This is a genomic window from Streptomyces sp. NPDC127106 (genome assembly GCF_042677605.1).
In the GTDB taxonomy this organism is placed as follows: Bacteria; Actinomycetota; Actinomycetes; order Streptomycetales; family Streptomycetaceae; genus Streptomyces.
In genome coordinates this window covers 58,461-115,608 of record NZ_JBHXTC010000003.1, presented here as the reverse complement: position 1 = coordinate 115,608, position 57,148 = coordinate 58,461, and the positions used below count along the sequence as shown (strand labels likewise).

At 73.0% G+C, this 57,148-nt stretch carries 50 protein-coding genes and 1 pseudogene (1 of these 51 running past the window's edge); 40 read left to right on the top strand and 11 right to left on the bottom strand.

Annotation, left to right across the window (positions count from 1 at the left end):
• The 6 genes in view from ACFVGY_RS05065 to ACFVGY_RS05040 are tightly spaced (at most 23 nt apart) and all read left to right on the top strand, a layout consistent with a single transcriptional unit that may run on beyond the window.
• Nucleotides 1-264 carry the 3' end of a TauD/TfdA dioxygenase family protein gene (locus ACFVGY_RS05065; protein ID WP_385671155.1) on the top strand. 696 nt of this gene lie to the left of the window's left edge, so only the last 264 of its 960 coding nucleotides appear in the window; its start codon lies beyond the left edge, outside the window; its stop codon occupies nt 262-264.
• 10 nt (nt 265-274) lie between these two features.
• Nucleotides 275-823: an NADPH-dependent FMN reductase gene (ssuE, locus tag ACFVGY_RS05060; protein ID WP_385671152.1), complete on the top strand. Its 549-nt coding sequence runs from the start codon at nt 275-277 to the stop codon at nt 821-823.
• A 23-nt stretch (nt 824-846) separates the two neighbouring features.
• The gene (locus ACFVGY_RS05055) at nt 847-1,869 is read left to right on the top strand and encodes an ABC transporter substrate-binding protein (protein WP_385671149.1); all 1,023 of its coding nucleotides are present in this window, start codon (nt 847-849) and stop codon (nt 1,867-1,869) included.
• Nucleotides 1,870-1,877: 8 nt separating this feature from the next.
• Nucleotides 1,878-2,672, top strand: a complete 795-nt coding sequence (locus ACFVGY_RS05050; RefSeq protein WP_385671146.1) for an ABC transporter ATP-binding protein — start codon at nt 1,878-1,880, stop codon at nt 2,670-2,672.
• Nucleotides 2,669-3,655, top strand: coding sequence for an ABC transporter permease (locus ACFVGY_RS05045; RefSeq protein WP_385671143.1), 987 nt, complete (start codon nt 2,669-2,671; stop codon nt 3,653-3,655). The genes ACFVGY_RS05050 and ACFVGY_RS05045 overlap by 4 nt, the downstream gene beginning before the upstream one ends.
• A gap of 10 nt (nt 3,656-3,665) precedes the next feature.
• On the top strand, nt 3,666-5,006 hold the full coding sequence (locus ACFVGY_RS05040; protein WP_385671140.1) for an LLM class flavin-dependent oxidoreductase: 1,341 nt from the start codon (nt 3,666-3,668) through the stop codon (nt 5,004-5,006).
• Between the two features lie 25 nt (nt 5,007-5,031).
• Here the strand turns inward: ACFVGY_RS05040 and ACFVGY_RS05035 are convergent, their stop codons facing one another.
• A complete protein-coding gene (locus tag ACFVGY_RS05035; protein WP_385671137.1) occupies nt 5,032-5,709 on the bottom strand; it encodes a DUF2470 domain-containing protein in 678 nt (225 codons plus the stop codon).
• Between the two features lie 163 nt (nt 5,710-5,872).
• On the opposite strand from ACFVGY_RS05035, the gene ACFVGY_RS05030 reads away from it, so the two are divergent.
• The 4 genes from ACFVGY_RS05030 (at nt 5,873) to ACFVGY_RS05015 (ending at nt 8,719) form a co-directional block, all read left to right on the top strand.
• Nucleotides 5,873-6,268, top strand: a complete 396-nt coding sequence (locus ACFVGY_RS05030; RefSeq protein WP_179176422.1) for a cell division protein SepF — start codon at nt 5,873-5,875, stop codon at nt 6,266-6,268.
• A gap of 130 nt (nt 6,269-6,398) precedes the next feature.
• Nucleotides 6,399-7,721 carry an ATP-binding protein gene (locus ACFVGY_RS05025; protein ID WP_385671562.1) on the top strand — a complete coding sequence of 441 codons (1,323 nt, stop codon included), beginning with the start codon at nt 6,399-6,401 and terminating at the stop codon, nt 7,719-7,721.
• Entirely contained in the window at nt 7,718-8,110 is a 393-nt protein-coding gene (locus tag ACFVGY_RS05020) for a nucleotide pyrophosphohydrolase (protein ID WP_385671134.1), read from the top strand. Before ACFVGY_RS05025 ends, ACFVGY_RS05020 begins: the two co-directional genes overlap by 4 nt.
• A gap of 123 nt (nt 8,111-8,233) precedes the next feature.
• The gene (locus ACFVGY_RS05015) at nt 8,234-8,719 is read left to right on the top strand and encodes a DUF6099 family protein (protein WP_385671131.1); all 486 of its coding nucleotides are present in this window, start codon (nt 8,234-8,236) and stop codon (nt 8,717-8,719) included.
• Between the two features lie 94 nt (nt 8,720-8,813).
• Here the strand turns inward: ACFVGY_RS05015 and ACFVGY_RS05010 are convergent, their stop codons facing one another.
• Nucleotides 8,814-9,047: a hypothetical protein gene (locus ACFVGY_RS05010; protein ID WP_385671129.1), complete on the bottom strand. Its 234-nt coding sequence runs from the start codon at nt 9,045-9,047 to the stop codon at nt 8,814-8,816.
• A gap of 203 nt (nt 9,048-9,250) precedes the next feature.
• On the opposite strand from ACFVGY_RS05010, the gene ACFVGY_RS05005 reads away from it, so the two are divergent.
• The 9 genes from ACFVGY_RS05005 (at nt 9,251) to ACFVGY_RS04965 (ending at nt 21,785) form a co-directional block, all read left to right on the top strand.
• Complete coding sequence (locus ACFVGY_RS05005) at nt 9,251-10,174, top strand: LLM class F420-dependent oxidoreductase (RefSeq protein ID WP_385671126.1); 924 nt, start codon at nt 9,251-9,253, stop codon at nt 10,172-10,174.
• Nucleotides 10,175-10,189: 15 nt separating this feature from the next.
• On the top strand, nt 10,190-11,206 hold the full coding sequence (mmuM, locus tag ACFVGY_RS05000) for a homocysteine S-methyltransferase (protein WP_385671124.1): 1,017 nt from the start codon (nt 10,190-10,192) through the stop codon (nt 11,204-11,206).
• A gap of 38 nt (nt 11,207-11,244) precedes the next feature.
• Nucleotides 11,245-12,777 carry a 3' terminal RNA ribose 2'-O-methyltransferase Hen1 gene (locus ACFVGY_RS04995; RefSeq protein WP_385671122.1) on the top strand — a complete coding sequence of 511 codons (1,533 nt, stop codon included), beginning with the start codon at nt 11,245-11,247 and terminating at the stop codon, nt 12,775-12,777.
• A complete protein-coding gene (locus ACFVGY_RS04990; RefSeq protein ID WP_385671120.1) occupies nt 12,774-15,365 on the top strand; it encodes a polynucleotide kinase-phosphatase in 2,592 nt (863 codons plus the stop codon). The genes ACFVGY_RS04995 and ACFVGY_RS04990 overlap by 4 nt, the downstream gene beginning before the upstream one ends.
• Nucleotides 15,366-15,659: 294 nt before the next feature.
• Entirely contained in the window at nt 15,660-16,124 is a 465-nt protein-coding gene (locus ACFVGY_RS04985; RefSeq protein ID WP_385671118.1) for a hypothetical protein, read from the top strand.
• A gap of 81 nt (nt 16,125-16,205) precedes the next feature.
• On the top strand, nt 16,206-17,432 hold the full coding sequence (locus ACFVGY_RS04980; protein ID WP_385671115.1) for an arginine deiminase: 1,227 nt from the start codon (nt 16,206-16,208) through the stop codon (nt 17,430-17,432).
• A gap of 141 nt (nt 17,433-17,573) precedes the next feature.
• The gene (gene argF / locus ACFVGY_RS04975) at nt 17,574-18,572 is read left to right on the top strand and encodes an ornithine carbamoyltransferase (protein ID WP_385671112.1); all 999 of its coding nucleotides are present in this window, start codon (nt 17,574-17,576) and stop codon (nt 18,570-18,572) included.
• Nucleotides 18,573-18,682: 110 nt separating this feature from the next.
• Entirely contained in the window at nt 18,683-19,510 is an 828-nt protein-coding gene (locus tag ACFVGY_RS04970; protein WP_385671109.1) for an enoyl-CoA hydratase family protein, read from the top strand.
• 4 nt (nt 19,511-19,514) lie between these two features.
• On the top strand, nt 19,515-21,785 hold the full coding sequence (locus ACFVGY_RS04965) for a bifunctional salicylyl-CoA 5-hydroxylase/oxidoreductase (protein WP_385671106.1): 2,271 nt from the start codon (nt 19,515-19,517) through the stop codon (nt 21,783-21,785).
• Between the two features lie 70 nt (nt 21,786-21,855).
• Here the strand turns inward: ACFVGY_RS04965 and ACFVGY_RS04960 are convergent, their stop codons facing one another.
• From ACFVGY_RS04960 to ACFVGY_RS04945, 4 genes are all read right to left on the bottom strand, one after another.
• Nucleotides 21,856-22,695: a GNAT family N-acetyltransferase gene (locus ACFVGY_RS04960; protein WP_385671103.1), complete on the bottom strand. Its 840-nt coding sequence runs from the start codon at nt 22,693-22,695 to the stop codon at nt 21,856-21,858.
• A gap of 85 nt (nt 22,696-22,780) precedes the next feature.
• Entirely contained in the window at nt 22,781-23,335 is a 555-nt protein-coding gene (locus ACFVGY_RS04955; protein WP_385671100.1) for a hypothetical protein, read from the bottom strand.
• A gap of 27 nt (nt 23,336-23,362) precedes the next feature.
• Nucleotides 23,363-24,169, bottom strand: coding sequence for a PaaX family transcriptional regulator C-terminal domain-containing protein (locus ACFVGY_RS04950; protein ID WP_385671097.1), 807 nt, complete (start codon nt 24,167-24,169; stop codon nt 23,363-23,365).
• 4 nt (nt 24,170-24,173) lie between these two features.
• A complete protein-coding gene (locus ACFVGY_RS04945) occupies nt 24,174-25,784 on the bottom strand; it encodes an AMP-binding protein (protein WP_385671559.1) in 1,611 nt (536 codons plus the stop codon).
• Nucleotides 25,785-25,955: 171 nt separating this feature from the next.
• Here ACFVGY_RS04945 and ACFVGY_RS04940 point away from each other — a divergent pair, with 171 nt between their 5' ends.
• The 5 genes from ACFVGY_RS04940 to ACFVGY_RS04920 all read left to right on the top strand — a co-directional run bounded on the left by ACFVGY_RS04940 (nt 25,956) and on the right by ACFVGY_RS04920 (nt 31,918).
• Entirely contained in the window at nt 25,956-27,107 is a 1,152-nt protein-coding gene (locus ACFVGY_RS04940; protein ID WP_385671094.1) for an acyl-CoA dehydrogenase family protein, read from the top strand.
• Nucleotides 27,104-27,505, top strand: a complete 402-nt coding sequence (locus ACFVGY_RS04935) for a RidA family protein (RefSeq protein WP_385671091.1) — start codon at nt 27,104-27,106, stop codon at nt 27,503-27,505. Before ACFVGY_RS04940 ends, ACFVGY_RS04935 begins: the two co-directional genes overlap by 4 nt.
• Nucleotides 27,506-27,656: 151 nt before the next feature.
• Nucleotides 27,657-28,025, top strand: coding sequence for a hypothetical protein (locus tag ACFVGY_RS04930; RefSeq protein WP_385671088.1), 369 nt, complete (start codon nt 27,657-27,659; stop codon nt 28,023-28,025).
• A gap of 169 nt (nt 28,026-28,194) precedes the next feature.
• A complete protein-coding gene (locus ACFVGY_RS04925) occupies nt 28,195-29,136 on the top strand; it encodes a polyphosphate kinase 2 family protein (protein WP_385671085.1) in 942 nt (313 codons plus the stop codon).
• 43 nt (nt 29,137-29,179) lie between these two features.
• Complete coding sequence (locus tag ACFVGY_RS04920) at nt 29,180-31,918, top strand: cation-translocating P-type ATPase (RefSeq protein ID WP_385671082.1); 2,739 nt, start codon at nt 29,180-29,182, stop codon at nt 31,916-31,918.
• A 114-nt stretch (nt 31,919-32,032) separates the two neighbouring features.
• Here the strand turns inward: ACFVGY_RS04920 and ACFVGY_RS04915 are convergent, their stop codons facing one another.
• Nucleotides 32,033-33,403, bottom strand: a complete 1,371-nt coding sequence (locus ACFVGY_RS04915) for an aminopeptidase P family protein (RefSeq protein WP_385671079.1) — start codon at nt 33,401-33,403, stop codon at nt 32,033-32,035.
• 221 nt (nt 33,404-33,624) lie between these two features.
• Between ACFVGY_RS04915 and ACFVGY_RS04910 the strand changes: the two genes are divergently transcribed.
• The 9 genes from ACFVGY_RS04910 to ACFVGY_RS04870 all read left to right on the top strand — a co-directional run bounded on the left by ACFVGY_RS04910 (nt 33,625) and on the right by ACFVGY_RS04870 (nt 44,195).
• Nucleotides 33,625-36,060, top strand: a complete 2,436-nt coding sequence (locus ACFVGY_RS04910; protein ID WP_385671076.1) for a collagenase — start codon at nt 33,625-33,627, stop codon at nt 36,058-36,060.
• Between the two features lie 126 nt (nt 36,061-36,186).
• A complete protein-coding gene (locus ACFVGY_RS04905) occupies nt 36,187-37,341 on the top strand; it encodes an NAD(P)/FAD-dependent oxidoreductase (protein ID WP_385671073.1) in 1,155 nt (384 codons plus the stop codon).
• 127 nt (nt 37,342-37,468) lie between these two features.
• A complete protein-coding gene (locus tag ACFVGY_RS04900; protein ID WP_385671070.1) occupies nt 37,469-37,813 on the top strand; it encodes a (2Fe-2S)-binding protein in 345 nt (114 codons plus the stop codon).
• Nucleotides 37,794-39,356 (top strand): NAD(P)/FAD-dependent oxidoreductase, encoded by a 1,563-nt coding sequence (locus ACFVGY_RS04895; RefSeq protein ID WP_385671067.1) that lies wholly within the window; start codon nt 37,794-37,796, stop codon nt 39,354-39,356. Before ACFVGY_RS04900 ends, ACFVGY_RS04895 begins: the two co-directional genes overlap by 20 nt.
• Nucleotides 39,357-39,453: 97 nt before the next feature.
• A complete protein-coding gene (locus ACFVGY_RS04890) occupies nt 39,454-40,389 on the top strand; it encodes a dihydrodipicolinate synthase family protein (protein WP_385671064.1) in 936 nt (311 codons plus the stop codon).
• Between the two features lie 17 nt (nt 40,390-40,406).
• Nucleotides 40,407-41,411 (top strand): proline racemase family protein, encoded by a 1,005-nt coding sequence (locus ACFVGY_RS04885; protein ID WP_385671061.1) that lies wholly within the window; start codon nt 40,407-40,409, stop codon nt 41,409-41,411.
• Nucleotides 41,408-42,484: a proline racemase family protein gene (locus tag ACFVGY_RS04880; protein ID WP_385671058.1), complete on the top strand. Its 1,077-nt coding sequence runs from the start codon at nt 41,408-41,410 to the stop codon at nt 42,482-42,484. The genes ACFVGY_RS04885 and ACFVGY_RS04880 overlap by 4 nt, the downstream gene beginning before the upstream one ends.
• Nucleotides 42,481-43,425 (top strand): ornithine cyclodeaminase family protein, encoded by a 945-nt coding sequence (locus ACFVGY_RS04875; protein WP_385671055.1) that lies wholly within the window; start codon nt 42,481-42,483, stop codon nt 43,423-43,425. Before ACFVGY_RS04880 ends, ACFVGY_RS04875 begins: the two co-directional genes overlap by 4 nt.
• Before the next feature lie 56 nt (nt 43,426-43,481).
• Entirely contained in the window at nt 43,482-44,195 is a 714-nt protein-coding gene (locus tag ACFVGY_RS04870) for a GntR family transcriptional regulator (RefSeq protein WP_385671052.1), read from the top strand.
• A 23-nt stretch (nt 44,196-44,218) separates the two neighbouring features.
• Here ACFVGY_RS04870 and ACFVGY_RS04865 read toward each other — a convergent pair whose 3' ends face one another.
• The gene (locus tag ACFVGY_RS04865) at nt 44,219-44,524 is read right to left on the bottom strand and encodes a hypothetical protein (RefSeq protein WP_385671049.1); all 306 of its coding nucleotides are present in this window, start codon (nt 44,522-44,524) and stop codon (nt 44,219-44,221) included.
• Nucleotides 44,525-44,745: 221 nt separating this feature from the next.
• Here ACFVGY_RS04865 and ACFVGY_RS04860 point away from each other — a divergent pair, with 221 nt between their 5' ends.
• Entirely contained in the window at nt 44,746-46,104 is a 1,359-nt protein-coding gene (locus ACFVGY_RS04860) for a hypothetical protein (protein WP_385671046.1), read from the top strand.
• Here ACFVGY_RS04860 and ACFVGY_RS04855 read toward each other — a convergent pair.
• Nucleotides 46,074-46,607, bottom strand: coding sequence for an NUDIX hydrolase (locus ACFVGY_RS04855; RefSeq protein WP_385671044.1), 534 nt, complete (start codon nt 46,605-46,607; stop codon nt 46,074-46,076). The two genes, ACFVGY_RS04860 and ACFVGY_RS04855, sit on opposite strands and share 31 nt — an antisense overlap.
• A gap of 154 nt (nt 46,608-46,761) precedes the next feature.
• On the opposite strand from ACFVGY_RS04855, the pseudogene ACFVGY_RS04850 reads away from it, so the two are divergent.
• Nucleotides 46,762-47,088 (top strand): annotated as a pseudogene (locus ACFVGY_RS04850) (transposase); the annotation flags it as partial.
• Between the two features lie 2 nt (nt 47,089-47,090).
• Here the strand turns inward: ACFVGY_RS04850 and ACFVGY_RS04845 are convergent.
• Nucleotides 47,091-50,531, bottom strand: coding sequence for a trypsin-like peptidase domain-containing protein (locus tag ACFVGY_RS04845; RefSeq protein ID WP_385671041.1), 3,441 nt, complete (start codon nt 50,529-50,531; stop codon nt 47,091-47,093).
• Complete coding sequence (locus ACFVGY_RS04840; protein ID WP_385671038.1) at nt 50,531-50,902, bottom strand: CU044_2847 family protein; 372 nt, start codon at nt 50,900-50,902, stop codon at nt 50,531-50,533. Before ACFVGY_RS04840 ends, ACFVGY_RS04845 begins: the two co-directional genes overlap by 1 nt.
• Nucleotides 50,903-51,262: 360 nt before the next feature.
• Between ACFVGY_RS04840 and ACFVGY_RS04835 the strand changes: the two genes are divergently transcribed.
• Genes ACFVGY_RS04835 through ACFVGY_RS04815 form a run of 5 tightly spaced genes read left to right on the top strand, consistent with a single transcriptional unit; the run spans nt 51,263 to nt 57,071 of the window.
• Nucleotides 51,263-53,005 carry an ABC transporter substrate-binding protein gene (locus ACFVGY_RS04835; RefSeq protein WP_385671035.1) on the top strand — a complete coding sequence of 581 codons (1,743 nt, stop codon included), beginning with the start codon at nt 51,263-51,265 and terminating at the stop codon, nt 53,003-53,005.
• A 46-nt stretch (nt 53,006-53,051) separates the two neighbouring features.
• Entirely contained in the window at nt 53,052-54,005 is a 954-nt protein-coding gene (locus tag ACFVGY_RS04830) for an ABC transporter permease (protein ID WP_385671032.1), read from the top strand.
• A complete protein-coding gene (locus ACFVGY_RS04825) occupies nt 54,002-54,988 on the top strand; it encodes an ABC transporter permease (RefSeq protein WP_385671029.1) in 987 nt (328 codons plus the stop codon). Before ACFVGY_RS04830 ends, ACFVGY_RS04825 begins: the two co-directional genes overlap by 4 nt.
• Complete coding sequence (locus ACFVGY_RS04820; RefSeq protein WP_385671027.1) at nt 54,988-56,040, top strand: ABC transporter ATP-binding protein; 1,053 nt, start codon at nt 54,988-54,990, stop codon at nt 56,038-56,040. The genes ACFVGY_RS04825 and ACFVGY_RS04820 overlap by 1 nt, the downstream gene beginning before the upstream one ends.
• Entirely contained in the window at nt 56,037-57,071 is a 1,035-nt protein-coding gene (locus ACFVGY_RS04815) for an ABC transporter ATP-binding protein (RefSeq protein WP_385671024.1), read from the top strand. The genes ACFVGY_RS04820 and ACFVGY_RS04815 overlap by 4 nt, the downstream gene beginning before the upstream one ends.
• The last annotated feature ends 77 nt before the right edge of the window (nt 57,072-57,148 follow it).

Here is a 57,148-nt window from a genome sequence, read left to right as displayed (position 1 = left end):
CTCTTCCAGGCGCACGTCGAAAGCCCGGAGAACACCGTCCGCTGGCAGTGGCGGGCCGGGGACGTCGCGATCTGGGACAACCGCGCCACCCAGCACTACGGCGTCGACGACTCCGACGACCACGAGCGCACCCTGCGGCGGGTCACCGTCGACGGGGACGTCCCGGTCGGGCCCGACGGCGTGCCGTCCCGGCTGATCAGCCCGGAGGCCGTGCCCGAGCCGTCCTACGGGATCCCGTCCGGTGCGTCCACCGCAGGTGTCTGAGGAGCCTTTCGTGCCCGTTGTGCTCGCTCTCACCGGCAGCCCCTCCCCGCACTCCCGTACTGCCGTGGTCGCCGATCACGTGCTGCGCCGGCTGTCCCGAGCCGGGTTCGACTCGAGCCATCTGGTACTGCGCGAGCTTCCTGCCGCCGATCTGCTCGCCGCCCGGCGCGGGGTGCCGGAGCTGCGCCGGTCCCTGGACGCGGTCGCCGGGGCCGACGGGATCGTCGTCGCGACCCCGGTGTACAAGGCCGCCTACACCGGCCTGCTGAAGGCCTTCCTCGACCTGCTGCCGCAGGACGGGCTGGCCGGGAAGACCGTTCTCCCGCTCGCCACCGGCGGCAGCCTCGCCCACGTGCTGACCCTCGACTACGCGCTCCGCCCCGTCCTGGCCGCGCTCGGCGCCCGGCACGTCACCGCCGGCCGGTTCGTACTGGACTCCTCCGTGGAGCGCGGGAACGGCCCGGACCGGCTGCGGCCCGAGGCCGAACCGGACCTCTACCGGGCCGTCGACGAGTTCGCCGACGCAGTGCGCGCCGCCGCACCCGCCCTCACCCCCTGAACACCACGGAAACGGAAGAAGCCATGTCCGCAGCCCTCGCGTCCCGACGCCAGTTCCTGACCCTGCTCGGCATCTCGGCGGCCGCGGTGGGCTGCGGCACGGCCACCGCCGGCGGCGCCGGTTCCCGGGAGCAGGTCACCACCCTCAAGTACCAGGGGTCCGTCGGAGCGGTCACCCTGCCCGAACTCGCCGCCGACCTGGGCCACCTCGGCAACCTGGAGCTGGAGTGGGTCGGCAACACGATCAGCGGCCCGCAGGACATCCAGTCGGCCGCCACCGGACAGATCCACTTCGGCGGAGCCTTCAACGGGGCCGTGGTCAAGCTCGCGGCGAGCAAGGCACCGATCAAGGCCGTCATTTCCTATTACGGCGCCGACCGGCACGCGTACAGCGGCTACTACGTGCTGGAGGACAGTCCGGTCCGCAGCGCACGGGACCTGGTCGGCAAGAAGGTCGGCATGAACACCCTGGGCGCCCACGCCCAGGCCGTGCTGGAGATGTACCTGAGCCGCAACGGACTGTCGAAGGCGGACGCGGCCGGGGTGGAATCCCTCGTGGTCCCCCCGGTCAACACCGAGCAGGCCCTGCGGCAGAAGCAGATCGAGGTCGGCGTGCTCGGCGGCGTGCTGCGCGACAAGGCCCTCGCAGGCGGCGGGATCCGCCCCTTGTTCACCGACTTCGAGCTGCTCGGTGCGTTCAGTGCCGGGAGCTATGTGATGACCGAGCGGTTCATCGAGCAGAACCCGGACACCGTACGCACCTTCGTGACCGGTGTGGCGAAGGCCATCGAGTGGTCCCGCACCACCCCGCGCGAGCAGGTCATCGCCCGGATGACGGACATCGTCACCCGGCGCGGCCGCAACGAGGACACCTCCACGCTCAAGTACTGGCAGTCGTACGGCGTCGCCGAGACCGGCGGGCGCATCTCCGACAAGGAGTTCCAGATCTGGCTGGACTGGCTCGGGGAGCGCGGCGAGACCAAGAAGGGCCAGCTCAAGGCGTCCGACCTCTACACCAACGAGTTCAACGGATACGGGAAGGGGTGACGTCCGCCATGGCGGAGATCGTGTTCGAGCAGGTCCGCAAGGAATTCGGGGGGTTCACCGCCCTCGACGGCATCGACCTGGAGATCCGCGACGGCGAGTTCCTCGTGGTCGTCGGCCCCAGCGGGTGCGGCAAGTCGACGCTGCTGGACCTGTTGGGCGGACTGGCCCGGCCGTCCGGCGGGCGCATCCTGCTCGACGGGAAACCGGTCACCGGTCCCGGCCTGGACCGCGGCATCGTCTTCCAGCAGTACGCGCTGCTGCCGTGGCGCACCGCACAGGGCAACGTCGAGCTCGGCCTGGAGGCCACCGGGGTGCCGCGCCGCCAACGCGCCGCGCGGGCCCGGGAGTTCCTCGACCTGGTCGGGCTGACCGGATTCGAGGAGCGGCATCCGCACGAACTGTCCGGCGGGATGCGCCAGCGCGTGGCGATCGCCCGGGCGCTGGCGTACGACCCGGACGTCCTGCTGATGGACGAGCCGTTCGCGGCGCTCGACGCGCAGACGCGGGAGTCGCTCCAGGACGAGCTGCGCCGGATCTGGCAGAGCACCGGCAAGACCGTCGTGTTCATCACGCACGGCATCGAGGAGGCGGTCTACCTCGGGCAGCGGGTCGCCGTCATGACCTCCCGGCCCGGCCGGATCAAGGAGGTCGTCCCGATCACCTTCCGGGACGGCGACGGACTGCTGGGCGAGGCCCTGCGGTCCAGCCCCGAGTTCGCCCGCCACCGGCACGGGATCTGGTCCCTGCTGCACGAAGAGGTGGCCCGCGCCCAGCAACTGGAGAAGGAGGCGGCAGCCGCATGATCACCGGAACCGACACCACCGCCCTGGCCGCGGCGGGCCGCGCCGTCCCGCCCGCCCCGGGCCCGCCCGGGAACCCTCCCGTCGTGCAGTCCGCCCCGGTGTCCGCCCCGCCCCGGGCGGAGCCTGCGCCGGACCCGGGCGAGCCGGGCCCGGACAGCCGCGGAGCGGCGGGCCCGCCCGCCACGGGCGCAGCGGCACGGCGTGCCGGCCGGGTGCTCGGCCGCGGGATCAAGGCCGTTGCCGTCCGGTCCGCCGCCGTGCTCGCGCTGCTCGTGCTGTGGGAGCTCGCCCCGCGGCTGGGCCTCGTCGACGGCACGTTCCTGCCGCCCGTCAGCGAGGTCGGCGTCGCCTGGTGGGAGCTCGCGGGGGACGGGCAGCTCGCCGAACACGCCCGGGCCAGCCTGGTCCGCTCCGTCGGCGGGTTCGGGATCGCCGTCGCCGTCGCCGTCCCGCTCGGCCTCCTCATCGGCTGGTACCGGCCGCTCGCCGACTTCCTCGGCCCGCTGCTGGAGGTCTTCCGCAACACCGCGGCCCTCGCGCTGCTGCCGGTCTTCGTCCTGCTCCTCGGCATCGGGGAGACCTCGAAGGTGTCGATCGTCGTCTACGCCTGCCTCTGGCCGGTCCTGCTCAACACCGTCAGCGCGGTCCGCAACGCCGACCCCACCCTCGTCCGGCTGGCCCGGTCGCTGGACCTGTCCACGCCCCGGCTGTTCCAGAAGGTGATCCTCCCGGCCTCCGTGCCGGCGGTCTTCACCGGCATCCGGCTGGCCGGCGCCGTGTCCATCCTGGTCCTGGTCGCCGCCGAGATGATCGGCGCCAAGGCCGGGCTCGGCTACCTCGTCAACGCCTCGCAGTTCAACTTCGCGATCCCGCAGATGTACGCGGGCATCATCACGATCTCCGCGATCGGTGTCGCCTTCAACCAGCTGCTCGTCACCGTGGAACGCCGCCTCAGCCTGTGGCGCGTCCCCGCCTCCGCCTAGGGAAACCCACATGCCCACCCGGACGCCCCGCACCCTGCACCTCAACGCGTTCCTGATGAACGCCGGCCACCACGACGCCGCCTGGCGGCACCCTGACAGCTCACCCGAGCGGGTGACCGACCCGGCCTACTTCCAGGAGCTCGCCCGCACCGCCGAACGCGGCAAGCTCGACTCCGTCTTCTTCGCGGACGGCCTCGCCCTGTGGGGCAAGGCCCGGTACAACGCCCTCGGCGGCTTCGAACCGCTCACGCTGCTCTCCGCGATCGCGGCCGTCACGGAGCACGTCGGTCTGATCGCCACCGTCTCCACCACCTTCAACGAGCCCTTCCACCTGGCGCGGAAGTTCGCCTCCCTCGACCACATCAGCGGTGGCCGGGCCGGCTGGAACATCGTCACCTCCGGCACCGTCGACGAGGCCCGCAACTTCGGGCGGGAAGAGCACCTCGAACACGGGCTCCGCTACGAGCGCGCCCGCGAGTTCCTCGACGTGGCCACCAAGTTGTGGGACAGCTGGGAGGACGACGCGATCGTCCTCGACAGGGAGCGCGGCGTCTACGCCGACACCGACAGGCTCCACCCCGCCGCCCACCGCGGCACCCACTTCGGGGTCGCCGGCCCGCTGAACGTGCCCCGCTCCCCCCAGGGGTACCCGCTGCTCGTGCAGGCCGGCTCCTCCGAGGACGGCAAGGAGTTCGCCGCGCAGTACGCCGAGGCAGTGTTCACCGCCCAGCAGACCCTCGCCGACGGCCAGGCCTTCTACAAGGACCTCACGTCACGGCTCGCCCGGTACGGGCGGAGCGAGGACGACCTGCTGGTCCTCCCCGGCATCGCCCCGATCATCGGCTCCACCGAAGCGGAGGCGAAGGCCCTGGAGCGGCAGCTCACCGAGCTCCAGGTGCCGGAGTACGGGCTCGCCCAGCTGTCCGGGATGCTCGGCACCGACCTCACCGGCCTGCCGCTGGACGGCCCGCTGCCCGATCTCCCCGAGGAGCGGGACATCAACGGCAACAAGAGCCGGTTCACGCTCGTCGCCGAACTCGCCCGCCGCGAAGGCCTGACGCTGCGCGAGCTGATCGCCCGGCTCGGGGCCGGGCGCGGCCACCGCGTGTACGCCGGCACGCCCGAGCAGATCGCCGACCAGCTCCAGGAGTGGTTCCTCGGCGGAGCCGCCGACGGCTTCAACATCATGGCTCCGGTCCTGCCCTCGGGGCTCACCGACTTCGTCGACCACGTCGTGCCGATCCTGCAGCGGCGCGGGCTGTTCCGCACCGAGTACACCGGCGGCACGCTGCGCGAGAACTACGGGCTGCCGCGTCCCGCCAACCGCCACACCGCCGGGGCCCGCCGATGACGTCCCGTGACCGGCTGGGGGGCCGTCAGGCGGGCAGGGTGTTGCGGTGGGAGCGGCGGCGGGCCGCGCTGAAGAGGGCCTGGATCTGTACGCCGGACTGCTCGACGTCGTCCAGCGGCGAGGGGAAGGGCAGGGTGACGTCGCGGTGGTCGCGGGCCTCCTCCAGGCGCAGGGTGATTCCGTAGCGGTCCATGGCGAGCGGGAGCGCGCGCACGAGGGCGGCGGTGGGCGCGGGCCGGACCAGGCGGAGGAGGAGGGTGACGAGTTCGGCGTGGTCGTCGAGGAGGTGGGTGAGCATGCCGGCCTCGTACGGCGCGAGCGGGTCGGGGGAGGCCGCCTCCAGCTCGTGCAGGCCGACGTACGAGCGCTGCCCGTCCCCGGTCTCCAGGACGGCCCGGTCGAACTCCATGCAGGTGGAGGCGTCGGGGTCGGTGTCCGCGTACGGGGTGAGGAGGCGGCCGAGGAGCGTGACGCGGGCGCGCACCCGGTCCCGTACGGGGGTGGGGGCGATGTCGGTGAACTCCAGCCGGATCGCGGGCCGGTGTTCGGCGTGGCCGCCGGGCTCGACGGGGTGCAGGTGGAGCCGGCCGAGGGGGTCCGTGCCGTCGAGGTGGCGGACTTCGGTGGCCAGGCCGTCGACGGTCACGGTCATGGAGTGGGCGGCGGCCAGGATCGACCGGACCCGCTCGGCGTCGGTGGACATGCGCATCTCTCTCCCTCACGGCCTACTTAGGTATGCCTAACCTAACTCATGCTGGGTGTGGGGTGAACCCCGGATCCCGCCACTCCGTGTCGTTGTTGGGCTGAACGGGTGAAGCGCGAGAGGATGGGGGGATGCACATGAAGCGCACGGTCGAGGCGGTCCGGTGAGCAGGTACGACGTCACGGACGAACAGTGGGAGGGGCTCGCACAGGTGGTCCCCCTGCGCAGCCGCAACGAGTGGCCCTCGCGGGTGGACCACCGCACGATCCCCACGACCCCCAAGGCGTCCGCGGCGGAACAGCGTCGCTTCGTCGTGATCCGGGTCCAGGTCTTCGCCGACGCCCGGGAGGTGGCCGAGTACCTGATCGCCCAGATCCCGGTGCTGCTCGACCTCACCGGTGCGGACACCGAAGTGGCCAAGCGGATCCTGGACTTCAGCAGCGGCGTCGTCTTCGGGCTGGGCAGCGGCATGCACCGGGTCGACCGGAACGTCTTCCTGCTGGCGCCCGTCGGGACCGAGGTCGAGGGGATCGCGGCCGCGGCCGTCCCCCGATCGTAGGAAGGTCGCCGCGACGGAACGGTTCACCGACCCCGCGGGGGGCCCGGGGGCCCGTACCGTCCGGCGCATGGACGCCACCTCGGACGCGGCGGACGCCCGGGCCGCCGCCCTCCCGGGCCCCCGGCCCGCTCTGACGGTCCCCCCGCGGCCCCGGGCCCCGGCGGACGGCCCGGTCGCGGACGCCGCGGTGCACGGCCCGGTCGCGGACGCCGCGGTGCACGGCACGGTCGCGGACGCCGCGGTGCACGGCACGGTCGCGGACGCCGTCGGTCCCGGTCTCGATCCCGGCCCCGCCGCCGTCGGCCGCGGCCCGGTCGCGGACCCCGTCGTGCAGCTTCGGCCGGCCGTCACCGAGCTGCGGCTCTCCGCCTTCGGCGCGCACCGCGCAGCCGTCTTTCCGCTCGGCCCCATCGCGCTCTTCGCCGGGCCCAGCGGGAGCGGGAAGTCCCAGGCCCTGGCCGCCCTGGAAGCCCTGGCCCGGCTCGGGTCCGGCGCCACCCTGGACCGGGCGTTCCCCGACCCGAGCTCCCGGATCCCCGATCGGGCCCGCCCCGACGAGCAGGGACGGCGCGGGTTCCGCATCGGCTGCACCGTCGACGGGCCCCTCGGACCCGTCCGCCTCGACCTCGCCGTACAGGCCGAGCCGGAGCTGCGGATCGCCGGCGAGCGGCTCTCCATCGACGGCCGGATCCTGCTCGCCACCGCACTGCGCGACCCGGGCCGGCGCACCGTCCAGGCCGCCTGGCTCACCGGCGGCAGCACCGGGGTCACCCGGGCCCCGCTCCCCGACGACCGGCTCGGCACCGCCCTGATACCGCTCCGCGTGGCCGGCGCCACGCCCGGCCAGCGCGAGGTCCTCGCCGCCGCCGAGCAGGTCGTGGTGGCGCTGCGCTCGGTGTTCCCCTGCGATCCACAGCCCGAGCGGATGCGCGCCCCCGTCCCCCGGGGCGGGGGCCGGCTGCTGGGCGACTGCGCCAACCTGGCCGACGTGTTGCGCCGTACCCGGCACGAGTGCGGCACCCGCCACGCACTGCTGACCGGCGCGGCCCGGACGGCGTGCGCCGGCCCGGTGCACGGCCTCGACGTCCGGTCCGTCGACGGCGGTCTCGTCGCCGCCCTGCTGGAACGCGGCCCCGGACGGCCCGCCACCGAGCTCGGCCGGCTCGGCTCGGGCGAACTCCGCTTCCTCGCACTGGCCCTGGTCCTGCTGACCGGGCCCGGGGTGCTCGCCATGGACCCGGCCGCCGAACTCCTCTCCGCCCGGCAGGCGCTGACCGTCCTCGCCGACGGCTTCGACCGCTGCCTGGACCCGCGGCAGGCCGCCGAGCTGCTGCGCCTGGCCGCGCTGTCCTGCGCGCGCGGTCACGTCCGCGTCGTCGCGGCCGTGGGCCCCCGGACCGCGGCGGCCGCCCGCCCGGTGTCCGGGGTCGCGGTGGTAGACCTGGGGCCATGAGCGAGACGAGCGAGCGGCGGCCGGACGACGGCCGTCCCGAGGAGCGGCTGCACCAACTCCAGCGGCGGCTGGCCGGCTTCGCCGCCGCGCGCGGCTGGGAGCCGTACCACACCCCGAAGAACCTGGCCGTAGCGCTGAGTGTGGAGGCGGCGGAACTGGTCGAAATCTTCCAGTGGCTGACGCCGGAACAGTCGGCGAAGGTCATGGAGAAGCCGGAATCCGCACACCGCGTGGTCGACGAGGTGGCCGACGTGCTCGCGTATCTGCTGCAATTCTGTGAGGTTCTGGGGGTGGATGTGTTGGATGCGCTCGCCGCGAAGATCGAGAGGAACGAGCTCCGTTTCCCGGTGGAGGGAACCTCGACACCAAATCGTCACTCTTCGGAGTGATCGGGTTGTTCACAACCACGTTTGTGTCCAGAGATTTCCGAATACCCCTGGCTTTACTGGCCCATTGCCCTCACTCTGGGTAGTGGCGAGAACGGCGGATGTCGTGCGGACGGGGGACGGCATATGGATGCGGTACGGCTCATCGCGGCCGGCCGGCACGCGCTGGCGCGGAGCGGGGCGGCACTGGACATCGTGGGCGAGGCCTGGCAGGCCCAGGCACTGGCCCAGGGCATGGGGAACTGGCTCGCGGTCACCGGACCGCGGGAGCTGAGATCGGAGGCGCGGGGACTGGGCGAAGCGGGAGGCAGAGGCTGCGGGGTGTTCGACAGAGCCGCCCTGCGCGGTGAGGGTCGCGGGCCCGACCACCCGCCGAGAGCGGCGCAGCTCAGCGGGGTGGCCGATGTCCGGCAGGCACTGCTCGGACTCCAGGAGCTGCTGGGCGAGGTGGGGATAGCCCTGGTCGGCGTGGCCTGCGCGACGGACGACGAGAGCCTGTACTGGCAGTGCATAGAGTCCATCGACGCGGCCGACGAGTCGAGCGACCGGGTACGGGCGATCCTGCGCCTGCTGATGGTCCGCGAGCGGGGCTCGACCACGGGCGCGGTCTGACCGGCGGAAGAGCGGCAGCCCGGCGGCGGGTTCGTCCGGCGGCGGGGTCGTCCGACGGCCCGGCGGCCCGGGCGGGCTGCCGGACGGGGAGCGGTCAGAACGGGCGGTACGAGCGGCGGTCGCCCTCCGGGGTGCCGGGGGCCGCGGCTGACGGCGCGCCGGGGGCGCGGTCCGCGGAGGACTGGAGCTCGGCGTCGAGCTGCGACAGGTCGGCGTTCAGGGCCGCCATCAGCTCCTCCATCTGCTGGAGCAGGCCCTTCGGCGCGTCGTCCGCGGCGGCCCCGCCGGGCTCCCGGCGCGCGTGATCGGGCGCGGACTCGTAGGACATGGCGGCCTCCTCGGCCCTGGCCCTTCCGGGGCGGAAGGGGCGGTGTACGCACCGGCGGGCGCCGCCGGCGCGCGGGCCGGGCGGTCCGGCTCCGGACGTGCCAACGATCTCGGTCCGGGCCGGTCACTGGCCGGGCCGGGCGCGGGCCGTCCGGTTGACCCGGATTCACTCGGCAGGGGTGGGATGGGGGCAGGATGGAGGGCATGGATCTGCGTATCTTCACCGAGCCCCAGCAGGGCGCGAGCTACGACACCCTCCTGACCGTCGCGAAGGCCACCGAGGACCTCGGCTTCGAGGCGTTCTTCCGGTCCGATCACTACCTGAAGATGGGGTCGGCCGACGGGCTGCCCGGGCCCACCGACGCCTGGATCACCTTGGCCGGCCTGGCGCGGGAGACGCGCCGGATCCGGCTGGGCACGCTGATGACGGCCGGCACCTTCCGGCTGCCGGGCGTGCTCGCCATCCAGGTCGCCCAGGTCGACCAGATGTCCGGCGGCCGCGTCGAACTCGGCTTGGGCGCGGGCTGGTTCGAGGAGGAGCACAAGGCGTACGGGATCCCCTTCCCCGCGGAGCGGATGGCACGCCTGGAGGAGCAGCTCGCCATCGTCACCGGCCTGTGGGCCACCGACCCGGGGGCCGTGTTCGACTTCACGGGCACCCACTACCGGGTGGAGAACTCCCCGGCGCTGCCCAAGCCCGCCCAGGCCAAGGTGCCCGTCCTCATCGGCGGCCACGGCGCCAAGCGCACCCCGCGCCTCGCCGCCCGCTACGCCGACGAGTTCAATATGCCCTTCGCCTCGATCGCGGACAGCGAGCGGCAGTTCGACCGGGTGCGCAGGGCCGCGGAGGCGGCCGGGCGCAAGCCCGACGACCTCGTCTACTCCAACGCCCTGGTGGTCTGCGTGGGCCGGGACGACGCCGAGGTCGCCCGCCGGGCCGCCGCCATCGGCCGCGACGTCGACGAGCTCAAGGCGAACGGCCTGGCCGGCTCGCCCGCCGAGGTCGTCCACAAGATCGGCACCTACGAGGCCATCGGCTCCTCCCGCGTCTACCTCCAGCTGCTCGACCTCGACGACCTGGACCACCTGGAGCTGATCTCGGCCCAGGTGCTGTCCCAGCTCCGCTGAGGCAGGTGCGGCACGATGCCCCGCGCGTCCGGCCCGCTCGCCGAAGCCCTGTCCCGCAGGACCGTCGTCCTGGACGGCGGTCTGAGCAACCAGCTCGCCGACCAGGGCTGCGACCTCTCCGGCGGCCTCTGGACGGGCCGGGTGCTCGCCGAGGCACCCGGCCAGGTCGGGGCCGCCCACGCCGCGTACGCGCGGGCCGGCGCCGAGGTGCTGATCACCGCCAGCTACCAGGTGGGGTACGGGGCCTTCGCCGCCCGCGGCCACGACCGTGCGGAGACCACCGCCCTCCTGCGGCGCAGCGTCACCCTGGCGGCCCGGGCCGCGGAGGCCGCCGACCACGAGGTGTGGGTCGCCGCCTCCGTCGGCCCGTACGGGGCGGTCCTCGCGGACGGCTCCGAGTACCGCGGCCGGTACGGGCTGACCGTGCGCGAGCTCGCCGCCTTCCACCGTCCGCGCATCGAGGCCCTGCTGGCGGCCGGCCCCGACCTGCTGGCGGTGGAGACGATTCCCGACGCGGCCGAGGCGGAAGCGGTGGTCACCGTCCTCGCCGAGACGGGCGCCCCCGCCTGGATCGGCTACACCGTCGCCGCCGGGCGGACCCGCGCCGGCGACCCCCTGGCCGAGGCCTTCGCCCTCGCCGCGGCCTCCCCGCAGGTCATCGCGACCGGCGTCAACTGCTGCGATCCGCAGGACGTGCTGCCCGCGCTGGAGGCCGCCGCCGCCGTCACGGACCTGCCGCTCCTGGCCTACCCCAACGACGGCTCCGTCTGGGACGCGGCCACCGGCACCTGGGCCCGCCCGGCCGCCCCCGCCCCCTGGCCCACGGCCGCCTGGCGGCGCGCCGGGGCCCGCCTCATCGGCGGCTGCTGCCGCATCGGCCCGGCCCGCATCGCCCGGCTGGCCGCCGAGGCCGCCGAGGCCGGGCGAGCCGGAGGAGCCGGAGGAGCCGGAGGAGCCCGAGGAGTCGGGGGAGTCGGGGGAGTCGGGGGAAGCGGAGGAACCGCGGGGGCCGGCGGCGGTGCCGGAAAATAGCGAGCAGCGGAAGCGGGTGACGGGCAAGAATCGGTCGTGTGTTCCTGACGATCTCCACCACCGGTATCCCTGAACGACCCGCCACCGACCTGGGCTTTCTGCTGCACAAGCATCCCGGCAAGGCGCAGGCGTTCGCCACGTCCCACGGCACGGCCCACGTCTTCTACCCCGAGGCCGCGCCCGAGCGCTGCACGGCGGCCCTGCTGCTGGAAGTGGACCCCGTCGCGCTCGTGCGCCGCGGGCAGGGCAAGGGCCGGGGCGGGGCACCCGACGCGGCGCTGGCGCAGTACGTCAACGACCGCCCGTACGCCGCCTCCTCGCTGCTCGCCGTCGCCCTGCGCGCGGTGTTCGGCAGCGCGCTGAACGGCCGCTGCACCGCCCGTCCGGACCTCGTCGAGCAGGTCCGTCCGCTGCGCATCGAGATTCCGGCGCTGCCCGCCCGCGGCGGGGCGGACCTGGTGCACCGGCTGTTCGACCCGCTCGGCTGGGACCTCGTACGGCCCGAGCCGCTGCCGCTGGACGAGCAGTTCCCCGAGTGGGGGGACTCCCGCTACGTACGGCTGGTCCTGGAGGGCGAGCTGCGGCTCACCGACGCACTGCGCCAGCTGTACGTCCTGCTGCCCGTGCTCGACGACGCCAAGCACTACTGGGTCGCCCCCGACGAGGTGGACAAGCTGCTGAGGGCCGGTGACGGCTGGCTCGCCGGGCATCCCGAGCACGGCCTGATCACCTCCCGCTACCTGGCCCGGCAGAAGCGGCTGACCCGGGACGCCCTGGAGCGTCTGGAGCTGGCCCGCCTCGCCGAGGCGGACGGCAGCGAGGCCGAGGACCTGGACAACGCCGTCGACGAGGACACCGACACCGCCGAGCGGCCCGTGCCGCTGGCCGTGCGGCGCCGCGAGGCGATCGTCGCCGCGCTGCGCGCCGCCGGCGCCGCCCGGGTCCTCGACCTGGGCTGCGGCCAGGGTCAGCTGGTGCAGGAGCTGCTGCGGGACGTGTCGTTCACCGAGATCACCGGTGTCGACGTGTCCGTACGGGCCCTGGGCACCGCGGCCCGGCGGCTGCGGCTGGACCGGATGGGGGAGAAGCAGAGCGGGCGCGTACGGCTGCTGCAGGGTTCGCTCGCGTACACCGACAAGCGGCTGGCCGGCTACGACGCGGCCGTGCTCAGCGAGGTCGTCGAGCACCTGGACCCGCCGAGGCTGCCCGCCCTGGAGTACGCGGTGTTCGGCGCGGCCCGTCCCCGCACGGTCCTCGTGACCACGCCCAACGCGGAGTACAACGTCCGCTGGGAGACCCTGCCCGCCGGGCGGTTCCGGCACGCGGACCACCGCTTCGAGTGGACCCGCGCCGAGTTCCGGGACTGGGCCGCGGCCGTCGCCGGGAGTCACGGGTACACCGTGCAGTTCACGCCCGTAGGCGAGGACGATCCCGAGGTCGGCCCGCCTACCCAGATGGCCGTCTTCACCCGGGCCGCCGACACCGCCGACACCACCCGCACGACCCGCACGACCGACACCGCCGACACCACCCGCACCACCGACACCCCGAAGGAGGGAGAGGCGGCATGACCACCGAAGCCACCGGCACCGGAACCACCGGTTCCGCCACCGCCAGCACCGACCGCCGCGTGCTCCCCGTCACCGACCTGTCCCTCGTCGTCCTGATCGGCGCCACCGGATCGGGCAAGTCCACCTTCGCCCGCCGGCACTTCAAGCCCACCGAGGTCATCTCCTCCGACCACTGCCGCGGGCTCGTCAGCGACGACGAGAACGACCAGAGCGCCAGCAAGGACGCCTTCGACGTCCTGCACTACGTCGCCGGCAAGCGCCTGGCCGCCGGTCGCCTCACCGTGATCGACGCCACCAGCGTCCAGCAGGAGGCCCGCCGGCAGTTGGTGCGGCTCGCCCGCGAGCACGACGTACTGCCCATCGCCATCGTCCTCGACCTGCCCGAGCAGGTCTGCGCCGAGCGCAACGCCGCCCGCCCCGACCGGGCCCACCTGCCCCGCCACGTCATCCAGCGGCACCGCCGCGAGCTGCGCCGCTCGCTGCGCGGCCTGGAGCGCGAGGGCTTCCGCAAGGTGCACGTCCTGCGCTCCGTCGAGGAGGTCGAGAACGCCGAGGTCGTCCTCGAGAAGCGCTTCAACGACCTCACGCACCTCACCGGGCCCTTCGACATCATCGGCGACGTCCACGGCTGCTCCTCCGAGCTGGAGACCCTGCTCGCCACGCTCGGCTACGAGGACGGCGCCCACCCCGAGGGCCGCACCGCCGTGTTCGTCGGCGACCTGGTCGACCGCGGCCCGGACAGCCCCGGCGTCCTGCGCCGCGTGATGGGCATGGTCCGCTCCGGCAACGCGCTGTGCGTGCCGGGCAACCACGAGAACAAGCTCGGCCGCTACCTCAAGGGCTCCAAGGTCCAGCTGACCCACGGCCTCGCCGAGACCGTCGAGCAGCTCGGCCGCGAGCCCGAGGAGTTCGTGCAGGAGGTCCGCGCGTTCATCGCCGGCCTGGTCAGCCACTACCTCCTCGACGGCGGCCGGCTGGTGGTCTGCCACGCCGGCCTGCCCGAGAAGTACCACGGCCGGACCTCCGGCCGGGTCCGCGCGCACGCCCTGTACGGGGAGACCACCGGCGAGACCGACGAGTTCGGCCTGCCGGTGCGCTACCCGTGGGCCGAGGAGTACCGGGGCAAGGCGGCCGTGGTCTACGGCCACACCCCGGTCCCGGACACCTCCTGGATCAACAACACCATCTGCCTCGACACCGGCGCGGTCTTCGGCGGCAGGATGACCGCCCTGCGCTGGCCGGAGCGGGAACTGGTCGACGTACCGGCGGAGAAGGTCTGGTACGAGCCGGTCAAGCCGCTCGCCGCCGAGGCCCCCGGGGGCCGTGAGGGCCGCCCGCTCGACCTGGCCGACGTGCACGGGCGGCGCACCGTGGAGACCCGGCACCTGGGCAACGTGGCCGTGCGCGAGGAGAACGCGGCGGCCGCCCTGGAGGTCATGAGCCGCTTCGCGGTGGACCCCCGGCTGGTGCCGTACCTGCCGCCGACGATGGCGCCCACGGCGACCTCGAAGGACGGCCACCACCTGGAACACCCGGCGGAGGCCTTCGCCCAGTACCGGGCCGACGGCATCGCCCAGGTCGTCTGCGAGGAGAAGCACATGGGCTCCCGCGCCACCGTCCTGGTGTGCCGGGACGCGGACGCGGCCCGGGAGCGGTTCGCCGCCGTCGGCTCCGCCACCGGCTCCGTCTACACCCGTACCGGCCGGCCCTTCTTCCCGGACCCGGAGGTCACCGAGCAGGTCCTGGCCCGGATCCGGTCGGCCGTCACCGACGCGGGCCTGTGGGAGGAGCTGGACACGGACTGGCTGCTGCTCGACGGGGAGCTGCTGCCCTGGTCGCTGAAGTCCGCCGGGCTGCTGCGCAACCAGTACGCCGCCGTCGGCGCGGCCTCCCGCGGCGTCTTCCCCGATGCGATCGCCGCCCTGGCCGCGGCCCGTGAGCGGGGCGTGGACACCGGCGGGCTGCTGGAGCGCCAGCAGGAGCGGGCGGCGGACGCGGCCCGGTTCACCGACGCCTACCGCCGCTACTGCTGGACCACCGACGGGCTGGACGGCGTACGGTTCGCGCCGTTCCAGCTGCTGGCCGCGGCCGGGCGGTCGCTGGCCACCGTGCCGCACGACGAGCAGCTGTTCTGGCTGGACCGGCTCGTCGCCGCCGACGAGGCCGCCGGCACGGGGCTGTTGCGCCGCACCGGCCGGATCCTGGTCGACACCGCCGACCCGGACTCCGTACGGGCGGGCACCGACTGGTGGCTGGAGCTCACGGCCGCCGGCGGCGAGGGCATGGTCGTCAAGCCGCTCCAGGCGTACGCCCGGGACGGCAAGGGGCGCCTGGTCCAGCCGGGCATCAAGGTGCGCGGCCGGGAGTACCTGCGGATCATCTACGGTCCGGAGTACACGCGTCCGGAGCAGCTGGAGCGGCTGCGGGAGCGGCACCTGGGCCACAAGCGGTCGCTCGCGCTGCGCGAGTACGCGCTCGGGCTGGAGGCCCTGGACCGGCTGGCGGCCGGCGAGCCGCTGTGGCGGGTCCACGAGGCGGTCTTCGCGGTGCTGGCCCTGGAGTCGGAGCCGGTCGACCCCCGGCTGTGACGCCCGACCGGCCCGGCCGCTCCCGCCACCGTGCGGGCGCGGCCGGGCGTGACCGGGCGTGACCGGGCGTGACCGGGCGTGACCGGGGTGCGGCCCGCGCGGCCGGGTGTGCCGGGCACGTAAATCCCATGACGCGGCACGGCCCCGAATTAGGTCGTATGGGGGAACTTTCCCGGGGAACGCCGGGGAAACCGCGGGCGGGATCGTTCATCCAGGGCAGCGGAACGTCCGCGACCCTGGAAGGACGGAACAGCCCTTATGAAGATGACCGCGCGCGGAAGCATTGCGGCGCTCATGACCTGTATCGCCGCCGCCGGCGCGGCCGGCCCGGCAGCGGCCGACGCGGTGCCGGTCGAGGTCCCGCTGGACGCGGTGAAGACCACGCTGGGCGTGGACACCCCGCGCCTGGGCACCGGAGTGCCGCTGCCCGTCGTCGGTGCCCCGGAGATCCGCCACCACAAGGGCGACCTGCTGCCGACCCCGGTCCTGCCGGCCCTGCCGGTCGGCGCCGACCTCGGCCGCACCCTGGTCAGCACGCCCGTACCGAACCTGCTCGGCGACCCGAAGACCGACGGCGAGGGCACGCTGGAGGCCCCGGCCACCGACCTGGAAGCCCGGACCCCCGGCGTGGTCCTCGGCGCACCGCTCACGATGCCCGACGGCAGCAACCACGGCATCCCGAACGCGACCCTCCCCAAGCTGGGCCTGACCGGCCCGGAACTGGTCGGGGCGCCGACGGCGCTGCTCGGTCTGCGCTGAACCGGAGCGACCCGTGGTCCGCCCGGGCCTCCTGAGCCAACGCCACGTCAAAAAGCCGTCCGGTCTGCGAACGTGTACGCCATGGGATTCCATGTCGACTCCGAGGCCGGACGGCTTCGCCGCGTCATCCTCCACCGACCCGACCTGGAGCTGAAGCGGCTCACACCGAGCAACAAGGACGCACTGCTCTTCGACGACGTGCTGTGGGTGCGCCGGGCCCGCCAGGAGCACGACGGATTCGCCGACGTGCTGCGGGACCGGGGCGTGGAGGTGCACCTCTTCGGCGACCTGCTGAGCGAGGCCCTGGACATCCCCGAGGCCAGACACCTCGTCCTCGACCGGGTGTTCGACGAGAAGGAGTACGGGCCGCTCGCCACCGACCACCTGCGGGCCGTGTTCGACGGGCTGTCGTCGGCCGACCTGGCCGAGGCGCTGGTCGGCGGCATGACCAAGCGCGAGTACCTGGAGCGGCATGCGGAGCCGGTCTCGGTCCGCTTCCATGCGATGGAACTGGACGACTTCCTGCTGGGGCCGCTCCCCAACCACCTGTTCACCAGGGACACGTCGGCCTGGATCTACGACGGGGTGTCGATCAACGCGATGCGCTGGCCGGCCCGGCAGCGCGAGACCGTGCACTTCGAGGCGATCTACCGGCACCACCCGCTGTTCACCGCCTCGGGCGCCTTCCACTTCTGGTCGCAGGGGCAGGCGGACTACCCCTCGACCATCGAGGGCGGGGACGTGCTCGTCATCGGCAACGGCGCCGTCCTGATCGGGATGAGCGAGCGGACCACCCCGCAGGCGGTGGAGATGCTCGCCCGCGGCCTGTTCGCCGCCGGGTCGGCGACCGCCATCGTGGCGCTCGACATGCCCAAGCGCCGGGCGCTGATGCACCTGGACACCGTGATGACGATGGTCGACGGAGATACGTTCATCCAGTACGCGGGCCTGGGCATGCTGCGCTCGTACACCATCGAGCCGGGCGCCGGCGCGCACGACCTGAAGGTGAGCGACCACCCGCCGGAGCACATGCACCGGGCCATCGCCGCTGCGCTCGGGCTGGACTCGATCCGGGTGCTGACCGCCCGGCAGGACGTCCACTCGGCGGAGCGCGAGCAGTGGGACGACGGCTGCAACGTGCTGGCGGTGGAGCCGGGGGTGGTCGTGGCGTACGAGCGGAACGTGACGACCAACACACACCTGCGCAAGGAGGGCATCGAGGTCATCGAGATCCCGGGCAGCGAACTGGGGCGCGGGCGGGGCGGTCCCCGGTGCATGAGCTGCCCGGTGGAACGGGATCCCGTATGACCCGTCCAGCCGCCGATGGTGCGCCAGGAGGCGTCTGACAAGGCACGATGGGCGGGGGCGGGGAAAACAGGGGCTGTATATCAATGCGGACTGTCGTATAGACTTCCAGCATTCCCCGTCACGCGACCCTGGAGTGCCGCCATGGCCACCGACCTCGTCGGCCGCAGTTTCCTCAAGGAGCTCGACTTCACCGCCGCCGAGTTCCGCGGCCTGGTCGCGCTGGCCGCCGAGCTGAAGGCGGCCAAGAAGGCGGGGACCGAGCAGCGGCGCCTCACGGGCCGGAACGTCGCGCTGGTCTTCGAGAAGACCTCGACGCGCACCCGCTGCGCGTTCGAGGTCGCCGCCGCCGACCAGGGCGCCCACACCACCTACCTCGATCCCGCCGGTTCCCAGATCGGCCACAAGGAGTCGGTCGAGGACACCGCCCGCGTACTGGGCCGGATGTTCGACGCGATCCAGTACCGCGGCGACAGCCAAGCGGCCGTCGAGGCGCTCGCCGAGCACTCCGGCGTGCCCGTCTACAACGGCCTCACCGACGACTGGCACCCCACCCAGATGCTGGCCGACGTCCTCACCATGACCGAGCACTGCGCCAAGCCGCTGGACCGCATCACCTTCGCCTACCTCGGCGACGCCCGCTTCAACATGGGCAACTCCTACCTCGTCACCGGCGCCCTGCTGGGCATGGACGTGCGCATCGTCGCGCCCAAGGCCTACTGGCCGGCCGAGGACGTCGTCGCCCGCGCCCGCGAGCTCGCCGCCGGCAGCGGAGCCCGGATCACGCTGACCGAGGAGGTGGCCGAGGGCGTCGGCCAGGCCGACTTCGTCGCCACCGACGTCTGGGTCTCCATGGGCGAGCCCAAGGACGTCTGGGACGAGCGGATCGCCGCCCTGGCCCCGTACGCCGTCACGATGGACGTGCTGCGCGCCACCGACAACCCGGACGTGAAGTTCCTGCACTGCCTGCCGGCCTTCCACGACCTGGGCACCGCGGTCGGCCGCGAGATCCACGCGCGGCACGGGCTGGACTCGCTGGAGGTCACGGACGAGGTGTTCGAGTCCGCGCACTCCGTCGTGTTCGACGAGGCCGAGAACCGGCTGCACACCATCAAGGCGATCCTCGTCGCGACCCTCGCCTGACCGGGAGTCCGGCCGGGGGTCCCGCCGGCTGCCCGGCCGGGCCCGCGCACCCTCACCCGGATATCGCGCTTCTGTGACGGAAGTCAGGATGCAGTGATACCGTCGTTGCCGTGAGCCCCTTCATCGGTTCCGCCCCGGCAACCCAGCGGTGGCGCCACCTGCGGGTGACCCGGCAGGACGGCGTGGCCACCGTCACCCTCGACCGCCCCGAGAAGCTCAACGCCCTCACCTTCGGCTCCTACGCCGACCTCCGCGACCTCCTCGCCGAACTCTCCCGGGAGCGGTCCGTGCGCGCCCTCGTCCTCGGCGGAGAAGGGCGCGGCTTCTGCTCCGGCGGCGACGTCGACGAGATCATCGGCGCCACCCTCGCCATGGACACCGCCCAGCTCCTCGACTTCAACCGGATGACCGGCCAGGTCGTACGCGCCGTCCGGGAATGCCCCTTCCCGGTCATCGCCGCCGTGCACGGGGTCGCCGCCGGCGCCGGCGCGGTCCTCGCCCTCGCCGCCGACTTCCGCATCGCCGACCCCAGCGCACGCTTCGCGTTCCTCTTCACCCGCGTCGGCCTCTCCGGCGGCGACATGGGCGCCGCCTACCTGCTGCCCCGCGTCGTCGGCCTCGGCCACGCCACCCGGCTGCTCATGCTCGGCGAGCCCGTCCACGCCGCGGAGGCCGAGCGCATCGGCCTGCTCAGCGAGCTCACCGAGGAGGGCAAGGCCGACGCGCGGGCCGCCGAACTCGCCGCCCGCCTCGCCGCCGGCCCCGCCCTCGCCTACGCCCAGACCAAGGCACTGCTCACCGCCGAGCTCGACATGCCGCTGGCCGCGGCGGTCGAACTCGACGCCAACACCCAAGCCCTGCTGATGAACGGGCAGGACTACGCCGAGTTCCACGCCGCCTTCACCCAGAAGCGGCCGCCGGAGTGGAAGGGCAGGTAGCGCCGTGCCCCTCGCGCAGCGCGGTACGGGCCCGCTCCGGGTCGCGGTGGTCGGCGGGGGACCGGGCGGACTGTACGCCGCCGCGCTGCTGGCCCGGCAGGGCCACGGCGTGGACGTGTGGGAGCGCAGCGCCCCCGACCGGACCTTCGGCTTCGGCGTGGTGCTGTCCGACGAGACCCTCGGCGGTATCGAACGGGCCGACGCCGTCGTCCACGCCGCCCTGAGCGCCGAGTTCGTCCGCTGGGACGACATCGACATCGTCCACCGCGGCCGGATGCTGACCTCCGGCGGCCACGGCTTCGCCGCCCTCGGCCGGCGCCGGCTCCTGCAGATCCTGCACGAGCGCTGCACCGCCCTCGGCGTCACCCTCCGCTTCCGCACCCCGGCGCCGCCCGCCGAGGCGCTGGCGGCCTCGTACGACCTGGTCGTCGCCGCCGACGGGGTGCACAGCCCGACCCGGCAGAGCGGGGCCGCACACTTCCGGCCGACCGTGACGAGCGGGCGCTGCCGGTACATCTGGCTGGCCGCCGACTTCGCCTTCGACGCGTTCCGCTTCGAGATCGCCCAGACCGCGCACGGAATCATGCAACTGCACGCCTACCCGTTCTCGGCGGACGCCTCCACGGTGATCGTCGAGATGCGGGAGGAGGTCTGGCGGGCCGCCGGCTTCGACCTGTGCGACGAGGCCGAGTCCGCGTCCCGCTGCGCCAAGCTCTTCGGCGAGGCCCTGCGCGGCCGCCCGCTGCACGGCAACCGCTCCGCCTGGACCGCGTTCCGCACCGTCGTCAACGAGCACTGGTCCCACGGCAACGTGGTGCTGCTCGGCGACGCCGCGCACACCGCGCACTTCTCCATCGGCTCCGGCACCAAACTCGCCGTCGAGGACGCCCTCGCCCTGGCCGGGGCCGTGGCCGCCGAGGACGAGGTCCCCGCCGCCCTGGCTGCGTACGAGGCCGAGCGGCGGCCCGCGGTCGCCTCCACCCAACGGGCGGCCGCCGCCAGCATGCGCTGGTTCGAGGAACTCGCCGGCTACGTCGGCCAGCCCGACCGGCAGTTCGCCTTCAACCTGCTCACCCGCAGCCGCCGGGTGACCCACGGCAACCTGCGGCTGCGCGACGAGCGGTTCACCCGCGCCGTGGAACGCGACTTCGGCTGCCCCGACGAGGCGACCCCGCCCATGTTCACCCCGCTGCGGCTGCGCGGCCTGACCCTCCGCAACCGGGTCGTGGTCTCCCCGATGGACATGTACTCGGCCCCCGACGGGGACGGCACCCCCGGGGACTTCCACCTCGTCCACCTGGGCGCCCGGGCCCTCGGCGGGGCCGGCCTGGTGATGACCGAGATGGTCTGCGTGTCCCCCGAGGGCCGGATCACCCCCGGCTGCACCGGCCTGTGGACCGCCGGGCAGGCCGCCGCCTGGAAACGGATCGTCGACTTCGTGCACGGCTCGGCACCCGGCACGGCCTTCGGCGTCCAGCTCGGCCACTCGGGCCGCAAGGGCTCCACCCGACTCATGTGGGAGGGCATGGACGACCCCCTCCCGGAGGGCAACTGGCCGGTGGTGGCCGCCTCCGCGCTGCCGTACCGGCCCGGCGTCTCGCCCGTGCCGCGCGCACTGACCCGGGGCGACCTCACCGCGATCCGCGGCGAGTTCGCCGCGGCCGCCGCCCGGGCCGCCGACTGCGGCTTCGACCTCCTCGAACTGCACTGCGCGCACGGCTACCTGCTGTCGGGGTTCCTGTCCCCGCTGACCAACCACCGCGACGACGCCTACGGCGGCCCGCTGGAGAACCGGCTCCGGTTCCCGCTGGAGGTCTTCGACGCCGTCCGCGAGGCCTGGCCCGAGGACCGGCCCATGACGGTCCGCTTCTCCGCCACCGACTGGGCGCCGGGCGGCACCACGGCCGAGGACGCCGTCACCATCGCCGCCGCCTTCGCCGCCCACGGCGCCGACGCCATCGACGTGTCCACCGGCCAGGTCGTCGCCGACGAGGCCCCCGAGTTCGGGCGCTCGTACCAGACCCCGTACGCCGACCGGATCCGCAACGCGCTCGGCGTCCCCGTGATCGCCGTCGGCGCCATCTCCTCCTGGGACGACGTCAACTCCCTGCTGCTGGCCGGCCGCGCCGACCTGTGCGCGATCGGCCGCCCCCACCTGTACGACCCGCACTGGACCCTGCACGCGGCCGCCGACCAGGAGTACCGGGGCCCGGCCGCGCCCTGGCCGGCCCCTTACCGGGCCGGCAGCCGCAAACCCCCGACCGGCAAGGGCTGAGCCGCGGGAGCCGGCGGGGCCGGGGCCACCGGCGCCGCAGCCTCCGGGGCGTCCGAGGCGTCCGGCGTGCTCACCGCGGCAGCACCACGGCCCGGTCCTCCACCGGCCGGAAGCCCAGCCTCAGGTACACGCCCGTGCTCGTCGGGTTCGCCGTGTCCGCGAAGAGCAGCACCTCCGCCGCCCCGGCCGCGCGGGCCGCCCCCACCGCGGCGTGCGTCACCCCCGCCGCGTAGCCCCGGCGCCGCTCCCGCGGGGGCGTGTACACCGGGCCGATCCGGGAGGCCCCGCCCTCCGCCGGGCTGAACGCGGCCAGCGCCACCGGCCGGCCCGTGCCGTCCTCCCACAGCAGCACGCCGTTCCCGGCGACCCGGTCCCGCACCGCCCCGTCGGTGGGCTCCGGGTCGCCGATCTCGTGCGCGAACGCCGTGAACCACTCCCGCACCAGCGGCAGGTCCGCCTCGCCCGCCGGCCTGGCCCGCCCGGCCGGCGCGGGGTCCGGGTCCGCCAGGTCCCCGAGCCGGTACAGCCGCATCACCTCCGGCTCGGCGACCGGCCGCCCCCAGGCCGCCGCCAGCCGCTCCCCGTGGGCGAGCCGCGCGTTGAACCCGCCGATGCCGCTCAGCAGCGGCTCCCGGTGCAGCGCCGCACCGAGGGCCGCCACCGCCTCGTCCGGTACGGGGCCGAGCACCAGCGGGTACGGCGGCGTCCACAGCAGCCCGCCGGCCACGGCACCGTCCGCGCCGGTCCACCAGCCGAACACCGGGTCGTGCTCGGAGTAGGCGTGCGGGCCCCGGCGGTGCAGCCCCCCGGCCACCGTCAGCAGCAGGGTGTTGGACACCGGGTCGGCGGCCACGGCCGGGCCCGCCGCGGCCCGCCAGGCCGCCAGGTCGTGCGTGAAGGTCCAGGTCATGGCTCATGATGGCGCTGCCCCCAGCCGCCCCGCACCCGTATTCCGCCCCCGCGGGCGCGGCCCCCGCGGGCGGGGCCGGGATCGGTCAGGAGGGCAGCCAGCCGGGCCACCACGGCGGCACGTTGTCCGGCCCGCACAGCCCCGAGTCCCCGGGGTACCCGTCCAGGGTGCCCTGGGTGGCGAAGTACCAGACGACCACCACCGCCAGGACCAGCGGCACGGCCGCCGCACCCACCGTCGGGTGCACCAGCCGGGCGAGCAGCCAGACCAGCACCGCGAGCACCGCACACCCCGGGACGAGGCCCACCATCTCGACGAACAGCTCGAACCTGCCGCCCGCCTCCCAGCCCGCGTCGCAGTAGGCGCGGGCGTGGGCGGCCAGTGCGTGCGCGAGGTAGCCGGCGCCGGCGCCGACCAGCGCCACGGCGGCCGCGGTCAGGATGCGCGTCCGCTTCCCGGCCCGTGCCGCCGCCGCGGCGGGCGGGAGCAGGGGCGGCGGGGGGACCGGCGGCCCGAATCCGGGCGGTAGGGCCTGCGGCGGGCGGGCCTGCGGCAGGCGGGCCTGCGGCAGGCGGGCCTGTGGCGGGTGGGACTGTGGCGCAGCGGACGGAGCGTTCGGCGGAAGATCGTTTCTGGTCACATCCCGTGCTGACGCCCGCGCCGACCGTCAGGGTTCCACGAACCTGGCCCCCGCGTCCCGCAGCCGCGAGTGCAGCTCGGCGAAGACCGCCGCGGCCCGGTCACCCGGCCAGTCGGACGGCAGCAGGTCGTGCGGCAGCCCCGGGTCCGCGTACGGGAGCCGGCGCCAGCTGTCCAGGGCGAGCAGGTACTCGCGGTAGGCCTCCTCCGGGGTGGGGGAGCCGCCCTGCTGGAGGGCTCGCAGCACCGGCTCGTGCCGGTCGAGGAACGCCTCGTGCTCCTTGGCCAGGGCCGTCAGGTCCCACCAGCGGGCCACCGCCTCGGCGGTCGCGGCGAAGCCGAGGTGCTCGCCGCGGAACAGCTCGACGTATCCCGTCAGGTGCAGCCGGTCCAGGGTGTGCCCGGTCTCCTCGTACAGGTGGGCCGGTGCGATCCACACCCCCGGGGCGACGGAGCCGAAGCCGAGCCGGGACAGCCGGGAGCGGAGCAGGTGCCGCTTGGCCCGTTCCTGCTCGGGCACGGAGAACACCGCGACCAGCCATTCGCCCGTGCCGCGGGTGACGCGGTCGCCGTAGATCCGCCGGTCGCCGTCGTCCAGCAGCTGCCGGGCCTCCGCCGACAGCTCGTACCCGGCGGCGCCGTCCGCCGCCCGAGCGGGCAGCAGGAAGCCGCGCCGCTTCAGCCGGGACACCGACGAGCGCACCGACGGGGCGTCCACTCCGGCCGCGCCCAGCAGGCGGACCAGCGCGGACACCGGCACCGGGCCCTCGAAGGACCGCCCGTAGGCGCCGTAGAAGGTGACGATCAGGGATCGCGGGGTGTGCTGCTCGGCCACGAGTTCACTGTAGATCGCGCAGCCGGAACCGCTGCAGTTTGCCCGTCGCCGTCCGCGGCAGCGAGGACAGGAAGACGAACGCCCGGGGGCACTTGTGCGGGGCCAGCTCCGCCCGCATGAAGGCCCGCAGGACGTCCTCCGACAGGGTGGCGCCCTGGCGGGGCACCGTGTACGCGACCACGATCTGCCCGCGTCGCTCGTCCGGGCGGCCCACCACCGCGGCCTCCGCCACGTCCGGGTGGCGCATCAGCGCTTCCTCCACCTCCGGGCCCGCGATGTTGTACCCCGCCGAGACGATCATGTCGTCGGCGCGGGAGACGTAGCGGAAGTAGCCCTCCGCATCCCGTACGTAGGTGTCGCCGGTCAGGTTCCAGCCGTCCCGTACGTACTCCTCCTGGCGCGGATCGGCCAGGTACCGGCAGCCCACGGGGCCGCGCACGGCGAGCAGCCCCGGCTCGTCGTCCGCGACGGGCCGCCCGGAGCCGTCCACGATTCGGGCCTGCCAGCCGGGCACCACCCGGCCCGTGGTGCCCGGGCGGATGTCGTCGTCGGCGGCGGAGATGAAGATGTGCAGCAGCTCGGTGGCGCCGATCCCGTTGATGATCCGCAGCCCGGTGCGCTCGTACCAGGCGTGCCAGGTGGCCGCTGGCAGGTTCTCGCCCGCCGAGACGCAGCGGCGCAGCGCCGACAGGTCGGGGGCGTCGGCGTCGTACGGGCCCAGGGTGTCGAGCATCGCCCGGTAGGCGGTGGGGGCGGTGAACAGGACCGTGACCCGGTGCTCGGCCAGCGCGGGCAGCAGGGTGCGCGGGCCGGCCTGCTCCAGCAGCAGTGCCGAGGCCCCGGCGCGCAGCGGGAAGACGACCAGGCCGCCGAGGCCGAAGGTGAAGCCGAGCGGCGGGCTGCCCGCGAAGACGTCGTCGGGGCGGGGGCGCAGCACGGTGCGGGAGAAGGTGTCGGCGACGGCGAGCAGGTCGCGGTGGAAGTGCATGCAGCCCTTGGGGTGGCCGGTGGTGCCGGAGGTGAAGGCGATGAGGGCCACGTCGTCGGCGGAGGTCCGCACGGCGGGGAACGGCTCCCCGTGCCGCTCCGTGAGCCGCAGCAGGTCCTGGGGGTCCTTGCCGCCGTACGGGGTGATCCGCAGGTCCGGCACCCCGGCCCTGGCCAGGTCGTCCAGTGCGTCCGCGTGGCACAGCGCGTGCCGGACCCGGGCCATCGCGCAGACGGTGGCCAGCTCGTGCGCCCGCTGCTGCGCCAGGACGGTGACGGCGACCGCGCCCGCCTTCAGCACGGCGAGCCAGCAGGCGGCGAGCCAGGGTCCGGTGGGCCCGCGCAGCAGCACCCGGTTGCCGGGGACCACGCCCAGGTCGGCGGTGAGCACGTGGGCGATCCGGTCGACCCGGTCGCGCAGCTCCCCGTACGACCAGACCTCGCCGGTGCCGGTGCGGAAGGCCGGACGGTCCGGCCCGAACCGGTCGATGGTGGCGTCGAGGAGCTCGGCCCCGCAGTTGAGCCGGTCCGGGTAGGCCAGCTCGGGCAACTCGAAGAGCAGCCGCGGCCAGGCGTGGGGCGGCGGCAGGTGGTCACGCGCGAAGGTGTCGGCGTGGGCGGAAGGCATGAGCTCCAAGGCGGGTTCGCCCCCTTGCGACGGCAGCGGCCCCCGGCGGGGGACCGAGGTGGGTGGAGCCGGCCGTGCGGGCTCTCCCGGCTGCCGCCGGGAGACACTGCCAGGAGCGTATCGTGATGGTGACGGCAGTCAACAGGACGCGATAGAACCGGGGATGTCCGCATGAACGGATTCGCGCTCGGAGCAGAACAAGAGGAGTGGTGCGGGCGGTTGCGCGCGCTGTCGGCGGCCCGGCTGCGGCCGCTCGCCGACAAGGGGGAGCCGGGGAGGGTCAACCGGCCCCTGCTCGCGGAGCTGGGGGAGCTCGGCCTGCTGGAGCGGGTCTTCGACGCCGGGGCCCTGGAGCTGTGTCTGCTGCGCGAGTCGCTCGCCTACGGCTGCACGGAGGCGGAGACGGCCCTCGCCCTCCAGGGGCTCGGCGCGCATCCCGTGCTCCGCTCGGGCACCGAGGAGCAGCGGCAGCGTTGGCTGCCGCCGGTGCGGGCCGGGCGCGCCGTGGCGGCCTTCGCGCTGAGCGAGCCGGGGGCGGGCTCGGACGCGGCGGCGCTGGCCCTGGCGGCCGAGGCCGAGCGGCCGCGCGGCGGGTCCGGTACCGGGTTCGGTACCGGGTCCGGGCGGGGCTGGCGGCTCAGCGGGGAGAAGTGCTGGATCTCCAACGCCCCCGAGGCGGACTTCTACACCGTGTTCGCCCGAACGGGTGAGGCGCCCGGTGCCAAGGGGGTCACCGCTTTCCTGGTCCCCGCCGACCGGCCCGGCCTGACCGGCGAACCCCTGGACATGCTGTCCCCGCACCCGATCGGCAAGCTGACCTTCGACGGGGTCCCCGTCGGCCCCGGGGACCTGCTGGGCGAGCCCGGCCGGGGCTTCGCCGTGGCGATGGCCACGCTGAACCTGTTCCGGCCCAGCGTGGGGGCCTTCGCGGTCGGCATGGCGCGGGCCGCGCTGGACGCGACGCTGGCGCACACGGCGCGGCGGTCCGCCTTCGGCGGGGTGCTGGGCGACCTGCAGGCCGTGGCGCACCGGGTGGCCGAGATGGCCACCCGGACCGAGGCCGCCCGGCTGCTGGTGTACGCGGCGGCGGGTGCGTACGACGCCGGGGCCCCGGACGTCCCGCGCCGCTCAGCGATGGCGAAGCTGCTGGCGACGGAGACCGCCCAGTACGTCGTCGACCACGCGGTCCAGCTGCACGGGGCGGTCGCCCTGCAACGCGGCCACCTGCTGGAGCACCTCTACCGGGAGGTCCGGGCACCCCGCATCTACGAGGGCGCGAGCGAGGTCCAACGCACGATCATCGCGCGGGAGCTGTACCGGTGAGCCCGGAGCGCATCAACCCGGCGGAGCTCTCCCCGCCGGCGGGCTTCTCCCACGCGGTGGCCGCGGCCGGATCCCGGCTGGTCTTCCTGGCCGGGCAGACCGCACTGGACACCGAGGGCAAGGTGGTCGGGGCGACCCTGCCCGAGCAGTTCGAGCGCGCCCTGACCGGTCTGCTGACGGCCCTCGCCGCGGCCGGCGGCAACCCCGCGGACCTGGTACGGGTCACGGTCTACGCCGTGGACGTGGCCGCGTACCGCACCCACGCCCGCGAACTGGGGCGCATCTGGCGCCGGTTGGCGGGCCGCGACTACCCGGCCATGGCGGTGGTCGGCATCGTCCGCCTCTGGGACGAGGACGCGCTGGTCGAACTGGACGGCATCGCCGTCCTCGATGCGTAGGTCGAACCGCCGAAAACCCTTTCCGCATGGCGAGAAGACCCAGTTCGCGAGCGGGATCCGGCCTCCGCCTTTGACACCGGGCAGGGTACGAGGGAGGCTGGAAATGACCTTTGGGTCAGCATTCGTCAACAATGCTCGGAGGTGCATGACTATGCGCCGTGGGATCATTGCGGCGGTCGTTGCAGGCGCCGCTGGCGTAACGCTCGGCCTGACACCCGTGAGCGGTGCTTTCGCCGCAGGTCTTCCCCAGACCCAGACCCAGCCATCCGTTCAGGCCCCGCAGGGCCAACCGAGCGGCGGCGATTGGAACTGGTGCAACGACTGGCGCGGCGGGCGCTGGAGCGACTGGCGCGACTGGCGGCACTGCTGCGACCGGTGGGACCGCTGGTGCTGGGATAACCACGGGCGCGGCGGCGACGGCCGGTTCGACGACCACCGGCACCACCACCACCACTGGAACGACCGCGATTGGGGACGCGGCGGCTACGCCGGCTACTGGGACGGCTGGTACTGGCGATAGAGCCGAATGAACTGACGGGACTGCGGGCGGCCGCCCATCGCGGCCGCCCGCAGTGCTGCCGCCCGCAGTGCCGCGGACCGGACCCGCCCCGAACGGCCCCCAGCGTTTGCGGCGGGCCGCACCCCCTCCGAACCTGGCAAGTACTGCCGGACCGGAGGGACGGACACCGATGGCGGACGAGCGAGCCCAGCGCATCGCGCGGTTCATCGAACCACTGCGCGTCGCACCCGGGTCCACCGTGGACCTTGCCGCGGACTTCGACCCCCGCTACAAGGCCGACCTGACCAAGGACAAGGGCATCGCCCTGCTGGCCGAGGGCGTGGAGGTGCTCGCCGAGTTCCAGGCCCGGCTGGCCGCCCAGGACTCCCGCAGCGTGCTGCTCTGCCTCCAGGCCATGGACGCCGCGGGCAAGGACGGCACCATCCGGCACGTGATGAGCGGGGTCAACCCGCAGGGCGTGCGCGTGAGCAGTTTCAAGGTGCCGTCCGACGAGGAGCTCGACCACGACTACCTGTGGCGGTACCAGTGCCGGCTACCCCGGCGCGGCGAGATCGGCATCTTCAACCGCTCGCACTACGAGGAGGTCCTCGTGGTCCGCGTGCACCCCGAGTACCTCCGGCGCCAGCGGCTGCCGGACGAGAGCCGCGACCCGGACGTCTGGGCCCGCCGCTACCGGGAGATCAACGACTGGGAGCGGCACCTCGCCGACAACGGCTACAGCGTGGTGAAGGTCTTCCTCAACCTCTCCAAGGAGGAGCAGCGCCGGCGCTTCCTCAGCCGGATCGACCTGCCCGAGAAGAACTGGAAGTTCTCCACCGCCGACGTCCGCGAACGCCGTCACTGGGACGCGTACCAGCGGGCGTTCTCCGAGATGCTCTCCGCCACCAGCACCGAGTGGGCGCCCTGGTACGTCGTCCCCGCCGACCGCAAGTGGTTCGCCCGCATCTGCGCGGCGGCCGTGCTCGGGCACGCGCTGATGGAGATCGACCCGCAGTACCCGACGGTCGGCGAGGAAGCCCGCAAGGACCTGATGACCGCCAGGAGGGAACTGGAGCGGGAGGCCCCCGGCGCCCGGTCCGGCCGGGACGGCCACAGCAAGCACGGCAAGTAGCCCCGCCCCGGATCGGAGGTACGAGGATGACGGCGGTACGAGGATGACGGCCCCGCCGGACCCGGCAGGCGAGGAGGGCGCCCCCGACGCCTGGTACGCGCGGTCCCCGCAGGACGTCGCGGCCCGCTGCGGAGTGGACCCCGCGGTCGGCCTGCCGGCGGCCCGGGCGGCCGAGCGGCTCGCGGCCGACGGCCCGAACGCCCTGCCCGAGGAGAAGCCGAAGCCGGGCTGGCTGCGCTTCCTCGACCAGTACCGCAGCTACATGCAGATCATCCTGGTGGCCGCGGCGGTGGTGTCCGCGCTGATCCGGGAGTGGAACACCGCCATCCTGCTCGTCCTGCTCACCCTGCTCAACGCGGTCGTCGGCCTGCGCCAGGAGGGCAAGGCCGAGAGCGCCATGAACTCGCTGAAGTCGATGATGAAGGCGACGGCCCGGGTCCGCCGCGACGGCACCGAGTCCGAGATCCCGGCCGAACAACTGGTGGTCGGGGACGTCGTGCTCGTCGCGGCCGGCGACCAGGTCCCGGCGGACGGCAGGATCGTCGAGGCCAGCGCCCTGCAGATCGACGAGTCGGCCCTGACCGGCGAGAGCACCCCGGCGGCCAAGGACGCGGCCACCCTCCCCGCCGGACGGCTCGGGCCGGGCGACCAGTCGAACATGGTGTTCATGAACACGCCGGTCACGCACGGCAGCGGCCTCGTCATCGTCACCGGCACGGGCAGCGGCACCGAGCTGGGGAAGATCTCCGGCATGCTCTCGGCGACCAAGCGGGAGCAGTCGCCGCTCACCAGGGAACTCAACACGCTCACCCTGTGGATCGCCGGGGCCGCCGGTCTCACCATGGTCGTCATGTTCGCCCTCGGCCGCAGCCGCGGCCAGGCCTGGGACCTCCTCTTCGTCAGCGCCGTATCGCTCGCCATCGCCGCGATCCCCGAGGCGCTCCCCACGGTCAGCCAGGTGATCCTCTCGGTCGGCAGCCTCAACCTGGCCCGGCGCAACGCGATCGTCAAGGAGCTGGCGTCCGTAGAGACCCTCGGCTTCACCTCGGCCATCAACTCCGACAAGACCGGCACCCTGACGATGAACCAGGTGACCGTCGTCGAAGTGATCAGTCCCACCGACCGGTACACCGTGTCCGGCTCCGGCTACCGCCTCGACGGCAAGGTCCACCACGCCGCCGGGACCTCCGCCGGCATCGAGGACGCCGTGCTGCCCTACCTGGTCGCGAGCGACGCCAAGCTGGTGGACGGCGCGGTCGTCGGCGACCCCACCGAGGGCGCCCTGCTCGTCCTCGGCCACAAGGCCGGACTGGACATCGAGGAGACCCGGGACCGCCTGCCCCGCCTCGCCACCCTCCCCTTCGACCCCACCTACAAGCTGATGGCCACCTTCCACGCGGCCAAGGACGCCTCGGGCCGCAAGGTGGTCCGCTGCTTCGTCAAGGGCGCCGCACCCGCGGTCATGGGCCGCGCCACCACCGCGCTCGCCGCGGGCACCCCCGTCCCCTGGGACGAGGAGCTGAACCGCCGCGCGCAGGAGCACATCGACCGGATGGCCGCCGACGGGCGCCGGGTGATGGCCGCCGCCGTCCGCGACCTGGACCCGGCGGACTACGACCCGGCGGACTTCGACCCGGACGGCGACCTGCTCGCGCTCGTCACCGACCTGCACATGGTCAGCCTGGTCGGCATGGTCGACCCGCCGCGCGAGGAGTCCAAGGCGGCGGTCGCCGACGCCCGGGCCGCCCACATCCGGGTCCGCATGGTCACCGGGGACGACGTCACCACCGGCGCCGCCATCGCCCGGCAGCTCGGCATCCCCGGCGAGGCCGTCCTCGGGGCCGATTTCGCCGCCCTCCCCGAGCAGGAGCAACTGGACCGGATCGACGGGATCGGCGTCGTCGGACGCGTCGCCCCCGAGCACAAGGTGCTCCTCGCGGACATCCTCAAGAAGAAGGGCGAGGTCGTCGCCATGACCGGCGACGGCGTCAACGACGCGCCGGCCATCAAGGCCGCCGACATGGGCATCGCCATGGGCAGCGGCACGAGCGTCGCCAAGAACGCCAGCCGGATGATCCTGTCCGACGACAACTTCGCCACGATCATCCACGCCGTCGCGGAGGGCCGGAAGCTCTACGACAACCTCACCAAGTACATCCGCTTCGTCCTGGTCCTGCTGGTCACCTTCGTCCTGACGTTCCTCGGCGCCGCCCTGTTCAACATCGCCGCCGGCGAACCGTTCACGCCCCCGCAGGTCCTGTGGATCCACTTCGTCGTCAACGCGCCCTTCGGCTTCGCCCTCGGCTTCGACCGGGAGACCCCGGGCCTGATGCAGCGGATCCCGCGCCCCCGCGGGGAGACGGTGCTGACGGGCCGTCTGATGGTCACGGTCGGGCTCGCCGGGCTGGCCCTCACCCTCGCCCTGCTCACGCTGATCTGGCTGGGGCAGGAGCGCTACGGCAGTGCCGAAGTGGGCAACTCCATCGCGTTCACGGCCTTCGCGCTCTGCCTGATCGTGGCCGCCTACGAGTGCCGCAGCGAGACGGACTCCGTGCTGACCCCGAGCACCTTCGACAGCAAGCAGATGAACTGGGCGGCGCTCGGGGAGCTGGTCCTGGCGGTCATGTCCACCCAGATGGACGGCTTCCGGCGGATGCTCGACACCACCGAGCTCACCGTCCGGCAGTTCGGCTGGGCTTTGCTGGCCGCCCTCGCCCTGTTGCTCCTGTGGGAGCTCGGCAAGGCCGTCCGGCGCGCCAGCGCCCGGCCGGCCACCGGGTGAGGGGGCGGCGCAGCAGCCGTGCCCTTGCCCCTGTCCCTGCCCCTCCCCCGCACCCGTGCCCGGACCCGCAGCCGTGCCCGGCCCCGATTCGTGCCCGTGCCTGCTGGGGCGGCGTCAGCCCTCCAGCAGCGTCCCCATCCACTCCTCGATGCCGGCCACCGTGCGCGGCAGGGCGCTCGACATCAGGCGGGCGCCCGTCGCCGTGACGACCAGGTCGTCCTCGATGCGGACGCCGATGCCGCGCAGCTCCGGCGGTAGCGTCTCGTCGTCCGGCTGGAGGTACAGGCCCGGCTCGACGGTGAGCACCTGCCCCTCCTCCAGGACGCCGTCCAGGTACGTCTCGGCCCGCGCCTTCGCGCAGTCGTGCACGTCCAGCCCCAGCATGTGGCCGCTGCTGCACAGGGTGTAGCGCCGGTGCAGGTCGCCCTCCGCGTTCTTGAGCACGCCCCACTCGGCGAGCCCCTCCGCGATCACCCGCATGCCGGCCCGGTGGAAGTCCCGGAAGCTGGCGCCCGGGCGGAGCGCGGCGATGCCGGCCTCCTGCGCGGCGAGGACGAGTTCGTACACCTGCCGCTGGACGGGGGAGAAGCGCCCCGACAGCGGGAGGGTGCGGGTGATGTCGGCCGTGTAGAGGGTGTCGGTCTCCACGCCCGCGTCCAACAGCAGCAGGTCGTCCCGGTCCAGCCGTCCGTCGTTGCGGATCCAGTGCAGGACGCACGCGTGGGCGCCGGACGCGGCGATGGTGTCGTAGCCGGTGCCGTTGCCCTCGGCCCGGGCGCGCAGGCCGAAGACCCCCTCGATCCACCGCTCGCCGCGCGGGTGCGCGAGGGCGCGCGGCAGCGCCCGTACGACGTCCTCGAACCCGGCGGCCGTGTGGTCGACGGCGAGCTGGAGCTGGCCGACCTCCCAGGCGTCCTTGACCAGGCGCAGTTCGGAGAGGGCGGTGGCGAGTTCGGCGTCGCTGGCGGGGTTGCGGCCTTCCGGGGTGCCGAGGGCGTCCAGGTGGGCGCAGCGCAGGCCGGTCAGGCGCTCGGCCTCCGCGAGGTCGGGGCGGCGTCCGACCCAGAACTCCCCGTAGCGGCGGTCCCGGTAGAACTCCTCGTTGCCGCCGGTGCGCGGGGAGCGGGGGCGCAGGTACAGCACCGCCTCGTGGCCGTGCGGGCCCGAGGGCTCCAGGACCAGGACGTGGCCCACCTGGTCCTCGCCGGTGAGCCCGGTCAGCCAGGCGTACGCGCTGTGGGGGCGGAAGCGGTGGTCGCAGTCGTTGGAGCGGACCTTGAGCTCGCCGGCCGGGATGATCAGCCGTTCTCCCGGGAAGCGCGCCGACAGCCGGGCGCGGCGGGCGGGGGTGGCCTCGTACGCGGGGACGCGCACCGAGTCGGGCAGGGGTGAAGCGGCCCAGTCCCCGGCCATGAAGCGGGACAACTCGGGGGATACCGGCAGGTCGTGGCTGCCGATGTTGAGGCGGGGGGATGCGTCGGACACGTCGGGCTCCCTCGGGAAGACACGAACTGGTGGGCGCACAGGTCTTGTCAGTGCAATTTCACATTACTATGTTACAGCTCACACCGCGGCGCGTTAATCCCCGTCAAACGCCGTGTGACACAGCGCAGTTCATGTGACACAGCGCAGTTCGCCTCAACCTTTCGCACCACGCACCCCTTGCGCGCCATGTCCCCCACCTCCCCTCCCCACAGGAGTCCTTGGTGTCCCAGCACAGAGTTGTGCGTACGTCCCTCCTCTCCGCCGCCGTGGCGGTCACCCTCCTCGCGACGGCGGGCCAGGCCGTCACGCAGGCCGCAGGGCCGGCCGCCGCCGCTCCCGCCGCGGCGCCGGCGGCCGCCCCGGCCGCCTTCACGGGCGGGGCGCCCGGCGCGAACCCGTTCGACGAGGTCGACCGCGTGGCCTCGCCGAAGGAGGCCGTTCCGGCGCCCGACCGGGCCCCCGGTGCCGACCGCGCCGCCGGAGCCGGATCGGGGGCCGCCCCCGCCGCCGACGGCCGGATACCCGGGGCGGCCACGGCCGCCCCCGCACCCGCCGAGCGCTCGGAGAAGAGCCGCGGGGCGGTCGCCCAGGCCGCCCCCACCGGTCGGACCCTCGCGGCCGGCGTGCCCTGCACCCTCGACGGGATCACGGGCCTGTCCCCCGAGCGGTTCGCCGACTTCCTCGGCGACGAGGCCGTCCTGGCCGACGGCTGCCTGCGCGGGCTGATCTGGACCTGGGACGCCCGCCTGACCCCGGTCATGTCCGACGCGCACGTCCAGGCCGTGTCGCGGCGGATATCCTCGCTGGCCGCCTCCCACGACGGCCGCAACTCCTCCCACCTGGAGGAGATGTTCACGTACCTGCACGCGGTCGCCTACCACGACCACTCCCGCTCCGAGATCGACGTCACCGACGCCCCCACCGTGGACGCCATGCGCCGGGCCATCGCCGACTTCGGGGCCGCGGCCCGCACCTTCGACGTCACCGCCTCCAACGCCCGCACCCTGCGCGAGGCCCTCTACGCCGGCAGCGCGCCCGGCCTGCGCCAGCACCAACTCGGCCTCATCAAGCAGGTCCTGGCCACCATGGACCCGTCCCACCCTGCCACCCACAAGGACCCCGCCTGGGCGGGCGCGGCCCTGGCGGCCCTCTCCGTGAACTACCTCGGCGTGTACCCGGGCAACCAGGACGCCGCCTTCCACGCGGCGGTCGCGGCCGACCCCGGGTACCGCGCCGTCTTCAAGGCCTTCGCCTCGTACGGCCACCTCAAGGACTCCGCCAACGCCTGGGTGGCGCGCGACGCCCTCGGCGAGTACGGCCGCTTCGGCCAGGTCCCCGCCCTGAAGGAGCAGACCGTCGCGGACCTCGGGACGCTGCTCCCGACGGCCCGCTCCACGTTCGGCGACGGCAGCGAGCCGTGGGCGAAGGTCGTCTCCTGGCTGAACTTCTACGAGGCGTGCAAGCCGTACGGGGTGTGCAAGGAGGACATCGAGAAGCAGCTCTTCCCGCACACCTATACCTACGACGACGCCACCAACGGCGCCATCAAGGTCCGCACCGCCCTCGACCGGGCCACCGTCGACCAGCTCTACTACGCCAGCAAGCAGGTCAAGTCGCAGTTCCACCGCGTGCTCGGCACCGACCAGCCGCTCGCCGGCGACCCCAACAGCACGCTGAACATCGTGCTGTACGCCTCCCGCGCCGACTACGTGAACTACCACCCCATCCTGACCGGGTACGGCACCAACAACGGCGGCATCTACATCGAGAACGGCGCCACCTTCTACACGTACCAGCGGCGCGTCCCGCAGGACTCCTCCCTCACCCTCGAGGAGCTCTTCCGCCACGAGTACACGCACTACCTCAACGGCCGCTTCGCCGTCCCCGGCTTCTTCGGTGAGGGTCCCTGGTACGAGGGCGACCGCACGACCGCGATGGACGAGGGCACCGCCGAGTTCTTCGACGGCGCCACCCGCGACAACGGGATCGCCGTGCGCAAGTCCCTCGTCAAGAGCATCATCAGCGACACCGCCGGCGGCGGCCCCCGCATGTCGGTCGAGCAGCTGCTGAACGCCACGTACGACGGCGACGGCTTCCGCTTCTACAGCTACGCCGGCACCTTCTTCGAGTTCCTGTGGACCGAGAAGCCCTCGCTGCTGCGCGAGATGTACACCCACCTGCGCAACAACGACGTGGCCAAGTACGACGCCTGGCGCCACCGCCTCGGCGCCGACAGCTACCTCCAGCGTGACTACGACCGCTTCCTGGACGCGCAGATCGCCAAGGTCGACCAGCTGTTCGTGCCGAACACCACCTACACGCCCAACGAGCAGCTGCGCGACTCCGCGCTCGCGTCCGTGAAGTCGGCCTTCGCGGCGGCCACGTACAACACGCCGGACTGCGTGGAGAACGGGGACCCGGGCAAGCGCCGGTTCACCTGTACCGGCCGGATCACCGCGAACCTGAAGAACTGGCGCAGTGACGACCAGAACTTCAAGGACATGTCGGAGACGGTCGACTACTTCATCCTCGACCGGGCGGGCCCGGCCTCCAACAACCTCGCCGACATGAACTGCTCCTTCGGCCCGGTGGAGATCTGGGACAACCGCAAGGCCGGCACGTCGAGCTACAGCTGCGAAGGCCCGCTGCGCAGCTGACCGGCACCGGCGGTCGGCCCCGTTTCCGACACGGTCGGACGGGGGGCGGGACCGGCCGCCGGACACCCGCGACCCGGACCCCTGCGGGGTCTGGGCACCCTATTAAGAATGTGACATATTACTGCCGTGCCCAAGAGACATCCCCTGGACGTCGTGATCATCGGCGCCGGCGTCGTCGGAGCAGCCTGCGCCTACTACGCGGCCCGCTCCGGACTGCGCGCGGCCGTCGTCGACCGCGGCCCCGTCGCCGGCGGCACGACCGGTGCGGGGGAAGGCAACCTGCTCGTCTCCGACAAGGAGGCCGGCCCGGAACTCGACCTCGCCCTGCTGTCGGCGGGCCTGTGGCGCGAACTCGCCGAGGTGCTCCCGCGGGAGGTCGAGTACGAGCCCAAGGGCGGCCTCGTCGTCGCCCCCGACGACACCACGCTGGAGGCCCTGCGCGCCTTCGCCAAGGGGCAGCGTGCGGCGGGGGTCGACGTGGTGGAGGCCGGCCCGGACGACCTGCGGGAACTGGAGCCCCACCTGGCCCCGGGCCAGGCGGGCGGCTTCCACTACCCGCAGGACGCCCAGGTCCAGCCCGCCCAGGCCGCGGCCCGACTGCTCGCGGCCTCGGGGGCCGAGGTGTACCTCGTCGAGGAGGTCACCGCGCTCCTCCGCTCGGCCGACGGCGCGGTCCGCGGTGTGCGTACGCGGGCCCGCGAACTGACCGCCCCGGCGGTGGTGAACGCCACCGGCACCTGGGGCGGCCGGATCGCCGAACTCGCCGGCGTCACCCTGCCGGTCCTCCCGCGCCGCGGCTTCGTCCTGGTCACCGAGCCGCTGCCACGGGTCGTCCGGCACAAGGTCTACGCCGCCGACTACATCGCCGACGTCGCCAGCGGCTCCGCGGCCCTCCAGTCCTCGGCCGTGGTCGAGGGCACCCCGGCGGGCCCGGTGCTGATCGGGGCGACCCGGGAGCGGGTGGGCTTCGACCGCTCCCTGTCGACCGAGGCCCTGCGCCGTCTCGCCGCCCAGGCGGCCGCGCTCTTCCCGGTCCTGGCCGACGTACGGATCCTGCGCACCTACCACGGCTTCCGGCCCTACCTCCCGGACCACCTCCCGGCGATCGGCCCGGACCCGCGGGTCCCCGGACTGCTCCACGCCTGCGGTCACGAGGGCGCGGGCATCGGCCTGGCCCCGGCCACGGGCGCCCTGATCACCGCCGCCCTGACGGGCACCCACCCGCCCCTGGACCCGGCCCCGTTCCGCCCGGACCGCTTCCCGCCACCACCCCACCCGTGACCCCACCGCCACCTCCCGCCCCCGGGGGGCGCGCCGGACCGGCCGGGGGTGTGCGGGGCGGGCACATCCCCGGCCCGCCCGACCGCCCGCGCGATCCCGAACGACCCACCCCCGAGGGAGAACCCCGATGAGCCACCCCACCCGCTCCCCGCGGCCCCCGCGAAGGTCGCCCCGCGGACTCGTCGGCGGGTCCCCCGAGGCCACGTACGTGCTCCGCTTCGACGGCCGCGACCTCACGGCCCAGGCGGGCCAGTCCATCGCCGCCGTCCTGTGGGCCGCCGGCATCCTCGCCTGGCGGACGACGCGTCACGGCGGCGCCCCCCGCGGGGCGTTCTGCGGCATCGGCAGCTGCTACGACTGCCTGGTCACCGTCAACGGCCGCCCGAACCAGCGCGCCTGCCTCGTCCCCGCCCGCCCCGGGGACGTCGTCACCACCCAGGAAGGGACCGGCCGTGCCGACCTCGCCGTCTGACAGCCCGGCCACCGCCGCCCAGGCCGCTCCCGTCGACCTCGCCGTGGTCGGCGCCGGCCCGGCCGGCCTCGCCGCAGCGGTCACGGCCGCCGGCTTCGGCCTGCGCGTCACCCTGCTGGACGCGGGGGAGCGCACCGGCGGCCAGTTCTACCGCCACCCCGCCCCCGACCTCGGCGCCGCCCGCCCCGAGGCCCTCCACCACGGCTGGGCCGCGTTCGCCGCCCGCCATGCCGCCCTGCGCGCCCACGCGGCGGCCGGCCGCATCACACACCTGCCCGCCCACCACGTCTGGACCGTGGTCCCGCAGGCCGCCGCCCCCGCCGCGCCCCCCACATGGCTCCTGCACGCCGTCGCCGGCCCCGACGAGGTTCCCGCCACCGTCCGCGCCCGCGCCGTCCTGCTGGCCACGGGGGCGTACGAGCGTCAGCTCCCCTTCCCCGGCTGGACCCTGCCCGGGGTCGTCGGCGCCGGCGGGGCCCAGGCCATGCTGAAGTCCGGGCTGGTGCTGCCGGGCCGGCGGGTCGTCGTCGCCGGGAGCGGCCCGCTGCTGCTCGCGGTGGCCGGCTCGCTCGCCGCCGCCGGGGCCCGGGTTCCGGCGGTGGTCGAGGCCGCCGCCTACACCGCGTACGCCGCCCACCTCCCGGCCCTGCTGCGCAACCCCGGCAAGCTCGCCGAGGGCGCCACGTACGGCAGCGCCCTGCTCCACCGGCACATCCGGCTGCTGACCCGGCACGCCGTGACCGAGGCCCACGGCACCGATCGGGTCGAGGCCGTCACCGTGGCCCGCCTGGACCGGGACTGGCGGCCCCTGCCCGGCACCGCCCGCCGGATCCCCTGTGACGCGGTCGCGGTGGGCCACGGGCTGGTGCCCCAGCTGGAGTTGGCCACCGCCCTCGGCTGCGCCACGCGCAGCTCGGCCGACGGCACGGTCGCCCTGGAGCTCGACGCGCTGCAGCGCACCTCCGTCCCCGGCATCTGGTCCGCCGGCGAGACCGGCGGTGTCGGTGGCGCCCAACTCGCCCTGGTCGAGGGGGAGATCGCCGCCCACGCGATCGCCGGCCGGCCGGTGTCCGCCGCACTGGCCCGCCGCCGCGCCCGGTTGCGCGCCTTCGCCGATGCGATGGGCCGGGCCCACCGCCCGGGCACCGGCTGGACCGGCTGGCTGCGCGAGGACACCGACGTCTGCCGGTGCGAGGAGGTGCCGGCCGGCCGGATCCGGGAGGCGGTCGCCGACCTCGGAGCCCGGGACGCCCGTACCGTCAAGCTGCTCACCCGGGCCGGGATGGGCTGGTGCCAGGGCCGGATGTGCGGTCCGGCGGTCGCCGCCCTGGCCGGAGCGGCCGGAGCGGCCGGAGCGGCCGGAGCGTCCGGGGCGGCCGGAGCGGTCGGGGCGCCCGGGGCGGTCGGGGCGCCCGGAGCGGCCGCGCACGCGCCGTGCGCCGGCGGCGAGCCGGAGCCGGACCGGCGCCCGCTGTCCTGCCCTGTGCCCCTGCGCCACCTCGCGGAACTCCCGCCCGCCGAACTCCCGCCCGCCGACGGCTGATCCGCGGCCGTCCGAGGGCGACCCACGTGCGCGGACCCTTGTGGCCGCATCACACCCACTAGTAAAATGTCACACACCACACTAGGGAGCTTTCACCATGACCGACGCGCAGACCCCCGCGCCCAGCCCGTCCCTCCCCGACACCCGCACCCGCCCCTGGCACGGCATCATGGTCGCCACCGCACTGCCGCTGCGCGAGGACCTCACCGTCGACCACGACGCCTACGCCGAACACGTCGCCTGGCTCATCGCCAACGGCTGCGACGGCGTGGTCCCCAACGGCTCCCTCGGCGAGTACCAGACCCTCACCGACGAGGAGCGGGCCCGGGTCGTGCGCACCGCCGTCGAGGCGGCCGGCGACGGCGCCCGCGTCATGCCCGGGGTCGCCGCCTACGGCAGCGCCGAGGCCCGTCGCTGGGCCGACCAGGCCGCCGAGGCCGGCGCCGGCTCCGTCCTCCTCCTGCCGCCCAACGCCTTCAGGGCCGACGAGGCGGCCGTACGCGCCCACTACGCGGAGGTCGCCGAGGCCGGCCTGCCCGTCGTCGCGTACAACAACCCGATCGACACCAAGGTCGATCTGACCCCGGCCCTCCTCGCCCGGCTGCACGCGGACGGCAGCATCGTCGCCGTCAAGGAGTTCAGCGGCGACGTCCGCCGCGCCTACGAGATCGCCGAACTCGCCCCGGGCCTGGACCTGCTCATCGGCGCCGACGACGTCCTGCTCGAACTCGCCCTCGCCGGCGCCGTCGGCTGGATCGCCGGCTACCCCAACGCCCTGCCGCGCTCCTGCGCCACCCTGTACCGGGCCGCCGTCTCCGGCGACCTGGCCACCGCCCTGCCGCTGTACAAGTCCCTGCACCCGCTGCTGCGCTGGGACTCCAAGACCGAGTTCGTCCAGGCCATCAAGCTCTCCATGGACCTGGCCGGACGCCCCGGCGGCCCCACCCGCCCGCCCCGCCTCCCGCTCGCCGGCGAGACCGAGGCGGCCGTCCGCGCCGCCACCGAGAAGGCCCTCGCCGAGGGACACAACTAGCCGACCGGGGGGACCCCATGCGCACGCGCCACATCTACCACGCGGTGGACTCGCACACCGAGGGCATGCCGACCCGGGTCATCACCGGGGGCGTCGGGGTGATCCCCGGCGCCACCATGGCCGAGAAGCGGCTCCACTTCATCGAGCACCTGGACCACGTCCGCACCCTGCTCATGTACGAGCCGCGCGGGCACGCCGCGATGAGCGGCGCGATCCTGCAGCCCCCCACCCGCCCCGACGCCGACTTCGGCGTGCTGTACATCGAGGTGTCGGGCCTGCTGCCGATGTGCGGGCACGGCACCATCGGGGTCGCCACCGTCCTCGTCGAGACGGGCATGGTGCCGGCCGTCGAACCGGTCACCACCGTCCGCCTCGACACCCCGGCGGGGCTGGTCGGCATCGACGTCCGCGTCGAGGACGGGGCGGCCACCGCCGTCACCCTCACCAACGTCCCCTCCTTCTGCGTCGGACTGGACCTCAAGGCGGAGGTCCCCGGAATCGGCACGGTCACCTACGACCTCGCCTACGGCGGCAACTTCTACGCCTTCGTCGAACTCGACGCCCTCGAGCTCCCCTTCGACCGGGCCCGCAAGGACGACCTGCTCGCCGCCGGGCTCGCCGTCATGGACGCGATCAACGCCTCCGCCGACCGGCCCGTCCACCCCGAGGACCCGTCCATCGCCGGGGTCAAGCACGTCTACCTCGCCGCCCCCGGCTCCGACGCCCACCGCTCCCGGCACGCCATGGCCATCCACCCGGGCTGGTTCGACCGCTCGCCCTGCGGTACGGGCACCAGCGCGCGCATGGCCCAGCTGCACGCCCGCGGCCTCCTCGGCCTCGACACGGACTTCGTCAACGAGTCCTTCATCGGAACCGAGTTCACCGGCCGGCTCGTCGGCCGGACCACCGTCGGCGGATACGAGGCGGTCGTCCCCACCGTCACCGGGCGGGCCTGGATCACGGGCACCGCCCAGTACTTCCTCGACCCGACCGACCCCTTCCCCGGAGGGTTCCTCCTTTGACTGCCGCATCCCCCGCCCCCCGCAGCCCGGTGACCGTCCGCACGGTCGACTACCACACCGCCGCCGAGCCGTTCCGGATCGTCGACACCACCGCTCCGGGGTTCCCGCCCGTGCCCGGGGACACCGTCGCCGAACGCTGCGCCACCGCCATCGGCTCCGGCGGCTCCGGGACGGCCCCGCGCCCGGGCGGGCTGGACGACGTACGGCGCCTGCTCGTGCAGGAGCCGCGCGGGCACGCCGGGATGTACGGCGGGTTCGTCGTGCCCCCGGACGACGACGGGGCCCACTTCGGGGTGCTGTTCTGGCACAAGGACGGCTACTCCACCGCCTGCGGCCACGGCACCATGGCACTCGGAGCCTGGGCCGTGGACAGCGGCCGGGTCCCCGCCCCGGAGCGGGGCGACGTCGAGGTGCGGATCGACGTCCCGTCGGGGCGGGTCACCGCCACCGTGCACCGGGACGGGGGCCGCACCACCGGGGTCACCTTCCGCAACGTCCCCGCCCGGGTCACCGCCCGCAAGGTGCCCGTCGCCACCACCCTCGGCCTCGCCGAGGTGGACCTCGCGCACGCCGGCGCCTGCTACGCCTCCGTCCGCGCCCGCGACCTCGGCCTGGACGTCACCCGGGCCGCCCTGCCCGACCTGGTGCGCGCCGGCCGCGAGATCCGGGCCGCCCTCGCCACCCACCCCGGGACCTGGCACCCGGGCGGCCCGTTCCTCTCCGGTGTCTACGGGGTGATCCTCCACGAGGAGCTGCCCGACACCCCGTTCGGCCCGCACCAGCGCAACGCCACCGTCTTCGCCGACGGGCAGGTCGACCGCTCGCCCTGCGGCTCCGGCACCTCGGCGCGGCTCGCCCTGCTGGCGGAGGACGGGCGGCTCGGGCCCGGCGAGGACCTGCTCCACGAGTCGGTGGTCGGCACGGTGTTCACGGGCCGGGTGGTCCCGGACGCGGGCCCGGCCGGTGCGGGGGACGGCCTGGTCACGGAGGTCACCGGCACCGCGTACCGCACCGGCGAGCACGCCTTCGTCCTCGACCCGCACGACGCCCTCGGCCCGGGATTCCTCCTGTGATCCGCCAGATCGGGGCCCCCGAGATCGCCGGGCTGCTCACCCCGGCCGCGGCCGCCGACGCCCTGGCCGAGACCCTGCGCCGCGGGCTGGACCCGGAGCTCTGCCCGCAGCGCAGCGCGCTACCGGTGCCGGGCGGGGAACTGCTGCTGATGCCGGCCGCGGCGGGGGCGTACGCCGGGGTGAAGGTGGCCGGGGTGGCGCCCGGCAACCCGGCGCTCGGCCTGCCCCGCATCACCGGCTCGTACCTGCTGCTGGACGGCGCCACCCTGCGCCCCCTCGCCCTCCTCGACGGCGCCGCCCTGACGGCGCTGCGCACCCCTGCGGTCTCGGCGCTGGCGCTGCGGTACCTGGCCCCGCAGGGGCGGCCGCTGCGGCTGGTGCTCTTCGGCAGCGGACCGCAGGCGTACGGGCACCTGGAGGCGGTCGCCGCGGTACGGGAGCTGGCGGGGGTGGTGGTCGTCGCCCGCGACCCGGTCGGGGCCCGGAAGCTGGCCGCGCACGCGCAGGCCCTGGGCGTCCCGGCGCGGACGGGGACGGCGGCGGACGTGGCCGAGGCCGACCTGGTGGTCTGCTGCACCTCGGCCCGCACCCCGCTCTTCGACGGGCGGCTGGTGGCCCCGGACGCGGTGGTGGTGGCGGTCGGCTCGCACGAGCCGGACGTCCGCGAGACGGACACGGCGCTGGTGCGGCGGTCGGCCGTGTACGTCGAGGCGCGGGCGGCGGCCCTGCGCGAGGCGGGGGACCTGCTGGTGCCGGAGGCGGAGGGGGCCATCGGCCCCGGTCATATCAACGGCACCCTGGCCGACCTGGTCGCGGGCCGGATACCGCCCGGCGGACGGCCGGGTTGTCCACAGCTCTTCAAGAGCGTGGGCATGGCCTGGGAGGATCTTGCCGTGGCGGTGGCGCTGTACGTCGCCGCCGGGGAGAACAGCGAAACGTGACATTGTACGCTGTTCCCCTGCACGTCGGTCGTGTGCGGTGCCTCGGAGGAATAGCAATGGGTGACCTGAAGCAGCACAGTCTCATCAAGGCCCAGGAACGGCTCCGCGACCAGGTCGGCCATGCCCTCCGAGCAGCCCTGATAGCGGGCGAACTCCGCCCCGGCAGCGTCTACTCGGCCCCCGGCCTGGCCGCCGAGCTCGGCGTCTCGGCCACCCCCGTCCGCGAGGCCATGCTCGACCTGGCCCGCGAGGGCCTCGTCGAACCCGTCCGCAACAAGGGCTTCCGCATCACCGAGGTCAGCGAGCGCGACCTGGACCAGTACACCGAACTGCGCACGATGATCGAGGTCCCGACCGTCGGCAGGGTCACCCGGATGGCGACGAAGGAGCAGCTGGAAGAGCTCCGCCCCATCGCGGAGGAGATCGTCACCAGCGCCCGCGAGCACAACCTCATCGGCTACCTGGAGGCCGACCGCCGCTTCCACCTCACCCTGCTGGGCCTCGCCGGCAACGAACGCCTGGTCGAAACGGTGGGCGACCTCCGCAAGCGCTCCCGCCTCTACGGCCTGACGGGCCTGGACGAGGCGGGCAAGCTGGTCTCCTCCGCCGAGGAGCACCTCGAACTCCTGGACCTGATGCTGGCGGGAGACGCGGAGGGGGCCGAGGCCTGCATGGCGCGCCACCTCGGCCACGTCCGCTCCCTGTGGGCCGAAGCCCGCGACGAACCGGTGGGCCGCCCCACCTCCCCGGGCCTCGGCTCGACGCTCTGACACCCGGGGCCGGACCGGCCGTCCTACGGGCGTCGCCTGAGTTCGGGGTGATGCCGCAGGATCAGCACGTTCATGTCCGTGACGCGCGACCTGTCCCGGGAGACCTGGGCGTCGAAGCGGTCGACGACATGCCGGGCGCATTCGGCACAGGAGTCCGGCGGGACGGGCCAGCGCGGGAACAGGTCCGTCGCCGTCACCGGGCTGCCGCCGCAGCGGGGGCACTTGCACGGGGGGTAGCGCCCGGGGTCGGAGAGGATGTCGAACCGGTCCCCTTCCAGGACTCGCGTGCTCGGCAACCACGTCCGGCCCGAGTCCCGAGAGACCCGCATGCTCATGAGGACACGGGGTTCGCAGCCCAGGGCCGTCCGCTCTGTATCAGGAGTGCCCGCCAAGTCGTTCAAGGCGGTTGTCCTCGGTCGCTTCGCCATGTGCAGAAGGGTTGCGGTCAGAGCCCGGGGCCGGAAAGGTCCAGCGGATTACCCAACTTGGGTAACATCACGCTCGGTTGAGACCTTGAAGCGGTCCGTAGTCCTCCCCCGGAGCGTGCCCGATGCCCGAGCCACGTCGCACGAAGGAACTACCGGCGAGTCTGCTCACCGATCCCGAGATGATCGGTGCATGCCGCGTGCGTGACTTCGCGAAGGTCTTCCGCCTGGTCAAGGCCCGGGCGGGTATCTACCCGTCGATGATCGCGCGGCAATGCGAGCTGACACCGAGCCGAGTGGGCGAGGTCATCGCGGGCCGGCGGCAGCTTCTCCACATGGACGTGATCGAGCGGATCGCCGACGGCTTGCGCATCCCGGGACACATGCTCGGGCTTGCCCGACGGGAGTGGGAGACGCCCGCCGCGCTTGCCGTGGCCGAGCGGGAACCGGCGGAATCCGTTTACCCACCTGGCGAGTCCAGGCCGCTTGCTGCGTTACCCGGGGTGGGGGTGGACAGCATCCTCGCTCTGGCTGCTGGGACCAATCCGAGCCCGTCCACGCTCCAGGCGCTCCGGTCCTCGATCGAAGACTACTGGCGACGCGACGACGAGCACGGAGGCGAGACCCTGCGTCCCGCAGTCGTCGGCCAGTTGCGATACGTCGAGGGGCTGCTGAAGGACCAGCGGCCGACGCCGATACAGCAGGGCCTGTACGGCATCGCTGCAGAACTGGCACGGCTCACCGGATGGACGTACTTCGACGCCCGCCAGTACCACCAGGCGCGTGCCTACTTCTCGGAGGCCCTGCAACTGGCCCGGGAAATCGACGACCACCCGTTCATGGCCAACGTCCTCGCCTGCATGAGCTTGCAAGCGACCTACCAGGAGAAGCCGGCGGATGCCCTGGCGTTGGTGTCCGCCGCTCGGGACCAGGCCCGTGCCGCGAGCGGGACGACAGCGAGGGTGCGGTCCATGCTGGCGATGCGGGAAGCGTTCGCCCACGCCGCCTTGGGCGACAAGAGAGCGACGCACGCGGCGATCTCCGAAGCGCACAGCCAGTTCGAGCGCATCCGACCCGGAGACCCCGACCCGGCATGGGTGACGTATTTCGATGAGCCGAAGCTCATCGTGGACACCGGCATCGCGCATGGCCGTCTTGGTGAGGCCGCCATCGTAGAACCGCTGATCGCGGATGCGCTGGAGCGGGAGGATCAGGCGCATCAGCGGGGCCGCGCCTTCCACGCCTTCTGGCTCGCCCGTACGCAGCTCCAGCGGGGCAAGGTGGACCAGGCGTGCCACACGGCGACGGAGGCGCTGGTGCCCGCTGCCGCGGTGACCTCGGAGCGGGTGGCCGGGCACCTTCGCGAGTTCTACGAGCAGCTTGCGCCGCATCGCGAGGTGCCGACCGCGGTTGCCTTCGAGGCCCGTCTACGCGAGGTGCTACCGGTTCCCGGTCAGTGGAGCCCCTCGTCCATCAGGACGTAGAGCAGGCCGACGAGGGCGCCACTGCTGACGATCTCGCGGCGGTCGATCATGCCGCGGATGTTCGCCAGCGGGATCCACTCGATCCGGTCCGACTCGTTCTTCTCGGTCGGCGGCCCCTCGTACGTCGCACCGTCGGCGCGGAACAGGTGGTGCTGGGAGTCCGTGATGCCGTTCGCCGGTTCGGCGTAGACGAGCGGTTTCATCGGACCCGGCCGCCAGCCGGTCTCTTCGAGCACCTCGCGGGCGGCAGCCTCGCCGGGAGTCTCGTCCGCTTCGACCAGGCCCATCGGGAGCTCCCAGGCCCAAGCGTCCGTGATGAAGCGGTGGCGCCACATCATCAGAACCTCTTGGCGGTCGTTGATCACGGCGGCCACGGCCAGGTGGCGGAGTTTGACGACGTGGTGTTCCCAGCGGTGGCCGTCCGGCGTCTCGACGTCGGTGAGCCACAGGTCCACCCACTTGTTCTCGTAGATCGGACGTTCCCCGTGGATCTTCCACTGCATTGCTGCGGCCCCTCTCGATCGGCCTCCAGCATCGCAGAGTTGGGCTCGGGGCGCGGGTGAGGGAGTAGACAGGAGTGTGCCCAAGGATGGTGTCCCGCCGATCGAGGCTGAGGCCACCGCCCACATCGGCGCGTAGCCCGGCGAACACGCCGAGACCCGTACGACCTGGCACAACGATCACCGTGACAGGGTGCTGACCACGCAGGCCGGGGACTTGGACTGGGCCATCCCTAAGGTCCGCACCGGCAGCTTTTTCCCCGGCGTGCTGGAACGCCGCTGCCGTGTCGACCAGGTCCTCTACGCCGTCATCGTTGACGCATACGTCCACGAAGTGTCCACCCGCAGCGTGGACGACCGGGTCAGGGTCCTGGGCGCAGACACCGGCATCTCCAAGAGCGAGGTCCCCCGGCTCTGCGCCGGACTGGGCACCGATCTCAGCGCCTTCCGCACCCGCTCGCTGGACCACACCCGCTTTTTCTGACTTCATTCTCGATTGAACAGCTCGGCGATCAATTTCTGTGCCTCCTGGGTGAGTACACCACGGTGCTTGGCACTCATGTTGACGAGCGACCAGGCTGCGTCGATGCGGATGGATTCATCGACGCTTGCGTCACTGAGAGCGGCCAGCATGATTGTTGCGGCCTCTTTCTCATGGCCCAGGCCGTAACGAACCAGGGTGATCGCAGCCTGAGTGCGGACTCCCGGTTCCACACGCTTGTCGCCGAGAGTGGCCAGCAACGCTGCCGCGGCTTCTTCTTGATAGCCCAGGTTGTACCCCACCAGGATGGTCGCGGCCTGGGCCTGGGCTCCTGGTTCCGCGCTCATGTCTTGGAGGATCTCTCGAAGTACATTCACGGCCAGATCGCTTCGCCGCCCCCCGTAGACGAGCGATGCTGCCGCACTGACCCGGACGGCAGCGCCTGCATGCTGATCAGCCGCGAAACCGATGACCGCTTGCTCACTTTCCTCCTGGAACCCGGGTCCCAGTGCGCTGAGGGCCCGCGCAGCGTCGAGACGTATGTCCGCCCCAAGGCCCTGATCGGCCAGCATTCCGTGCAGTGCGCCGGCGCACTCGTCCACGAACGCTGTGCCGAGCATTCCCACCATGTACGCCGCGGGAATCCGGACGTCCGAGCTGACGGTCTCGTCGACCACCACATCCCTCAGCGCGGCGGCGACCCGGTCCTGGGCCTCCGAATCGAGTTCGGCGAGTGTGGCCGTCGCGGTGAACAGGACTGCTCCGGTCCGCCAGTCGGCGATCACCGACAGGAGGGCCGCGACACCGTCCTTGTGGTGTTCTGGGCCGAGGTCGGCCAGGCTCCATGCCGCCTGCACCCTGGTCCTTGGATCGGTGGCACGGTCCTCTGCCAGAGCCTTCAAGACTCCGCTGGCCTCTCCCTGGAACGTCGGGCTGAGGTCACCCAGTAGACGTGCCGCTCGCATGCGGAGTGCCGCCTCCGCACCGCCCTTGGTAGCGATCTCCCGCAGAACCGCGATTCCCTGTTCACGATGGCCAGGATCGGCCTGGGCAAGTACTTCTGCGATTCCCACACGAAGAGACGGGGGCGTGTCCTCGGCCGCTGTTGCCTGGGCCAGGACTGTGACGACGCCGGGGCGATCCAGCAAGCCGGCAGCTGCCTGGAGTGCGCGTGAGAGCGTGCTCTCTCGCGCTTGCGACCAACCGAGCCATGCGCGCAATGAAGCGCAGAACTTTTCCAAGGCCTGGTCGGGGTTTTCCGGATCGGCGCCATGTGCGAGGAGCTCGCCAGCGAGCAGGCTGTGGTACGTACGGTGACGGCGTTGCAGCCAGGGCACCAGGCCGTTGTCGCCGTGGAGACGGGTGTGTGCTGTCAGCACCGTGTGAGCGAGCTGGGCGAGAGGGTCGGAGCTGGCACTGTCCACGTAGCCCTTCCAATCCTCGTGGTCCGGGTCGAAGGTGGGAGGCAGCTCGTTGGCATAGACCTCGGCAGCCAGGTGTTCGGCGAACGACTGGTGGATGAACCTCAGATCTTTGCCGTCTCGGACCAGTACACCGGTATGCGTGATGGCGTCGATGAGAATGTTGTCCCAGTACTGGGCCTGGGGGAGGGGCCTGGGCATCCTGTCCTCTTGGCTGGCCTGGTCTCGGATCCACTCACGTGCAGCCTCGAGCAATGGTTCGTTCTTCAGAGAGGTCACTGCCAGGTGGGAGACGAGTGACGCCCGTCGACCCTTCAGCCAGTCGATGAATGCGTGGCCCCCGGCAGCGGCCGACAAACGTGCTCCCAGGTCCTCCCACTGCTCGGTGGCGACCCGACCACGGCCCTCCCGCAGGTATGCGAGAAATTCCTCGTAGAGCAGGAAACGACTGCGTGGCAGTGGCTGATCAGGGTGGGCCTCGAAAAGCACAGCCGCCACTGTGGCGAGCAGCGGCACACGGATCACCATGCCGAGGCGGGCCCGCTGCACCTCGACAAGGAAGAGCTCAGCCCGCTGATCTCCGGCGGACCGGTCGTGCCGCGTGAACCAGCTGTGCGCGAAGGTACGCAGCATGTGGGCATCGAATTCCTGAAGGCCGAAGCGTACGAAACCTGCGCTGCGCAGGATCTGGTCGTCCGCCGCGCTCAGGGGGCGGGACGTGACCACCAGACGGTGAGGGAACTCGGTGCTGCCGGCCCAATCGGCAAGATGATTCAAAAGATCATGATGGGTCGACGGGTCGCTTATCTCGTCCAAGGCGTCCACCACGATCAGCCACGGGAATCCACGTAGCGTCAGCACTTCGGGCGGCAACGGGTCCTTGAGTGACAGGCTCTGCTCAGCGACGGCTGCGTCCGCGAGCGCCTGGGGCCAGCGTCGGCCCCCGCACTCAGCCAGGGCGCGAGCCGTCACCCACAACGGGGCCATGGATTCGCTCGAACCCGAGCGGGCGCACGACCAGTCACCTGGGACGGGTCGCCGTGCCCACGCGTCGGCGAGGTCTGCTGCCAGCCTTCGGGTTTCGGTCGACTTGCCCTGGCCGGCCGGCCCGGTGACCAGAACGAGTGGGTGCTTCGTCACCACCTCTTGAAGGTCGTACAGCACTTCTTCAACCGGCAGCGGCTCCTGCTGGGCCTCGGGCTCTTCCTCCTCACCGTCCCGGGCCTGCCCCTCTTTGTCTTGCTCGAGCGGCCGGCTCAGATGCTGGCGAACGAAGACCCTGGTCAAGTCCACCGGCCTGTCTGTGTGGATCACGTAGGGTGTACGTCTGGCCGCCGTCCGCTCGGCTTCCATCAGATCGAAGAAGCCGGCAGGGAGCAGCAACCGCTGCCAGAGCCCGGCTATCTTCGCGTGCCTGCGGTTCGCGGTCGCCAGCTCGGGCGCGTAGTCAGCGACGGCGCGGGCCGGTGTGAGCAGTCCGCCAAGAGCCATCCCTGTGTGCTTGGTTGCCTTGACCAGTCCACAGACTCGGCCCTCGGCTGTGTCCAGTACCGGGCTGCCGCTGATGCCTGGTATCACCTGGTCGGATACCACGCGGATGAACAGACCTTCCGGGGCGGCGATGTCCAGCTTCAGACCTGCGCGTTGCCCGTTTCCTTCTGGTGTGAAGCCCCGGGCGAAGACAGTCGTGTCGGAGGGTGGGACCTGCTCGTGCAGCCATACGCAAGGGTGATCGGGCGGCGCAGGAACGTCCAGGATCCCGAGGTCGGGGAATGCGTAGAAATTGCCTGACTCCGCAGGGATGAGCCTCAGTACGGAACTCTGAAGCTCGACGCCCTCCCAGACCACCATCGCTCCGGGACCTGCGTCCCGGAGCACGTGCGCGCAGGTGAGCACCGTTTCCGGCAGCACCCAGAACCCGCTTCCTGCGAAGGTGGATGTGCCTGCGGGGCCGGGGCGGTGGATCTGAACCGTGCAGCTCTCCAGCAGCGCTTCCAAGGCGGGCGACAGAACGGTGCCGGGCATCAGTGCCTGTGCTCCTCAGACTCCACGACGCCGCCGTCCATCGCTTCGAGGCTTTCACGGCTCCACGTCATCCGGACAGCGATGGACGCCTCGCCGCTGGCCTTGGCCAGGATGGCGACGAGCTCACCCGCCTCCATCCCGAGTTTCATCCCGAACTCCATCTCGAACACGTCTGGTGGACGAGGTAGTTGATTCTTCACCGTCTCCACTGCCCAGCACCCCATGTGCCAAAGCGCGTCCCGAGCCTGGTCCAGGCGGAGAGTCCTCCCCACGCCGACGTCCTGTGTACCCACGCGAGTCACTTCGGCGTGGAGAACCGAACCGTCCGGCATCTTGATCGGAATGACTTCGGTGAAATTCGCCTCCAGCATGGCGCGAACTCCTTCCGGCCGGAGGGGGCACGACCGCAGGGCTCACGACCAGCTTGGCAGAAGCCCTTACGTCCCGCCTGCCCAAGCTCGCCCTCCGGTGGACACCGGTGACCGGGCAAGGGCCCCTTCCTCGAGGACGGCCCTGTATTTTGCGCCTTGATCCCGCTACGCCGCATGGCGGGCGCGACCGTGCTCGCAAGGCGCGTAGGCCGTCCGCGTCGGGTGGGCAGGCCGACTCCGCGGCAACGGCCCGGATTTGGACACGGCTGGGTAACGGCGGGGCTGATCTCTTGTCAGTGCAATTTCACATTACTATGTTACCGGTCACATCGTAGAGCGCGGCCCTGTACTGGAGTGACCATGACCAAGCGCACCCAACTCGCCCTCGCCACCGCCCTGGTGGCAGCTCTCGCACTCGGCGCCTCGGGCTGCTCCAACCCCAAGAAGGCTTCCAGCGGCGGCGGTTCCGCCAACCCCGCCGCCGCCAACGACGGCAAGGTCCTCGGCGGCACCCCCGTCAAGGGCGGCACCCTCACCGTGCTGTCCAACCAGGACTTCGCCCACCTCGACCCCGCCCGCAACTGGGTCATGCCGACCATGGACTTCGGCACCCGCCTGCTCTACCGCACCCTCGTCACCTTCAAGGCCGAGCCCGGCAAGGCCGGCAGCGAGCTCGTCCCCGACCTCGCCACCGACCTCGGCACCCCCTCCAACGACGGCCGCACCTGGACCTTCACCCTCAAGCTGGGCCTGAAGTACGAGGACGGCACCCCCATCAAGGCCCAGGACATCAAGTACAACGTCGAGCGCTCCTTCGCCCCCGACCTCACCGGCGGCCCCGACTACGCCGCCCAGTACCTCGCCGGCACCGAGGGCTACAAGGGCCCGCTCCAGGGGCAGCACCTCGACTCCGTCAAGACCCCCGACGACCGCACCATCGTCTTCGAACTCAAGCGCCCGGTCGCCGAGTTCTCCGCCACGGCCACCCTCCCCACCTTCGCGCCCGTCCCGCAGTCCCAGGAGAAGGGCACCCAGTACGACGCCCGCCCGTTCTCCTCCGGCCCGTACAAGATCGAGTCGTACGACCGCGACAAGAAGCTCGTCCTCGTCCGCAACGAGCACTGGGACCCCGGGACCGACACCGTCCGCAAGGCCTACCCGGACAAGTTCGTCGTCGTCATGGGCCTCAAGGGCGGCCAGATCGACGACCGCATCATCGCCGGCGAAGGCGCCGACGCCTCCACCGTCCAGTACGCCGACATGCGCCCCGAGAGCGCCCCCAAGGTCCTGCCCAAGCCGGAGGTGAAGGCCCGCCTGCTCGCCGAGTCCCAGGGCTGCACCGAGATGCTCCACCTCAACAACTCCCGCGCCCCCTTCAACGACCCCAAGGTCCGCGAGGCCGTGCAGTACGCCGTCGACAAGGAGGCCGTGGTCACCGCCGGCGGCGGCCCCGCCCTCAACGAGGTCGCCACCGCCTACCTGCCGCCCGCCCTCACCGGCGGCAAGCAGGCCGACACCCTCAAGATCGCCCCGTCCGGCGACCCCGCCAAGGCCAAGGAACTCCTCAAGGCCGCCGGGAAGGACACCCTGAAGGTCTCCCTCGCCGTCTCCACCGGCGACAAGGGCAAGGCGGAGGCCGTCCAGCAGGGCCTCGCCCGCGCCGGCATCGAGGTCGTCGTCGACACCGTCGACCCGGGCGCCTACTACGACGTCATCGGCGACCTGTCGACCACCCCCGACATGACCCTCACCGGCTGGTGCCCCGACTACCCCTCCGGCTCCACCTGGATCCCGTTCGTCTTCGACGGACGCACCATCAAGGAGAAGGGCAACCAGGGCAACTACAGCCAGTTCCGCGACGAGGCCGTGCAGAAGCGGATCGACGAGATCAACGCCATGTCCGACGCCAAGCAGGCCAGCCAGGCCTGGATCGACCTCGACGCCGAGATCATGAAGAAGTCCCCGTCCGTGCCGATCCTGCTGGAGCGCAAGCCCCTGCTCATCGGCCCCAACATCGCCGGCGCCTTCGGCCACCCCGTATGGACCGGCACCATCGACTACGCCACCGTCGGCCTCAAGGACCCCGCCAAGGGCCAGGGCTGAGCGGGGCCCGGCCCCGGCTCCCGGAACCGGCCAGGACCCCACAGCCATGACCGCCACCGCCGCCCCGCAGACCGCGTCCGTGCCGGCCCAGGACCTCCCCCCGGGCAGCAGCCCCTGGCAGCTCGCCCGACGGGAACTCCGCCGCCGCCCCGCCGTCCGCGTCAGCCTCTGCGTCGTCCTCCTCTTCGTCCTGATGGCCGCCACCGCCCCCTGGCTCAGCGCCCTCGGCGGCTGGTCCCCGGAGGAGTTCGACAAGTCCGCCATCGACCCCTACCTCGGCGGCCAGCCGCTCGGCTCCCTCGGCGGGATCAGCCCCGAGCACTGGCTCGGCGTCGAACCCGTCACCGGCCGCGACCTGTTCGCCCGCGTCGTCACCGGCGCCCAGGTCTCCCTGCTCATCGCGTTCGCCGCGACCGCCATCGTCGTCGTCACCGGCACCGCCGCCGGGATCGCCGCCGGCTACTTCGGCGGCCGCACCGACACCGTCCTGTCCCGCCTCATGGACCTGACGATGTCCTTCCCGTCCCTCATCTTCATGATCGCGATGCTGTCCGTGGCCAAGGACGTCAACCGGATCGCCCTCATGACCGCCGTCATCGGCGTCTTCGGCTGGCCCGGCGTCGCCCGCGTCGTCCGCGGCCAGACCCTCTCCCTCAAGCACCGCGAGTACGTCGACGCCGCCCGCGTCGGCGGCTCCGGCTCCTGGCGGATCCTCACCCGCGACATCCTCCCCGGCGTCTCGGGCCCCGTCATCGCCTACACCACCCTGCTCATCCCCGGCATGATCAGCACCGAGGCCGCCCTCAGCTACCTCGGCGTGGGCGTCCGCCCGCCCACCCCGTCCTGGGGCCAGATGATCGCCGAGTCCGTCGCCTTCTACGAGACCGACCCGATGTACTTCATCATCCCGAGCACCTTCCTCTTCCTCGCCGTCCTCGCCTTCACCCTCCTCGGGGACGCCCTGCGCGACATCCTCGACCCGCGGGGAGGCCGCAGGTGATCCTCTACCTCGCGCGCCGGCTGCTCGCCCTCGCGGGCGTGCTCCTCGCCATCGCCGCCGTCACCTTCCTCATCTTCTACGTCCTGCCCTCCGACCCGGCCGCGGCCGCCTGCGGCAAGACCTGCAGCCCCGAGCGCATCGCCGACGTCCGTGCCTACCTGGGCCTCGACCAGCCGCTGTGGCGCCGGTTCGGCGACTTCCTCACCGGCATCTTCACCGGCCGCACCCTCGGCACCGGCCAGTACGCCGTCCGCTGCGACTTCCCCTGCCTGGGCTACTCGTACGAGAACTCCCTGCCCGTCTGGGACCTGCTGATGGACCGGCTGCCGGTCTCCGCCTCCCTCGCCCTCGGCGCCGCCGCGCTGTGGCTCGTCCTCGGCCTCGGCGCCGGCGTCACCGCCGCCCTGCGCAAGGACACCGCCACCGACAAGGCCCTCATGGTCGGAGCCGTCGCCGCCGCCTCCCTCCCCGTCTACTTCACCTCCGTGATGCTGATCTACGGGGTGATCCGCATCGCCGGCCTGCTGCCCTACCCCACCTACCAGGCCCTCACCGACGACCCCCTCGGCTGGGCCGCCAACCTGCTCCTGCCCTGGACCGCCCTCGCCCTGCTGTACGCCGCCATGTACGCCCGCCAGAGCCGCGGCTCCATGATCGAGGCGATGGCCGAGCCGTACATCCGCACCGCCCGGGCCAAGGGCATGCCCGAGCGCACGGTCGTCGTCAAGCACGGCCTGCGCTCCGGGATGACCCCGATCCTGACCATCTTCGGCATGGACCTCGGCGGCCTCCTCGCCGGCGCCGTCATCACCGAGTCCATCTTCGGACTCCCCGGCATCGGGCGGCTGTTCTACGGCGCCCTCGTCAGCTCCGACCAGCCGGTCGTCCTCGGGGTCACCCTGCTGGCCGCCTTCTTCATCGTCGTCGCCAACCTCGTCGTCGACCTCCTGTACGCCGTCGTCGACCCGAGGGTGAGGTACTGATGACCACCCCCGCGGCCCCCGCCGCCCCCACCACCCCGGACGCCCCCGCGACCCCGCTGCTCGACGTCCGCGACCTCAACGTCACGTTCACCACCCCGCGCGGACCCGTGCGCGCCGTGGACTCGCTCGGCTTCACCGTCGAGGCCGGGCGGACCCTCGGCATCGTCGGCGAGTCCGGCTCCGGCAAATCGGTCACCTCGCTCGCCGTCATGGGCCTGCACCGCGGCGCCGAGGTCACCGGCTCCGTCCGGCTCGCCGGACAGGAACTCACCGGGATGACCGAGAAGGAGCTCTCCCGGCTCCGCGGCCGGAAACTGGCCATGATCTTCCAGGACCCGCTGTCCAGCCTCCACCCCTACTACACCGTCGGCGAGCAGATCGCCGAGCACGTCCGCGTCCACTTCGGCGCCGGCCGGGCCGCCGCCCGCAAGCGGGCCGTGGAGATGCTCGGCGAGGTCGGCATCCCCGAGCCCGCCCGCCGCGCCCGCGAGTACCCGCACCAGTTCTCCGGCGGCATGCGCCAGCGCGCGATGATCGCCATGGCCCTGGCCTGCGAGCCGGACCTGCTCATCGCCGACGAGCCCACCACCGCCCTCGACGTGACCGTCCAGGCGCAGATCCTCGAACTCCTCGCCCGCCTCCAGCAGGAACGCGGCCTCGGCATCATCATGATCACCCACGACCTGGGCGTCGTCGCCCGCGTCGCCCACGAGGTGCTCGTCATGTACGGCGGCCGCGCCGCCGAACGGGCCGGCGTCGACGCACTGTTCGCCGACCCCGCCCACCCGTACACCCGGGGCCTGCTCGACTCCATGCCCCGCATCGCCGACGACGCCGACGGGGCCGACGACGAGCCCCTGCGGGCCATCCCCGGCTCCCCGCCCTCCCTCCTCACACCCGCCCCCGGCTGCGCCTTCGCCCCGCGCTGCCCGCAGGCCGCCGCGCCCTGCACCGGCGAGCGCCCCGCCCTGCGCGCGTACGGGAACCGGCCCGGCCGGTCGGTGGCCTGCCACTTCGCCGGATCCCCCACCTCCGAGGAGGCGGCCCGATGACCACCCCCACCCCCACCCCGGCCGAGACCCCCGGAACACTGCAGCCCCCCGCGGACACCGGGGCCGCGGCCCTGCTGTCCGTACGCGACCTCACCATGGCCTTCCCCGGCCGGCGCTCCGCGAGCGGACGCCGCGGCGCGCCCGTCCGCGCCGTCGACGGGGTCTCCTTCGACCTGGCCGCCGGCGAAACCCTCGGCCTGGTCGGCGAGTCGGGCTGCGGCAAGTCCACCACCGGCCGGATGCTGGTCCGGCTGCTGGAGCCCACCTCCGGCACCGTCACCTTCGACGGCCGGGACATCACCCGGCTCCCGCAGCGGGCCCTGCGGCCGCTGCGCCGCCACGTCCAGATGGTCTTCCAGGACCCGCACTCCTCCCTCAACCCCCGCCAGACGGTGGCCCGGATCATCTCCGACCCGCTGCTGGTCCAGGGCTGGACGGCGGCCGACGCCCGCCGACGCGCGGCCGAGCTGATGGACCTGGTCGGGCTGATCCCGGAGCACATCGACCGCTACCCCCACGAGTTCTCCGGCGGCCAGGCCCAGCGCATCGGGATCGCCCGCTCCCTCGCCACCAGCCCCCGCCTCGTCATCGCCGACGAGCCCGTCTCGGCGCTCGACGTCTCCGTCCAGGCCCAGATCGTCAACCTGATGGAGCGGCTGCGTGCGGAACTGGGCCTGGCGTACGTGTTCATCGCGCACGACCTGTCCGTGGTGAAACGGGTCAGCGACCGGGTCGCCGTCATGTACCTGGGCCGGATCGTCGAGATCGGCGCGAAGCGCGCCCTGTACGAGAACCCCCAGCACCCGTACACGCGGGCGCTGCTGTCCGCCGTGCCGCTGCCCGATCCGGCGGCGGAGCGGCGGCGGGAGCGGATCGTGCTGCTCGGCGACCCCCCGAGCCCGGCCGCGCCGCCCCCGGGCTGCACCTTCCACCCGCGCTGCCCGAAGGCGCAGGAGGTGTGCCGCACCGAGCGGCCGCTGCTGCGGATCGCCGCCTCGCGCGAGGTGGCCTGCCACTTCCCGGGGGACTGACGGGGATCCCGGGAAGGCGGGGGGGGGGGGGGGCGGGGCGCGCGCCGGGCGCGGGCGCGGCGGAAGGACGGCCGGAC

Excerpts from the sequence above, each read along its gene's own strand:
- ACFVGY_RS05055 (WP_385671149.1), top strand. The coding sequence starts at position 847 with ATGTCCGCAGCCCTCGCGTCCCGACGCCAGTTCCTGACCCTGCTCGGC.
- ACFVGY_RS05050 (WP_385671146.1), top strand. The coding sequence starts at position 1,878 with ATGGCGGAGATCGTGTTCGAGCAGGTCCGCAAGGAATTCGGGGGGTTC.
- ACFVGY_RS05045 (WP_385671143.1), top strand. The coding sequence starts at position 2,669 with ATGATCACCGGAACCGACACCACCGCCCTGGCCGCGGCGGGCCGCGCC.
- ACFVGY_RS05040 (WP_385671140.1), top strand. The coding sequence starts at position 3,666 with ATGCCCACCCGGACGCCCCGCACCCTGCACCTCAACGCGTTCCTGATG.
- ACFVGY_RS05035 (WP_385671137.1), bottom strand. The coding sequence starts at position 5,709 with ATGTCCACCGACGCCGAGCGGGTCCGGTCGATCCTGGCCGCCGCCCAC.
- ACFVGY_RS05020 (WP_385671134.1), top strand. The coding sequence starts at position 7,718 with ATGAGCGAGACGAGCGAGCGGCGGCCGGACGACGGCCGTCCCGAGGAG.
- ACFVGY_RS05015 (WP_385671131.1), top strand. The coding sequence starts at position 8,234 with ATGGATGCGGTACGGCTCATCGCGGCCGGCCGGCACGCGCTGGCGCGG.
- ACFVGY_RS05010 (WP_385671129.1), bottom strand. The coding sequence starts at position 9,047 with ATGTCCTACGAGTCCGCGCCCGATCACGCGCGCCGGGAGCCCGGCGGG.
- ACFVGY_RS05005 (WP_385671126.1), top strand. The coding sequence starts at position 9,251 with ATGGATCTGCGTATCTTCACCGAGCCCCAGCAGGGCGCGAGCTACGAC.
- mmuM (WP_385671124.1), top strand. The coding sequence starts at position 10,190 with ATGCCCCGCGCGTCCGGCCCGCTCGCCGAAGCCCTGTCCCGCAGGACC.
- ACFVGY_RS04990 (WP_385671120.1), top strand. The coding sequence starts at position 12,774 with ATGACCACCGAAGCCACCGGCACCGGAACCACCGGTTCCGCCACCGCC.
- ACFVGY_RS04985 (WP_385671118.1), top strand. The coding sequence starts at position 15,660 with ATGACCTGTATCGCCGCCGCCGGCGCGGCCGGCCCGGCAGCGGCCGAC.
- ACFVGY_RS04980 (WP_385671115.1), top strand. The coding sequence starts at position 16,206 with ATGGGATTCCATGTCGACTCCGAGGCCGGACGGCTTCGCCGCGTCATC.
- argF (WP_385671112.1), top strand. The coding sequence starts at position 17,574 with ATGGCCACCGACCTCGTCGGCCGCAGTTTCCTCAAGGAGCTCGACTTC.
- ACFVGY_RS04960 (WP_385671103.1), bottom strand. The coding sequence starts at position 22,695 with ATGACCTGGACCTTCACGCACGACCTGGCGGCCTGGCGGGCCGCGGCG.
- ACFVGY_RS04945 (WP_385671559.1), bottom strand. The coding sequence starts at position 25,784 with ATGCCTTCCGCCCACGCCGACACCTTCGCGCGTGACCACCTGCCGCCG.
- ACFVGY_RS04940 (WP_385671094.1), top strand. The coding sequence starts at position 25,956 with ATGAACGGATTCGCGCTCGGAGCAGAACAAGAGGAGTGGTGCGGGCGG.
- ACFVGY_RS04930 (WP_385671088.1), top strand. The coding sequence starts at position 27,657 with ATGCGCCGTGGGATCATTGCGGCGGTCGTTGCAGGCGCCGCTGGCGTA.
- ACFVGY_RS04925 (WP_385671085.1), top strand. The coding sequence starts at position 28,195 with ATGGCGGACGAGCGAGCCCAGCGCATCGCGCGGTTCATCGAACCACTG.
- ACFVGY_RS04920 (WP_385671082.1), top strand. The coding sequence starts at position 29,180 with ATGACGGCCCCGCCGGACCCGGCAGGCGAGGAGGGCGCCCCCGACGCC.
- ACFVGY_RS04900 (WP_385671070.1), top strand. The coding sequence starts at position 37,469 with ATGAGCCACCCCACCCGCTCCCCGCGGCCCCCGCGAAGGTCGCCCCGC.
- ACFVGY_RS04890 (WP_385671064.1), top strand. The coding sequence starts at position 39,454 with ATGACCGACGCGCAGACCCCCGCGCCCAGCCCGTCCCTCCCCGACACC.
- ACFVGY_RS04885 (WP_385671061.1), top strand. The coding sequence starts at position 40,407 with ATGCGCACGCGCCACATCTACCACGCGGTGGACTCGCACACCGAGGGC.
- ACFVGY_RS04870 (WP_385671052.1), top strand. The coding sequence starts at position 43,482 with ATGGGTGACCTGAAGCAGCACAGTCTCATCAAGGCCCAGGAACGGCTC.
- ACFVGY_RS04865 (WP_385671049.1), bottom strand. The coding sequence starts at position 44,524 with ATGCGGGTCTCTCGGGACTCGGGCCGGACGTGGTTGCCGAGCACGCGA.
- ACFVGY_RS04860 (WP_385671046.1), top strand. The coding sequence starts at position 44,746 with ATGCCCGAGCCACGTCGCACGAAGGAACTACCGGCGAGTCTGCTCACC.
- ACFVGY_RS04855 (WP_385671044.1), bottom strand. The coding sequence starts at position 46,607 with ATGCAGTGGAAGATCCACGGGGAACGTCCGATCTACGAGAACAAGTGG.
- ACFVGY_RS04845 (WP_385671041.1), bottom strand. The coding sequence starts at position 50,531 with ATGCCCGGCACCGTTCTGTCGCCCGCCTTGGAAGCGCTGCTGGAGAGC.
- ACFVGY_RS04840 (WP_385671038.1), bottom strand. The coding sequence starts at position 50,902 with ATGCTGGAGGCGAATTTCACCGAAGTCATTCCGATCAAGATGCCGGAC.
- ACFVGY_RS04835 (WP_385671035.1), top strand. The coding sequence starts at position 51,263 with ATGACCAAGCGCACCCAACTCGCCCTCGCCACCGCCCTGGTGGCAGCT.
- ACFVGY_RS04830 (WP_385671032.1), top strand. The coding sequence starts at position 53,052 with ATGACCGCCACCGCCGCCCCGCAGACCGCGTCCGTGCCGGCCCAGGAC.
- ACFVGY_RS04820 (WP_385671027.1), top strand. The coding sequence starts at position 54,988 with ATGACCACCCCCGCGGCCCCCGCCGCCCCCACCACCCCGGACGCCCCC.
- ACFVGY_RS04815 (WP_385671024.1), top strand. The coding sequence starts at position 56,037 with ATGACCACCCCCACCCCCACCCCGGCCGAGACCCCCGGAACACTGCAG.